A 57,014-nucleotide genomic window follows, 5' to 3' on the forward strand; every position below is an offset into this window, starting at 1 on the left:
GATAGAGGGCGACGCGGCTGGTCACCGAGAGCGCACGGGAAACCGCGGCGAGCGGCCGGTCGATGCTGCGGGATGTCGACATGGGTTTGCTGCCCCGGCTAGCGCGTTTTCAGCAAGTGGACACCACTTTCGCGGTTTGAAAACGCGAGAATTCAATGGATCCAGAGCCGGCCCCGGGGCGGATCACTCCACCCCGGGACCCGGCGGATTATTCGACCGCCTGGATGCGCGCCACGAGATCCTTGAGCTCGGGCGTATCGGCATACTTCTCGTAGATCGGCTCCATGGCGGCGATGAACGGCGCCTTGTCGACCTCGGTGATCTCGCTGCCGGCGGCGATCACCGCCTCGCGGGACTTCTCTTCCTGCGCATCCCAGAGCTCGCGCTGGTAAGGTACGCTGTCCTTGGCCGCTTGGCGGATGATCTCCTGGTCCTCGGGCGAGATCGTGTCCCAGGTTGTCTTCGACATGACGAGGACTTCCGGCACGATGAGGTGCTGGTCGAGCGAGTAGTACTTGGCGACTTCGGCGTGACCTGAGGTCTCATAGCTCGGCCAGTTGTTCTCGGCTCCGTCGATGACGCCGGTCTCGATGGCCGAATACACCTCGCCATAGGGCATGGGCGTCGCATCGGCGCCGAGCGCTTCGACCATGTCGACGAAGACGTCCGACTGCATGACGCGGAACTTCAGTCCCGAAAGATCATCGATGGACGCGATCGGCTTTTCGCTGTTGTAGAACGAGCGTGCGCCCCCGTCGTAGAAGGCCAGGCCGATGAGCCCATGTGGCTCGAAAGCGGCAAGGATCTCGTCGCCGATCTCCCCGTCCATGACCTTGCGCATGTGCTCGACCGAGCGGAAGATGTAGGGAAGCGAGGGGATTTTGGTTTCAGGAACCAGGCCATTGAATGGCCCAAGCGACACGCGGTTGAGATCGATGACCCCAAACCGCGTCTGCTCGATGGTGTCGGCTTCTTCGCCGAGCTGGGCCGAGTGGAAAACCTCAACCGAGTAGCGCCCGTCGGTCCGCTCGGCAACGAGCTCACCGAAGCGCTTCACCGCCTCGACGGTCGGATAGCCGTCCGGATGCGTATCGGACGAGCGCAGAACGGTCTGGGCGCTGGCCGCCCCGATCGAAAGCGCCGTGGCGACGAGTGCGCCCATCGCCAGTTTCGGCAAATGCAACATGAATGAATCCTCCCTTTTTGAGCGCCACCGCGAGCGGACTTTCTCCCGGCCGGTCGGTGTGGCGCAAGGCATCCGCCGCTGGCGGCGGATGCGCGGGCGAACGTCAAAGGTTGCGCCCGGAGGAATCTGGTATGGAAGATCGCCCGGCAAGTCAACATACAAACGCCGGCAAGTTGTATGATGAATTGCGCGGGGTTCTAACAACGGGTTTGGAACCACGCTTCCCGCCATCCGTTCGCCAAGTGTCCGTCCGGAAGGCAGAGCATTATGCGGTTCATGTCAACTTTCCTCCATGGCATCGGCGACTACGTCGGCGGGATAGTGCTCATTCTCGCGCCTTACCTGTTCGGCTTTGCGACGGGCGGCATCGCACAATGGCTGCCTATGATCCTTGGGGCAGCGGTTATCGTCTATAGCCTCTTTACCGACTTTGAGCTTGGCGTCGTCAGAGTCATTCCGATGCGCCTGCACCTCATTTTCGATGGCATCGGCGGCCTTTTTCTCGCCGCCTCGCCATGGCTGTTCGGGTTCTCGACTGAGGTCTTCCTGCCCCACCTGATTTTCGGCATCCTCGAGATTGGGGCCAGCCTTACAACCCAGACCCAACCGAGGACCCGGTCGGCAGACCAAAGCGGCTGAGCACACGAAACCCCGGCCGCCCTTAGTCCCAGCTCAGCGATCCGCCGGACTGGTACTCGATCACCCGGCTCTCGAAGAAGTTCTTCTCTTTTTTGAGGTCCATCATCTCGCTCATCCAGGGGAACGGGTTTTCGGTCGGCGCAAACACCGGCTCCAGGCCGAGTTGCGCACAGCGGCGGTTGGCGATGAAGTGCATGTACTCCTCGCAAAGCGCCGCGTTGAGGCCTAGAAAGCCGTTGGGCACGGTGTCACGACCGTAGGCGGCCTCGAGCTCGGCGGCCGCACGCAGCATGGCGCGGATCTCGTCCTGGAACTCGGACGTCCACAGGCGCGGGTTCTCGTGCTTGATCTGGTTGATGACGTCGATGCCGAAATTGAGGTGCAGGCTCTCGTCGCGCAGGATGTATTGGTACTGCTCGGCGATGCCGACCATCTTGTTGCGCCGCCCGAGCGAGAGGATTTGGGCAAAACCGGTATAGAACCACATGCCCTCGAAAACGACGTAGAAGGCAACGAGGTCGCGCAGGAACGCCCGGTCCTTTTCCACCGTGCCGGTCGAGAAGGACGGATCGTCGAGGCTCTGTGTGTGGCGGAGCGCCCAGGCGGCCTTGTCGGTGATCGACGGCACCTCCCGATACATGTTGAAGAGCTCGCCCTCGTCGAGCCCGAGGCTCTCGACGATGTACTGGAAGGTATGGGTGTGCACGGCCTCCTCGAACGCCTGCCGCAACAGGTATTGCCGGCATTCCGGGTTGGTGAGGTGCCGGTAGATGGCAAGGACGATGTTGTTGGCAACCAGCGATTCGGACGCGGCAAAGAAGCCGAGATTGCGCTTGATCATGCGGCGCTCGTCCTCAGTCAGCCCGTCCTTTGATTTCCACAGCGCGATATCGGCCTGCATCGACACTTCCGTCGGCATCCAGTGGTTGTTGCAGCCGGCAAGGTATTTCTCCCAGGCCCATCTGTATTTAAGCGGCAGCAGCTGGTTGACGTCGGCACGGGCGTTGATCATCGCCTTGTCCGAGACCGAAACGCGAGCCCCGCCGCGCTCGATGGCGCCGAGCCCGGTAGCGTCAGCGGGGTTCGGGTGGTTGGTTGTTTCGTCCCAAGCTAGGGTCGACATGGTGGTTTCCTTTCGGTTGAAAGACCCCCTCATCCGGCGCTGCGCGCCACCTTCTCCCACGAGGGGAGAAGGGAGGAGGGCTACTGAGATCGTGGGTCGTCGCTGAATTGGCGCCGGTCCCCTTCCCTTCTCCCCTCGTGGGAGAAGGTGGCTCGCGCTGAAAGCGCGAGACGGATGAGGGGGGTCTACTGACACGCCTCGCAATCAGGATCATCGATCGCGCATGCCTTGCCCTCGACCACCGCTTCCAATCCCGGCGGCGTCGCGGCCACAGCTGAAACCGCGTTGAGCTTGCCGTCGGTGCCTTTCAGCGTCGACTTCTCCACATGCGTCGCCGAACGCGAGCGCAGATAGTAGGTGGTCTTCAACCCCATCTGCCAGGCCAGCCGATAGATGGCATCGAGCGCCTTGCCGGAGGGGTTGGCGACATAGAGATTGAGGGACTGCGACTGGTCGATCCATTTCTGCCGGCGGGAAGCCGCCTTGATCAGCCAGGCAGCGTCGATCTCGAAGGCGGTGGCAAAGACCGCCTTCAGGTCGTCCGGCACCCGGTCGATCTGGCCGAGGCTGCCGTCGAAATATTTGAGGTCCGCCACCATCACCTCATCCCAGAGGCCGCGGGCCTTGAGCGCGCGCACCAGCAGCGCGTTGACCACGGTGAAGTCGCCCGACATGTTGGTCTTGACATAGAGGTTCTGATAGGCCGGCTCGATCGACTGGCTGACCCCGCAGATGTTGGAGATCGTCGCCGTCGGCGCGATGGCAAGGCAATTGGAGTTGCGCATGCCGACGCTCGTCACCCGTTCGCGCAGGGCCTGCCAATCGAGCCGCTGCGTGCGGTCCATGTCGACGCCGCCGCGTGCGTCCGCCAGGAGCTCGATGGAGTCGATCGGCAGGATACCTTTCGACCACAGGGACCCTTCGAAGCTCGGATAGCGGCCCCGCTCCTCGGCAAGGTCCGTCGAAGCGCGGATTGCGTGGTAGGCGATGGCCTCCATGCTCTCGTCGGCAAAGGCGACGGCCGCCTCGCTCGCATAGGCGATCGCCTGCATCTGCAGGGCGTCCTGGAAACCCATGAGGCCGAGGCCGACCGGGCGGTGCTTCAGGTTCGAGCGCCGCGCCTCGGGAATGGTGTAGAAATTGATGTCGATGACATTGTCGAGCATGCGCATGGCGGTGCTGACCGTCACCGCGAGCTTCTCGTGATCGAGCCCGCTTTCGGTCAGGTGCGTTGCAAGGTTGACCGAGCCGAGATTGCAGACGGCCACCTCGTCGGCCGAGGTGTTGAGCGTGATCTCGGTGCAAAGGTTCGAGGAGTGCACCACCCCGACGTGCTGCTGCGGCGAGCGCAGATTGGCAGGATCCTTAAAGGTGATCCATGGGTGCCCGGTCTCGAACAGCATGGTCAGCATCCGCCGCCAGAGATCGACGGCGCGCAGGGTCTTTGAGACCTTGATGCGCCCGGCGACCGCATCGGCCTCGGCCGTTTCGTAGGCAGCCTTGAAGGCGGAGCCATAGAGGTCGTGGAGCTGCGGCACCTCGTCCGGCGAGAACAGGGTCCACGGCCCGTCCTCGGCGACACGCTGCATGAAAAGGTCCGGCACCCAGTTGGCCGTGTTCATGTCATGGGTACGGCGGCGGTCGTCGCCGGTGTTCTTGCGCAGGTCGAGGAATTCCTCGACGTCGATATGCCAGGTCTCGAGATAGGCGCAGACGGCGCCCTTGCGCTTGCCGCCCTGATTGACGGCGATGGCCGTGTCGTTGGCGACCTTGAGGAACGGCACCACGCCCTGGCTCTCGCCGTTGGTGCCCTTGATGTGAGCGCCAAGGCCGCGCACCGGCGTCCAGTCATTGCCGAGCCCACCCGAATATTTGGCCAGCAGGGCATTGTCGCGGATCGACGTGAAGATGCCGTCGAGGTCGTCGGAAACGGTGGTCAGAAAACAGGACGACAGCTGCGGCCGGCGCGTGCCGGCGTTGAACAGCGTTGGCGTCGACGTCATGAAATCGAAGCTCGACAATAGGTCGTAGAAGGCGATCGCCCTGCCCTCCCGGTCGACTTCGCGCAGCGCCAGGCCCATGGCCACTCGCATGAAGAAGGCCTGCGGCAGCTCATAGCGCGTACCGGCGGCATGGAGGAAATAGCGGTCGTAGAGCGTCTGCAGCCCGAGATACTGGAACTGCAGATCCCGCTCCGGCTTCAGTGCTGCCGCGATGCGGTCGAGGTCGAAGCGGCCGAGTTCGGGATCGAGCATCTCAGCCTCGATGCCGGCCTTGACATAGGCCGGGAAATACTCGGCATAGCGGGTTTCCATGTCGGCCTGCGTTGCCTGCTCGGGCCTCGAAAAGACGAAGCTCATCGCCTCGCGGCGGAGCTTATCGAGCAGCAGCCGGGCAGCGACCTGCGCGTAATTGGGCTCGGTCTCGACGAGCGTGCGCGCCGCCATGATCGGGGCGAGCGCCAGTTCGTCCGCGCCGATACCGTCGTAGAGGTTGCGGCGGGTCTCGGAGAGAATCGGTCCGGCCGAGACGCTATCGAGGCCCTGGCAGGCTTCGAGGATCACCCGTTCGAGCCGAACCGTGTCGAGCGGGACGCGGGCGCCCGTCGCGTCGCGCATCGTCAACTCGGGTTCCTCGGGCACGACACGCGGCTTTCTCGCCTCCGCCTCGGCCCGCTCGCGGGCGCGGGCCTCGCGATAGAGCACGTAGGCGCGGGCGACCTTGTGGTGTTCTCCGCGCATCAGGGCGAGCTCGACCTGATCCTGGATGTCCTCGATGTGAAGGGTGCGGCCTTCGCTCGACCGGCGGGTCAGGGCCGCGACGATGTCGAGGGTCATGTCCTCGACAATCTCGTGGATGCGGCGCGAGGCGGACGCGCTGCTGCCCTCGACCGCGAGGAACGCCTTGGTCAGCGCTGCGCTGATCTTGGTCGCATCGAACGGCGTGACCGCGCCATTGCGGCGGATGACGTGGAAACCCGGCTCGGCGGGAGCACTGGGCGTGTTAGCCGCGGCGGGCGGCTCGGCATGGAGGACTTGCGACATCGAAACCCCGGTGGTTGCAGCGAGGGCCGAGCGGACGCGCACAGGAACGAGAGCCTTCCGGCCCGCCCGCGAAACGCCTCACCGGGACACCCCGCCCGTGGAGATTAAATCAGCGTCGCGGCAGGTCTCCTGGCTCGCGGGTCGACACCGATCGCCGCCTTCCCAGCCCCAAAGGACCAGTGGACATGAAGGGATCGGCTCGCCGCTTACAGTTGCGGGGGCAGCGCCGGCATCGCACCGGCTTCCCTCTTGGCCCTTTATCTTGCGATGTCAAGGACCGCGACACACTAGATATTGTGCCTGAGTCACGATTCCGTCAACCGGCAATTTTCGCCGAATTGGGTAGGAGCAGGTCCCAATTCATCAATCCACCCCGGTGGATTACTATAGCTCTGGGTAATGGCGATCCTCACACCCCCGCCCGCAGCCGCCTCGCCGCGGTCACCAGATTGGCGAGCGAGGCGGTGACCTCCGCCCAGTCCCGCGTCTTCAATCCGCAGTCCGGATTGACCCATAGTCGTTCGGGCGGGATCGCCTCGCCGGCCTTGCGGATCAACCGTTCCATATCGGCATCGTCCGGCACCCGTGGGGAATGGATGTCCCACACGCCCGGGCCGATCTCGTTGGGATAGGCGAAGGTCCTGAACGCCTCGATCAGCTCCATGTCCGAGCGCGACGTCTCGATGGAGATGACGTCGGCATCGAGCGCCGCGATCGCCGGCATGATGTCGTTGAACTCGGCATAGCACATATGGGTGTGGATCTGGGTGGTGTCGGCGACACCACCGGCCGCGAGGCGGAAGCAGTCGACCGCCCAGGCGAGATAGCTCTCCCGGTCGTCATGGCGCAGCGGCAGGCCCTCGCGCAGCGCCGGCTCGTCGATCTGGATCATGCCGATGCCCGCCTTTTCGAGGTCGAGCACCTCGTCGCGGATGGCGAGCGCGATCTGCCGGCAGGTTTCAGACCGCTTCTGGTCGTTGCGCACGAAGCTCCACTGCAGCATGGTGACGGGACCGGTCAGCATCCCCTTGACCGGCTTGGCGGTCAGCGACTGGGCATAGGCTGACCAGGCAACGGTCATCGGCGCCGGGCGCGAGACATCGCCGAAGATCACCGGCGGCTTGACGCAGCGCGAGCCATAGGACTGCACCCAGCCGTTCCTGGTGAAGGCGAAGCCGGCGAGCTGCTCGCCGAAGTACTCGACCATGTCGTTGCGCTCGAACTCGCCATGCACCAGCACGTCAAGCCCGATCTCCTCCTGCAGGCGTACCGCCCGTTCGGTCTCGGCCCTGAGGAAAGCCTCGTAACCGGCGGCATCGAGAGCACCCTTGCGGAAGGCCGCCCGCGCCTCGCGCACCGGCTTGGTCTGCGGGAACGAGCCGATGGTGGTCGTCGGGTAGGCGGGCAAATTGAAGCGCCTGGCCTGGACGGCGCGGCGCTCGGCATAACCAGCCTTCCGCCTACGGGCGGCCTCCGTCACCGCGGCAGCGCGAGCACGCACGGCCGGATCCGAAGTGTGCGATGACGCCTGGCGTGCGGCAGCAGCGGCCGCGCTCGCCTCGAAGGCGGCGCGCACCGACGACATCCCGGTGCGGATGGCTCCGGTCAGCGCTGCGACCTCCTCGAGCTTCTGCAACGCAAAGGCCAGCCAGGATCTGAGTTCGTCATCGAGCGCCGTCTCGAGGTCGAGGTCGACCGGACAGTGCAGCAGCGAGCAGGACGGCGCGATCTCGAGCCGCTCCGGACCGAGCCGATCCCAGGCACCGCGCACCAATGCGATCTGCTCCGGCAGGTTCGCCCGCCAGATGTTGCGCCCGTCGACGACGCCGATGGAGAGCACTTTTTCACTGCCAATGGCGGCGAGCACCGGGCCCAACTGCTCTGGCGCCCGCACGAGATCGATGTGGAGCCCCGCGACGGGAAGGCCTGTGGCAAGTTCGAGATTGTCGCGCAGGCCCTCGAAGTAGCTGGCGAGCATGATCTTCGGCCCTACGGCCGCCAGCCGTGCATAGGCCGTCTGCAAAGCGGCCTGCTGCCTCTCGGAGAGGTCGAGCGCCAGCACCGGCTCGTCGACCTGCACCCATTGCGCCCCTTCCGCCTTCAAGGCAGCGAGAAGCTCGGCATAGACGGACAGCACGGAATCGAGCAGGTCGAAGGGATCGAGGCCTTCGTCCTTGGCCTTGGCGAGTGAGAGCCAGGTGACGGGACCAACCAGGACCGGCCGGGTTTCGACGCCGAGTGATCTGGCCTCCCGATACTCCTCCACGGCCTTGGCCGAGAGCAGCTTGAACGCTGTGTCGGCGTGCAGTTCAGGCACGATGTAATGGTAGTTGGTGTCGAACCACTTGGTCATCTCCATGGCCGGTGCCGCGTCGGTACCGCGCGCCATGGCGAACTGCAGGGTGAGGAGATCGCCCTCTGCCGCGTGGGCGAAACGTGGGGGAACGGCGCCGAGCGCCAGCGTCATATCGAGGACGTGGTCGTAAAAGGAAAAGTCGTTGCTGGGCACGATGTCGATGCCGGCAGATTTCTGCAACTGCCAGTGGCGGGTGCGCAGCTCGCTTCCGGTCGCCAGCAGCGCCTCAGCGCTCGACTGGCCTTTCCAAAAAGCTTCGACAGCGGCTTTCAACTCGCGGTGGGCGCCGATGCGCGGAAAACCAAGATTGGCGGAACGGGTCATGGAGATACCTGTGGGCAAGCGGCGTGAACGCCGCGACGGCGCCACGCTAGAACGATCGAAAAAGGGGTTGTGACCGCCGGCGCGAGGCGCAGCGGAAAATCGATCAGGAGCGCCGCATTCGCACGTTGATGCGCGTCGGGAACAGGTACGACAAGCTGCGTACGATCATCGTCATTCTCCTCGCCGACACACCCCGGTCGGTCGCTCTGTGGAAACAGCGTCGAGGTAGGTCTCCTGGCTCACGGCCTTGGGGTCGCCCGCCTTCCCGGAAGCTTCCAGTGGCACAATGGGCGTCCCGACCGCCTACAGTTGCGGGGGCAGCTTCGGACTGGCGACCGGGACATATCCTGGAGCCGCGCACCGAATTCCCTGTTATCCCCTTGCGGGGACCTCGGACACCACGAGACTGCCGCAGTTCGGCGAGGATGTCAAACGAGACATAAAGATTTCTTTATATCCTATTTCCACTACCCCATCGCCGCGCCGCGTTCCGCCAGCAGCTCGCGCAGCACGGAGCGGTGGCAGCGCTCTTCGCTCTCGCAATAGCAGCCGACGGCGAGGTTGGTGGTTCGTGACAGGGCGGTGAGGAGATCGAGGGTCTGGCTGGCGGCCGGCTGCTTCATCTCAGCCTTGAACTTGCGCACGAACGCTGCCCAAGCCTTGTCATCGGCTGCTGCCTGCGCCTCGACGACCAGCTCGGCGCTGGGCGAGAGCACCGGCAGCCACACATCGTAATAGTCGCGGCTGGCGAACTCGGCCTTGGGCACGCCCCGCGGCGGCCGGCGCACTGTGCCGAGTCGCAATCCCTCCCCCTTCGCCCGCGGCGAACCCAACCTGACGACATGGATGCTCATGGCAGTCTCCCATCGCTCATGACGGCCTGAAGAATGATACGCGCCGCCAGAATCGAAAAGAGGAAGCTAGCCGGCAAGGTGCCGAGCCAGGAAGTCGAGGACGGCGGCGCGCATGGCGGACGTCTCCCTGTGCCCGACGCCGGCTTCGCGTGTGAGGACGAAGTTTTCCGGAGCGCCCGACGCCGCATAAGCCGCCCGCGTGTCCGCCTCGGCCCGATCGACGGATGCCGGAGGAGTCAGTGAATCCTCGCTCCCCACGCACACGAGTTGCGGGCGCGGCGCCACCAGCCCGGCGATCTCGCCGGTCGTGAGCGCCGCGAGCAGGCCGGGGACGGTCAGATAGTGGCCGTGCCCGTCATGGGCACCGGTTTGGACGAGTGTTGCAAAATCGGCATAGCAGCAAAGATGCGCGATCGCCGCCGGGCGGCTGTCGAGCGCGGCAAGCCAATAGGCGAGCGTCGCACCCATGGACATCCCGAGGACACCGATGCGATCGGCATCGACATCGGGCCGGGCCGCGAGCCAGGTGAAGGCTCCCGCCTGCTCACCGAGCATCTGCCCGAAGAGCGTGCGGCCATACCAGAGCGCCGCCTTGCTCGCCGCACTTTCGGTCACATGCGCGCGCTCGCCGAAGGTCGGCATGTCGATGCAAAGGGCAGCATAGCCGGCCCGCGCCAGCGCCGGCCCAGGCGCATCGAGGAGAGCCTGCCGGCCCTCGGTGAGCTCGCTCGCTCCGATATCGTACCGCCCGCCATGCGCGTGCGCATAGATGAGGCCCGGAAACGGGCCATGCCCCTGCGGCCGCATAAGGAAGCCGCGAACGGGCGACCCGTCGGCAAGCCGAAACGACAGATCCTCGCGAACGATACCGTCAACGTCGATAAGGGTCGCCGCCGCCAGCTCGAGATCGGCCGGCTCGTATCCGAGCAGCCGACCGAAAATGTCGCGCTTGTCCTGGCCCATGTCTCCCCCCGCATTCAACGCACAGATTGATGCTGACACGGACCACGCGGTGCACCAAGCCGCGATTGCGTGAACATTGACGCCGCGCCCTGCCAAATTCGCGCCTGACTCGGTGGGCGGATGGTGGCAGCAGGCAGGCTTGCCACCAATACCTAAGCAAAACGCCTACCCTCCCTGGCGGTAGAAGATCATGCCGCCGTGATGGAGCACGCCGTCGATGAAATCGCCATCGGCGGTAAAGCCGGTATCGTCCCAGTACTCGATATGATCGCCAGTAACCTCGTAGCGACCACGATAAGCGCTTTCGCGATTGCCTCGCGCCTCATCGTAACGGCCATTCGACAGCAGTTGGTGACGGACATGGCCGTCTTGCGTCACCCACGTGCCGACGTAGGGATGGTCCGGTGCTGTCATCGCTTCCTCTGCATTGGCTGAAAAGGTGAGTGCGGCGCCTATCAGCGCGAGAGCAGTCCATTCACGCATCAGTGCGCTGCCTGCGTCGGACGGACGACGATCTCGTTCACGTCGACATCTTCCGGCTGTTCGATGGCGTAGCGAACGGCCCGGCCGATCGCATCGGGCTGCAGGGCGATGGCGCGGTAGGTCTTCATCATCCCGGCCGTCGCTTCATCGGTGATGTTGTCGGCCAGCTCGCTTTCGACGACGCCCGGATGGATGCAGGTCACGCGCAGGCGATCGTTCTCCTGACGAAGACCATCGGAGATCGCCCGCACCGCATATTTGGTCGCGCAGTAAACAGCGGCAGTGGGTGAGACTGTGAGCGCGCCCACCGAAGCGATGTTGATGACATGGCCCGATTGCTGGGCAAGCATTTCGGGAAGCACAGCTGCTATCCCATGCAGCACGCCCTTGATGTTGACATCCACCATCCGGTCCCACTCGTCGACCTTCAAGGACGCCATCGGCGAGAGCGGCATCACTCCGGCATTGTTGACGATCGCGTCGATCCGCCCCCACCGGATTCGCGCCGCTTCGGCGAAAGCCTTTACGTCCGAGCGATCCGTTACATCGAGCCGACGCGTTTCAACGTTGCCACCCGTAGCCGCGATCTCTGCGGCGAGTGCCGTCAATCTGTCGATGCGCCGGGCACCGAGCAGGAGTTTCGCGCCGCCCGCCGCGAGTTCACGGGCAATGCCAGCACCGATACCGCTCGAGGCCCCGGTGACTAGGACAACCTTGTCGATTGGCATGTCTAACTGTCCTTTCTCCGCAAGAGCTGTACGCAAGGCGTGATTGCTTTCCGCGCATCCGGATAACTAAGGCGGAGAGACTGTCGCGACAATTTGCGCAATGACGCATTCAATGGTAAGCGTTGCTAACCAATGACCGTCGACCTGAACACCATCGAGCTCTTCGTCGCTGTGGCCGAAGCGCGCAACTTCCGGGCCGCCGCCGACCGGCTCGGTGTGACACGCTCGGCCGTCAGCCAAGGCATACGACGGCTCGAGGACAGGCTCGGTATAGCGCTCGTCAATCGCACGACACGCAGCGTCAGCCTTACCGAGGCCGGCGAACGCTTCTACGCCGACGTCGCGCCGGCAATGACCGATCTCACCGCGGCAATCGCTGCGACGGGCGAACGGACGGGTCCGCCAAGCGGACTTCTGCGGCTGGCGGTGTCCTCGATTGCGGAACGGTTCATCTCAGGAGAGCTTCTGGCCTCGTTCGCAGACGCCTATCCCGACGTCGAGCTCGACATCACCATGACCGATGATGAGTTCGACATCGTCGCCGAAAAGTACGATGCCGGCGTGCGGCTCGGCGAAGTCATCGAGCAGGACATGATTGCCGTTCCGATTTCAGGCGATCAGCGTCAACTGGCCGTGGCCGCACCAATCTATCTTCAACGGCACGGCCGCCCTGCGCATCCGCAGGACCTCACCGGGCACCGGTGCATCGGCTGGCGACCGGCGCCGGGTGTCGCCCCCTACCGCTGGGAGTTCGAGGAGGACGGTCGTGCCTTCGACGTTGCCGTCAACCCGCAGGTGACGACCAACGATATGTGGCTGATGATCCGCATGGCCTGCGCAGGCGGTGGCATCACCTTCGGCATGGAAGAGACATTCCGGCCCTATATCGAGCGCGGCGAACTGGTGCCGCTCCTTGAGGAGTTCCTGCCGCCGTTCCCGGGGTTCTTTCTCTACTTTCCCAGCCGCCGCAACCTGGCGCCCAAGCTGCGTGCGCTGATCGAGCATGTGCGCAAGGTTCGCTGATCAGCATTGCAATGTCGAACCGTCGGTGCACGTCTCGAGCTCATCCGCCGGACCGGCACGATGGTCGTCATATCGTCCAAAACCGCCCCCCTCCGACCCTCTTCCCGTTCTAATCCATGATAGTTCTCGCAACGGCCATGGCACCCCTGCATTCCTCTTGATCAATGAGAGGAGTTCAAGATGGCCAACGAGCGCCCCCTTACCGGACAAAACGCCACCTCCACTTCCAATCCACGACCCGATCCGTTGAGCGAGGCGAAGACCGAGGCGCGCACTGCCGCTGAGGAGATCAAATCCGAGGCCTCCCGGGAGATGGATAAGGCCAGATCCGAGGTTGCCGCCGGCATGCACCGCGCCGAAGACGAAGCGCGCAGCTTTGCCAGAGACCAGAAGGACTATGCCGCCGGCCAGCTCGGCAGCATCGCCGACGCGGTGACCCGCGTCGCCGAGGAACTCGAGCAGCAGAACCAGACCAGCGTTGCCCGTTATGCCCGCGAAATCGGCCAGGGCATGCGCGGTCTCTCGCAGACGGCGCACGACAGCAGCATCGATGAACTGGTGCACAAGGCGCAGTCCTTCGGACGCCGGAATCCCGCCGCCTTCCTCGGCGGCGCCGCGCTTCTGGGTTTTGCCGCCAGCCGATTCCTTACCGCCTCGGCGCATCGCCAAGAAACAAAAACTACAGCAACCACGACCGCCACGACCACGTCGAGCGAGGACGTCGGCTCGCCGCTGGCACCTCATTGAGCGAGGGGAACCAATATGGACAAAGCAGCAAATCCACACTCCGGTGAGTCCCTGCCCGAACTTGTGCGTGGTCTTATCGACGACGTGTCGACACTCTTTCGCAAGGAAGTCGCGCTCGCCAAGGCCGAGGCCGGCGAGAAGGTCTCCGGCGCGCTTGATGGCGCCAAGCTGATTGTTATAGGCGCCGTTCTGGCAATCGGCGCCCTCGGCGTGCTGCTGGCAGCGATCGTCGCCGTCGTCGCCGCCGGCCTTACCGCCATGGGTCTGGAGCCCTTCCTCGCCAACTCTCTCGCGGCGCTGATCGTCGCGGTGGTGGTCGGACTGATCGCCTGGGCCCTGATCAACAACGGCCTCGGTCATGTGCGGCAAGCCAATTTCAATATGCAAAAGACTGCCCGTGCGCTCAGCGACGATGCGGCGGCAATCAAGGAGAGGGTATGATGGCCTACGAAGAGCACCGTAGCAGCGAAGAGCTCCAGCGCGACATCGATCATCAGCGCCACGCCGTGGAATCGCGCCTTGATTCCCTGCAGGCCCGGCTTTCGCCCGGCCAGCTTCTCGACGAGGCCTTGCGCTATACCCGTGAGGGACCGGGCGCCGAGTATGTCGACAATCTCAAGCGCAGTGCCACGCAGAACCCCATTCCGGTGGCGCTACTGGGCATCAGCCTCGCCTGGCTGATGGGGCGCCCGGCCGCCGCCCCCGCAAGTGACAATCACCAGTCAGCCTTTAACGAAGATCTCGACTACGATCCCTATCCGCTCGCAACCGTGAAGGGCACTTCGCTCCAGCGCCTCGGCCATTCACCGTATGACGATGGCCGTCACCAGAGCGAGTTTGTCGACGATGCCGGCAAGAAATACCGTGCCTTCGCCGACGAAACGGGCAGCCGCGCCGGCCATTTTGTGGACGAGACCGGCAACACCTTCCGCGGCTTCATGGACGAAGCGGGCAACCGCGTCACCGAGTTCCGCGACGAGGCCGGAAACCTGCTCGACGAAGCCACCGGCTGGGCCAGCCATTCGTGGCGCGCCGCCGGCTCGGCCATGCACCGCGCCAAGGGCGGGATCGACAGCCTGCGCGACCGCACCATGCATGCGGGTGAAGGGCTCTATCGCCGCGCCGACCAGTTCGGCGGCGGTCTCGAGCACTTCCTGCGCGATCAACCCCTGGTTGCCGGCGCCCTGGCCTTTGCCATCGGTGCCGCCATCGGTGCGGCTGCCCCCCACACGCGCGAGGAGGATGAGCTGATGGGCGAGGCTTCCGACCGGCTCAAGGATCGCGCCGCTGACGAAGCGCGTGATCTATACCGCGAGGGCAAGGAGCAGGTGCAACAGCGCTACGGCGAGGCCAAGGAAGAGGCCGCACGCCTCTACGAGGAGTCCGGTGGCATATCCGGCCAGGAGGGTGACGGCCCGGACCCCGCCGATCGCAGCCGTCCGCACTGACGTTCCGTTGCGCCTCAGACAACCAGCCACGTCGCGGCCTGAACCGGCCGCGGCTGCGCCCTCACCTGATACTCGGCCGGACACGACCTCGTCATTTATCCTGCCCCTCCCAGAAGGCCTGCTCGCCCGAGGCAACCATGACGCTGAGGATTTTCTCGCGCGGGATGACCCCGCAGCGCTCTGCCCATTCCTCATAGCTCCTCGCCATGCCCTCGACTTTATCGGGAAACTGGGGCGCCAGATCGTTGAGCTCCGTGCGGTCGGCCTCCATGTCGTAGAGCTCCCAGTCACCGGGATAGTTGCGAACGAGCTTCCACTTGCCGTCGCGGACCGCGGCATTGCCTTCGTGCTCCCAGAACAGTGGCGGGCGGGTCACCGCGGGATCGTTGAAGGACGGAGCAAGGCTCACACCTTCGCACGGTGGGATAGCCATGCCGTTACGCGCTTCGGGATAGTCGCACTCGGTCACTTGCAGGATCGTGGCCATGATGTCGGGTAGCTGGCCAGGGTTATGGCGGATGCCGCCCTTGTCCTTGACGCCCTTGGGCCAATGCACGATCAGAGGGGTGGAAATGCCGCCCTCATGCGTCCAATGTTTGTAGAATCTGAAGGGCGTGTTGGAAAGATTGGCCCATGCGGGGCCGTAGCTCTGATAGGTGTCTTCTCCGCCCGGCATGACATCGCGATAGTTGCCTATGCGGACATCACGGCCGTCGCGCGTCTTGTATTGCGCGATCATCAGGTTCTCGACCAGCTCACGCGGGTCGACGCCTTGGGGAATATCCTCGGCACAGCCGCCATTGTCGGAGAGGAAGATGACCACCGTGTTGTCGGCCTGCCCCGTTTCTTCAAGCGCCTTGAGAATACGGCCGATCCCCTGATCCATACGATCGATCTGGGCCGCATAGACCTCCATGCAACGCGTCAGCCATTGCTTGTCCTCGGCCTCTTCGAAGGGCGGCTGGGTTACGTCGCGCGGCGAAAGCTGCCACGACTTGTCGAGAATGCCGGAGCGCACGAGGCGATTGAGGCGCTCCTTGCGCAGCTTGTCCCAGCCGGCGTCGAATCTGCCTTTGTATTTGGCGATATCCTCTTCGTGAGCGTGCAGCGGCCAGTGCGGTGCGGTGTAGGCCACATACATGAAGAACGGATCTTCGGCGCTCCTGCGGTCGTGTTCGTGCACATAGGAGACGGCCTGATCGCTGATCGCGTCGGTATAGAAGAACTCGGGATCGTCGATCGCCTCGTGCTCGGCATTTTCATTGCCGCGTGTGAGCGTATTGGGATGGTAGAAGCTGCCGGCGCCGATGATCGTGCCGAAAAACTCATCGAATCCGCGCTGCATCGGCCAAGCACTGGTCGGTTCCACCAGGTTGGAGGCGATGTGCCACTTGCCACTCATATAGGTGCGGTAGCCGTTGGCCTTGAGCACTTCGGGAATGGTGACGCACTGCTCGGTGAGATTGCCGGCATAACCCTCCGGCCCCATGTCGTAGGTGAGTACCCCGATCCCGGTCTGGTGCGGATGCAGGCCCGTCAGCAACGAGGCCCGCGACGGACTGCAGCGCGCTGTGTTGTAGAACTGGGAATACCGAAGGCCGTTGGCGGCAAGGGCATCGAGGTTCGGAGTTTCCACCTCGCCGCCAAAGCACCCGATGTCGGAATATCCCATATCGTCATTCAGGACGACAATGACATTTGGTTTGCTCATGCCTGTTAAACCTTGCTTCTGTTCAGCTTTATCGAGAACTGGAAGTAATCGGGCCGATAGACCGCACGAAGAAATTCAATGGCGCGGCCGTCGCTGGTCCGCGTAACGCGGGTCATTGCGATCAGCGCCCCGGTGCTGGCCAGACCCAAAGCGACCTCCTCATCGCGATCTGAGAGGCGAGCACCGATGACCTGTTCGGCAGCCTTGATCTCGAGGCCCAGCTCTTTCTCGAAGACCTCGTACATCCTGATGGAAAGCAGATCGCGTCCGGCCAGTTCAGCACCGATGCCGGGCGGATAGAACGCCCATTCGATGGCAATGGGCGTATCGTTTGCGTAGCGAACGCGCTTCAGCTGCCAGACGGCGGGTTCCTCGAGCGCATCGCGCACCGCCTGATCGCACTCGCTGGTCATGCCCATGTCGAGGATGCGAGCGCCGGGACGGAAGCCGGCCTCGGTGATGGCTTCCTGAAATCCCAGCAATCGCCCGACCCAGCGCTCGGCCTGGTTGGAACGCAGGAACGTGCCGCGACCTGGCGTGCGATCGAACATGCCGCTCTCGACCAGTGGTGCCAGCGCGTTGCGGACTGTGACGCGGCTGACGCCGAAATACGCGACGAGTTCGGCCTCGGTCATGAGGCGACCGCTATCGTCCACGATCTCGCCGCCGAGAGCTTTCTGGCGGATCAACTCCCTCACCTGCAGGTACAGGGGCGAGCGATCATGGAAATCGTGGATCGTGGCGGTCAATGTCCGGTCCTCGCAGCGCGTTCGATCCGGCGTGAAGTTCAATCGCGCGTGGCGCTCATCGCCATGTTGCGACCAGTGAGCCGGCGCAGGCTCAACGTCTGCCGATAGCTGCCCGCATCGACGCTGACCGCCTCTACCCCGGCGCGGGCATCGGCGGGCTCGGCGCCGTTGATCAGCAGATCCCCCAGTGCTCGCCCAACCATGGTGTCCGGCTTCGTGACACCAAGCACATCGAGAATAGTGGGAGTGATATCAACTATGCCGCCGGCAGTCTCTGAGCGATAGCCTTCCTTGAAGTCCGGGCCCGCCGCAAAGCAGATATTGGTCAGTTCTTCATTGTGCAGTCCACCATGGGTGGAGCCCTTTCCGCTGGGATCGAGGGAGCGGCCGAACGGGAATTCTGGCGGCTGGGCAGGCAGCCGGCGCAGGGTGAACACGAGGTCCGGCGCACGCGGGTGGTCGATCGAGGCCAGCGCCTTCGAGAAGGTGCCCGAGATTACGCCGTTCACGCCATCGAGGTCGTCGGTGAAGAGATTGCCCGACCAGTCGTGACCTTGCATCCACTCGACGATGTCGGCCAGCACCTGCCGTGGCTGGTCGCGCAAATAGACGCCACCGCTGCCGAAGGGCAGCAGTAGCGCGCCCTTTTGGGTGGGGTCGATGGTGACTGGCAGCCCGGCGTCGCGCATCATCTCCCCGATGGGATAGCCGCCAATCGTTTCCACATGGCCATGGTCGGAAAGGATGATGAGATTGAGCGAGTCCCGGTCGGCCCGCGCCTGCCACCAGCTGACGACATCGCCGACCAGCGCATCGATATGCATGAAGGCGGCCTTGGAGACCGGGCCGCGCAACCCGTCCACATGCAGCGACTTGTCGGGCTCGTCAGACCAGATGAGGCCCACCTGCGGCTTGAGTGAGGGATAGAGCACACTCTTGAAGGCCTCGAAGGCAAACCGGCTGCGGTTATAGTTCACGCCCTTGGGATCAGGCAGATCGCCGAGTTCCTCGAACACCAGGCGCGCCGCTTCGGCGGTGCTGTGGCCATAGCCCGCCATCGAAACATGCTCCTGGCCGATACGATCGCCCCGGTAGTTGAGAAGCCACGGCGCGCCCGACATGCCGCAATGGACCAGCGCGAACTGATGCCCGGCGTCACGAAGCGCATGACCAATGGTGGTTGCAGTAATCAGCCGGCCCTGCGAATCCGCCTTTTCCACATCCGCATGGTCACCCAGGTCAATCACCTGATCAGGCGCCAGATTCGGATCATAGATCTTGTTGAAATGCACACCGTGATGTTTGGGCGTCGACCCGCTCGAGAAGCTCGTTTTGTTGACTCGGGTATGGGTCGGGAACTGTGCCTTGGACAAGGTGAGCGACGCGCCGCGATCACGAAACGCGGCAAGGTTGGGCATGTCCCGGCTGGTCACCAGATCGGGACGCAGACCATCCAGTACCAGGACCAGAAACCGGCTCTCACTCATGGCAATCTCCCTCCGCTGAACAGGTTCCGACGTTGCTTCCACACCCCGTCGGATCGGCTCGACTATCGATGATACAAATGTGAATACATTTGCCCTATGTGCGCCCAAACAGAAGACACCGTCAACGCGAGTTTCTATTTGATTTCAATTATTTAATACATCTGCCACCGATCCGGCCGACATCGGCGGCAGCGCATGAGCGCTCCTGCGACAACTCCCGGATTCAACGCGACGTCGCTAAGGACTAGGCAAAGTGGCAGGCAGCCAGGCGACCTCCATCGAGCGCACGTAGGGGCGGACGCTCATTCATGCATAAAGCCGGATCGGCTTTCGAACAGCGCGGATGAAAGGGACAGCCGGAAGGCAGCGCAATGGGGTTCGGCGCCTCTCCGACAATGGCTCCCTCTCTTTTGCGTCGCGTGCGTGGATCGAGCGCCGTGGCGAGCAGCATGGTCGAATAGGGATGCCGCGGTGTCTCGTAGATACCTGATGTCTTCCCTTGCTCGATGATCCGGCCGGCATACATTACCACCACTTCGTCGCAGAGGTAGCGAACGGTCGAGAGCTGGTGCGAGATGAAGAGAAGCGTCAGCCCCATGGACCGCCGCAACTCATCGAGAAGCGCAAGAATCTGCGCCTGAACCGACACGTCCAGAGCCGCGAGAGGTTCGTCGCAGACCAGGAGCTCCGGCTCTGCCGCGAGGGCACGGCTGATGACGACGCGCTGTCGTTGCCCACCCGACAACTCGTGCGGAAAGCGCGTCGCGAATTCCGGGTTGAGACCGACGTTGCGCAGCAAGTCGTCGCGTCTTTCTGCCAGCCTCTCCTTGCTGCCGGAGGCAAGAACGAGGGCTTCCTCGATCTGTGCGCCGATGGTGAGGCGCGGGTCGAGCGCTGCCAACGGGTCCTGAAACACCATCTGGACCTTGCGGCGGCCCGGCATGATGTGCCCCTTGCTGTCGCGCTGCGGCTGGCCCTTGACCATCACCGAACCCGAAGAGGGCGGAACGAAACCGGCGGCGATCTTGGCAAGCGTGGACTTACCGCAGCCGCTTTCTCCAACCAGACCCACGGAGCGGCCGGGCCGGATGACGAGATCGATATCGGTCACCGCGCGCAGCGAACGCGCCTTGCCGAACAGGCCACCGCCCGACAGAGCGTATCTCTTGGAGACCTGCTTGAGCTCGAGCAAAGCGGTTTCAGCCATCATGCGTGTCCCTGCAGCGGATGGTGGCAGGCAACGCCCTGCTGCCCCGCCCCCATCGATTGCATCACCGGGACCTTTTCACGACAGATGTCGCTGGCACGCGGGCAACGGGGATGGAAGGGACAACCTGGAGGCGCGCGCCCCGGCATCGGCACGTCGCCGGAGATCGCGCGCGGCGGCGCACCATCGATATCGAGCGCCGGCAGGCAATCGAGCAGCGCGCGCGTATAGGGATGATCGGGTTCCTCAAACACCTTCGGGATGTTCTGCGCCTCGATGGTGCGCCCGGCATACATGACGACGACGCGATTGCAGATCTCCGCAACCACACCCAGGTCATGGGTGATGAAGACGATCGACAGCGAGGTCTTCTCCTGGATGGAGCGCAGCAGATCAAGAACCTGGAGCTGCACGGTCGCATCGAGGGCCGTTGTCGGTTCGTCGGCTATCAGCACCTCTGGTTCTGACGCGAGCGCAACGGCGATCATCACGCGCTGGCAGGTACCCCCGGAAATCTCATGGGGATAGGCCTTGAGACGGTCGCGCGCCGCGGGGATGCCCACGAGCGACAACAGCTCGAGAGCGCGCTCCTCTGCGTGCCTCGCCGACATGCCGAGGTGCCGCCGCAAGGGCTCCATCACCTGCGCACCGATGGTCCGCACAGGGTTGAGCGCAGATTGCGGATCCTGAAAAATCATGCCGACCTTGCGGCCCCGCACCTTTTCGAGACGCTTCTCTCCAATGCCCAGTATTTCTTCGCCCGCCAGCTTGGCACTGCCCGAGACCCGCAACACGCTCGGCAGCAAACCCAGCGTTGCCAGGAAGCTGACGGTCTTGCCGCAACCGCTCTCGCCGACGACGCCGACGCACTCGCCGCGAGCGACCTCCAGGTTGACGTCGTGAATGATCCTGGTGGCGTCGGATCCCGGACCCAGGGCAACGGAGAGACCGGATATTGACAACGCCGGTACGGCAGCCGCTGAGCCGGAAACTGCTCTATGTTCCGGCATCGGCAGATGGCTCCTCTCCCGGCACCGCTACCCCACGTTCGGCGCAAAGACCTATGAAATCCTCGAAGCGCTGCCGCTCTCGAACAAGCAGGGGCCCCGAATAATTGAACTCCTGCAAGTGCACGACAACAGAATTGGGTGTCACTACTGCGACACCATAATGCGGTTCGGCATGCAGCCGGGCGGCCTTGGACAGCTTGAGATCGGTATAGGCCTGGTCGGACATCGAACGCAGACCGGTGAAGGAGACGCCTTCCACATTGCCCTGCAACAGGATGTGGCAATGGCCGTGGAAAATATGACGGATCTTGCCGCGATGCCGCGCGAGCACGGTGTGGAACTCGGACCAATTGGTCAGTCCTTTGGCATCGAGCGCCGGAGCATGCAGTTCGACGGGATGATGATGCATGAACAGCAGCACCTCGCTCCCGGAGCTGGAAAGGGTCTCGTCGAGCCAGGCCAGTCGCTCGGGGCTCAGCCGCCCGGCATGCGACCCCACGCCTTGGGTATCGAGGAAGACAAGCTCGTACCCCGCCACCGCCTGCCGGTACTGCGCATAAGGGAAAGCGAACGGGTGGCGCCGACCGAAGACCGAGAAGAAATTGTCGCGGTTGTCGTGATTGCCGATCATCAGGAAGACGGGCACAGGGACCAACTCTAGCCGCCGCTCCAGCCGACGGTAGGCCTCATACTCTCCCCAGTTCGCAATATCGCCGGTGATGACAACGAATGCAGCATCCGGAAACAGGTCCAGCGCATGGCTCAGGGCACGATCGGTATTTGCATAAGTATCATATCCAGCGGCACGCTCACCATTGGCCGTGAGATGGAGGTCGGTGAGGTGGATAAACTTCAACATATTCAAGGGTCAGCATCCTATGCTATCGATCTGAAGCTAGCGCCGACATGTAGTCGTAATGTTAAGTAATATTAGAAAACGTAATGCAACCATCACCATGGCAGGCCTATGAAGATCAATCTGCATCAGATCGTTGCCTTCAACGCCGCAGCCAAGCATCGCAGCTTTTCCAAGGCGGCGGAGGCGCTCGGCGTAACCCAGTCGAGCGTCACCCAGAACATTGCTAAGTTCGAGGCGATCGTCGGTGCCTACCTGCTGGAACGTCGGAGAGCGGGTCTGGTGCTCACGCCCGCCGGCCGGCGCATCCATCGCGTTACAGAAGAAATGGGTCTGCTGCAGGTGCAACTCGAAGAACGCATCAACGAGTTCACCCGGCTCGAACACGGCTTGCTGCGCGTGGTGGGGACCGCCAGCAATCCCGCCCTCATCTACATGCGGCGGTTCCGTGAGCGGTATCCGGGCATCGATCTCACATTCGAGAGCGCGAACTGGCGCAAATGCGAGGAAATCATCCGGGAGCGCGAGGCCGACGTCGTGATCATGCCTGAGCCCGAGAACACGGAGAACCTCTATCTCTGGCCGATCGAGCGGCGACAGCACGTGGCGCTGGTGCCGGACGGTCATCCACTGGCCGACCGCAAGTCCATCTCCATCAAAGAGCTGGCCAACCATCACATCGTGCTGCCCAGCACGCGCTCCTTTGCGCGATGGCGGCTGGAATCGAACGCGGCAAGCCTCGGGATCAGCTTCAACGATGTGATGGTGGTGAGTTCGACCGCAATGGCAGTTGAAGCAGTATACCACGGGCTGGGAGTGACCTTCACGTCGCAGGATACCACGACACTGGCGCGAAGCTTGCGGAGCATCGAAGTCGACGAACTTGCCGAACCCTATCTGGTGGTCGCGGCGTGCAATGCCGATACGCGCAACACCGGCATCGTCAAGGGCTTCTTCGAATGCATGGATTAGCGGGCTGCCTGTCTGAGATAGACGCTGTGGTGGGCAGCCGTCCAACAATGGCTAGCGCGCCTGGGACAGCGGATCGAGGCGATCACGCAGCCAGTCCCCGAGCACGCTCATCGAGAGCGTGGTAACAAAGATGGTCATGCCGGGGATCACCGACAGCCACCAGGCTTGCAGCAGATAGTTGCGGCCCTCGCCCAGCATAAGGCCAAGACTGGTATTGGGGGGCTGCACGCCGAGACCGAGAAAGCTCAGACCGGTCTCCAGCAGAATGGTGGCCGGAAAGTTGAGCGTCAGCTGCACGATGATGGCGCTCGCGATATTGGGCAGCACATGCTTGGCGTAGATGCGCGGCCAGCTCATCTCGAGCCCTTCGAGCGCCATGACATAGTTCCGCTGCCGCGCCGACAGCACGAGGCCGCGGGCGAGGCGCGTATAAACCTCCCAACCGGCAAAGCCGATCAGCACCAGGAACACCACCATGCTGTTGCCGAGTACAGCCAGCACGAACATCACCAGGATGATGAACGGCACCGCAGCCTGGAAATCGACGGCGGCCATGATCACGTGTTCGGTCAAGCCACGGTAGTGTGCGGCCACGAACCCGAGGGTCGTGCCGATGATGGCGCCGATCAGGGTGCCGATCGCGGCGATCAGCAGACTGGTGCGCAAGGCGTGCAGCAGTCGCGAGAAGGTGTCGCGGCCCAGTTCGTCCGTGCCGAGCCAGTTGACCCAGGAGCCACCGGCAAAAACGGGCGGCTGCAGTCGTGCGAGCAGGTTTGTGCGCAGCGGATCGAAAGGGGCCAGGAGGTCGGCTCCGACAGCGAGCACGGCCATCAGGATCAGGAAACCTGCGGCGACACGGATGAAGGGGGCCATCTTCACTGCGCGCTCCTGCGCACGCGCGGGTCGAGCACGCCGTAGAGCAGGTCGACCGCGAGATTGGCAATGATCATGGTAAGGGCCGTCGACAACACGATCACCTGAACGACGGCAAGATCGCGCGAAGCGACGGAGGCAGCGAGGAGCCGGCCGACCCCGGGCCAGGCGAAAACCGTCTCGACGATGATCGCGCCGGCGATGAGGTCACCGAAGCGCAGGCCGAGAATGGTGACGATCGGGATCGACGCGTTGGGCAGCGCATGGATGACCGTGCGCCTCAACCCTTTGATTCCCCTTGCCCGAGCCGAAGCGATGTAGGGCTGGTTGAGCACGTCGAGCATGCACGAGCGCGCGAAGCGTGCAATCGCGCCGGCGCTTGAAAGCGCCAGGGTCGCCGTCGGCATGACTAGATGCTGCCAGGATCCCGATCCGAAGCTGGGCAGCAGATGCAGATGAAGCGAGAACAACAGAATGAGCAGGATACCCAGAAAGAAATTGGGCATGGCGAAACCGAGCACGGAAAGCCCCATAACGAAGCGGTCATAGGCGCTGTGCTGGTTGACCGCAGCCACGATTCCGAGCGGCATGCCGATGAGAACGGCGCAGGCGAGGCTTGTCAGTCCTAGCAGAAGCGTTGCCGGCACGCGCTCCAGGAAAACTTCGGCGGCCGGCGTGTAGCTGCGAACGGAAAGGCCGAAATCTCCGCTCATGATCCCGGTCATGTAGGTGATGAACTGCTCCGGGATCGGACGGTCATACCCCCAGCGCGCGCTCAGTTCAGCGATCTGCTCGGGCGTCGCATCGGGGCCCGCGAGGACAGAGACCGGATCGCCCGAAAAGCGCATCATGATGAATACCGCAACCGCTACGACAAAGAGCGTTGCAAGCATGCGGGCGGCGCGCAGGAAAAAGGAACCGAACACGGCAGGTCTTTCAAATCCCGGGCGCCGGGCCGGCTGCGGCCGGCCCGGCGCCCGTACTACTCAATCAATGCTCAGATTGTAGGAGCGGAAATCCATCGGCCAGAACGAATAGGGCTTCCAGTCGATGCCGTTCCGGATTCCGTAATACTCCATGGCCTGGAACAACTCGATCTGTGGCCGCTCTTCGTCCAGGATGTCGAGGACCTGCTCGAAGACCGCGATGCGTTCGGCATGATCGACAGTGGTTTCCAGCTGGACGATCAGATCGAGGAACTCGGGCGTCGGATCCCAACTGTAGCCAGCGGCATCGGGCCGGGTACGGATACCTTCTGGACCGTAGATGTTGACGATCGGATGCGTGATATCGGGAATCTGAACCCCGTTGGAATGCGCGAACATATGTTTGCCGGGTGCTGTGACCTCGGCGAAGTTGTCGCGGATTTCGAGTGTCACGTTGATTCCGACGTCCCGCCACTGCTGCTGGAGGACCTGGGCGACCTGCTCATAATTGGCATAGTAGCCGGCCTGGATGCGGAAAATCAGGTCTTCGCCATTGTAGTCGGATTGGGCGAGCAGTTCCCTGGCCCTTTCGGGATCGTAGTGCTCGTTGGGACGATCCGCGAGAAAGTCCTGGCCATGGCTGACGAAGTTGAAATCGTGCGGAATACGGTTCTGCCCGCCCCACAGGGCCTCGACGATGGCCTCGCGATCGATGGCCCAGACAAGCGCCTGGCGCAGATACCGATCATCCATCGGCGGCTCGAAGGTATTGAGTGCGACGACACGTGAATTGTCGATCACCGCGGCCTTCACTGTTGCCACACCCGAATTGTCGATGACGGCCTGCTGGTCCGGCGTGATCGAAACGATCATATCGAGTTCGCCGTTCAGCAGCCCGGTGATGCGGCCGGCCTCTTCGGGAATCTCGCGGAAGATGATCTCCTGGGCAGGCGGCAGACCGCCCCAATATTCGTCATGGGAGACGAGGCGTATGATTTCACCGGGCTTGTATTCCGCAAGCTTGTAGGGCCCCGTACCGACCGGCGCCAGGTTGAACGCTTCCATGCCGTTTTCGAGGAAGTAGGCCTTTGGCACCACCATGCCCAGGGGCGATGTGAAGCGTGCCGGAAAGATGGGGTCGGGGGCTGTGGTGGTAAACTTGACCGTGTCGTCGTCGATGACGCTGACATCGGCAAAGGTGCCGTAGTAGGTGGTTCCCGCCTTGTAGATGCGTTCCGGTCCCCACATCAGGTCGCTGCCGAACGAGAAGGCGACGTCTTCGACCGTCATGGGCGTGCCGTCATGGAAGACCACGTCGGTGCGGATGTCGACTTCCCACTCGGTTTCCGAAACCTGACGCCACTCGGTGGCAATGGATGGTACGAGATTGGCACCATCGCCATTCTCGCCTTCCCAGTACGCGCGAGCGATCAGCTTGTCGTAAATGGATGCCGTAACGCGCTGGCCGGTGTTCGAGATATTCATCGACGGGTCGAAGCCCTGTGGCAGTGTTTGGACACCGATGGTCAGCACAGGCCTGTCGTCCTGGGCCTGTACGGGCATTGCAGTCATAAATGCAAACGCACCCAATGTCGCGGCAATGGCCTTGGTCTTATTCATGTTTCCTCCTTCCGGGCCCGTTCCCGACCGGCCCTTCTCCCGAAAGCTAGCCTGTCTCGGCCACCTTAACGTGACGGAGTATTAGCAATGCTAATACTCGGATGCATCCCGACCCTCATCACGCATAGCCAGCGCAATGTCCGGCCGATCGGTCGATAAGTGACGGACCGGCCGGTTCAGCCAATACTGCAGGCGGGAAGGGACATTGTTGATGCCCACGGCAATGCGCTCCGCCGGCATACGGCTGAAGCAAAGCGTTTCGTTGAGTGTGAAGAGTTCTTCCTGCACCGCCGCGATGGCGCCTGGGATGCCGACAAGCCGATCGAGTGCCCGTGCCAGACCGCCCTGCTGATCGGCCTGTTGCCGCCAGAGGCACGCCTGCAGGCCGACATCTGCCGAAAGCGCCCGCACGCGCTCGAGGCAATCGGGCACAAAACTGAGGATCCATGTCCGATGCAGCAGACCACGGCGTTCCACCCCAGCAATGATCTGGGCTTCGAGGCCGTCATATGGTGCACAATCGATATTGGTCTTGATCTCGATGGCGAACTCCACCGAGGTGGGCGCAAGAAGGTCGAGCACGTCATCGAGCGTGGGAACGGTCTCGTCGCTGTCGCGGAGCTTGATCCGACGCAACTGCTCGCCCGAGTGCCGGCTGATCGCACCGGTGCCGTGGCTTGTACGGTCGAGCAGCGCATCATGCATGACGAAAGGCACACCATCCGAACTCAGGTGGACGTCGAACTCCACCATATCGACGCCCAGATCCGCCGCATTGCGGAAACCTGCCAGCGTGTTCTCCGTCCACAGACCCCTGGCCCCGCGATGCCCCAATATCTTGACCATTGTCCTAAGCCTTCACGTAGACCGAATGCTCGGTGGTGTAGAACGCGGCCGAAGACGGCCCTACCGAATATGCGCCGACGCCCGAGTCCTTGATGCCGCCGAAGGGCATGTGATTGTCGGGAATCGTACCGTGATTGACATGCAGCATGCCCGTCTCGCATTGCGCGACGAACCGTTCGACCATGCCCAGCTGGTTCGAGAAGAGAGCCGCGGTGAGGCCATAACCGACTGAGTTGAGAATCTCGAAGGCTTGATCCTCGGTTTCGTAAGACAGGATGGAGATCACGGGCCCGAAGATCTCCTCGAGCGCCGCAGCACTGCCCGGCTGCACGTCTGCAAGGACGGTGGGGGCATAGAAATAGCCTTCGGGTGCCGAGGCCGGCCTGACCTTATCACCCCCCGTGACGATGCGCGCTCCGTCCGCCTTGCCCTGCGCCACCATGCTGGCAACCTTTTCCAGCTGGGCGGCATGGGAGAGCGGGCCCATGGTGACGCCCGCGGCAAAGCCATCGCCCAGGACCTGCCGCTCGGCACGCTGCCTCACGGCCTCGGTGACGGCATCCCTCAAGCGAGTATGAACAAGAATCCGGCTGATGGCGGTGCAGCGTTGGCCGGCACACTGGAAAGCCGCGCCGGCGATCTGGTCGACGGCCGCATCCAGATCGGTCACGTCATTGATCACAGCAGCATTCTTGCCACCCAGTTCGAGAGAAAGTTCCACGAGATTTTCGGCGCCGGCGGCATAGATTTTCCTGCCGGTTGAGACCGAGCCGGTGAAGGTGATGCCACGTACGCGCCGGTCCCGGACCAGTTGATCGCCCACCGCACCACCGCCGAAAACGAGGCTCAGCAGGTTGGCAGGAAGACTCTCGCGGGCACATTCCTCGATGATCGCGGCGGTCGCCGGAGTATATTCCGATGGCTTGAGCACGATGGCATTGCCGAAGGCCAGCGCCGGCGCAACCTTGCGCATCGGTGTCAGGATGGGGAAGTTCCATGGGGAAATGGCCGCGATGACCCCACGCGGACGACGGCTGACGATGTTGCGGAAGCCCGGACGCGCAGCGGCGGCTTGCGAACTGCCCACCGCAAGGGCGTGGCTCAGCATAGTTCGCGCTTCACCGATGGATTTGCCGGCCTCCGCCCGCGCTTCAGCCGTGGGCTTGCCCTGCTCGAGAGTGATGGCGGTAGCGATATCGTCGGTGCGGCGCTCGAGCGTGTCCAGGAAACCGGAGAGGATCGCGTTGCGCTCGGCCTGCGGCTTGGCGCGCCAGGATCGCTGCGCGATGGCAGCACCTTCGAGCGTCCGCTCGACGTCCTCGCGGGTCGAAGATGCATAAATGCCCACGACCTGATCCGGATGGGCGGGATTGCGCGTCTCGAATGCCTCCCCTGCACCATTGCCGAACCGATAACTTGCAGCGGCCTTGGCCATTGCCTGTATTTCCCCTATGACCCACTTGGAATGGCGAATGATAGCGCTAACATACTTGGGAGGTCAATATGGCCCCTCGCTCCAAGCGAGCGCCGCGATCTGGTTCCAACAAGGTGCGCATAGAAGAGGTCGCGCGCCGCGCCGGCGTGTCGCCGATCACCGTGTCCAGAGCGCTCAACACGCCCGAGAAGGTCAACGAGACGACCCGCGTGGCGGTACTGAAGGCCGTGGAGGAGACCGGCTATATCCCCAACCGGCTGGCGGGGAGCCTGGCGTCCAACCGCAGCAAGACCGTGGGCGTGATCGTTCCGACGGTGACCAATTCCATTTTCGCCGACAAGATCCGTGGGCTCGGCGACGTGCTGTCAGGGGCCGGCTACCAGATCCTGCTCGGCCAGAGCGGCTATTCGCTCGATGCCGAGGCCGACCTGGTCGCCGCCTTGCTGGCGCAGAGCCCGAGTGGGTTGGTGTTGACCGGCAGCACTCACGCGCACCGCACCCATGTCATGCTCGAGCGCAGTGGGGTGCCGGTGGTCGAAACCTGGACGAGCGCCGAGTTCCCCATCGACATGCAGGTTGGCTTCTCGAACGAAGCCGCGGCTTTTGCCGTGGTCGAGCATCTCGTGGCCGCCGGATACCGCGATCTCGCACTGGTAGTGGCGCCGGTTCAGGACAACGATCGGGCCCTCGGCCGATTGGAGGGATTCCGCAAGGCAATCGCTCATTTCGGCCTGCGCCAACCGGCACCGGAGCGCGAGGCAGCGTTCAGTCTTCGGAACGGCGCCGAGGCCTTGGTCAATATTCTCGAGACCCATCCGGATACCGATGCGATCTTTTTCGCAAACGACATTCTCGCCGCAGGCGCCCTGCTGGAATGCCGTCGACGCAACATCGCGGTGCCGGGGCGGCTCGGTGTTGCCGGCTTCGATGATCTCGAGATCGCGGCCGAGATAGTGCCTAGCCTCACGACTGTCGCCGTACCGCGCTACGAAATCGGCTCTCGCGCCGCGCAGATGTTGCTCGCCCGGCTCGACAACGCGGAGACCGGGCGACGGGTGCAGCTCGATTTCACCATCATGGAGCGCGAGTCGACGCGCCGGGAACGCTGAACGCTATTTCAATCCGGCCGCGGCCCGGGCGGAGAGGTAGATCGCGGTCCAGTCCTCACGACCGCGGCCGTCGGTCCGCGCCAGATCGTATGCCTTCAGCGCCGCCTGGCCAGTGCTGAGATCGATATCGAGATCCCTGCCCAGTTCCATGGCAAGACCCATGTCCTTGTGGGCGAGATCGATCATGAAGCCGGGGCCAACGTCACCCTGAAGAACCTTGGCCGGATAGGTGCTGCCGAAATGGCCCTGGCCGGCGACGGTGCCGAGCATCACGGTGCGGGCGAGCTCGGGGTCGAGCCCCGACTTCTCGGCCAGCACCAGCGCCTCGCTCGAGAGGCTGTTGAGAGCGATGGACATGAAGTTGTTGACCACCTTCATGCGTGAGCCGGCGCCGCGGCCACCGCAGTGAATGATGGTATCACCCATCAGCGACAGGATGGGCTTGGCCCGCTCGAAGTGCTCGGCCGTGCCGCCGACCATGATGAGCAGCTTGCCCGCGACTGCGTGGCTTTGTTGGCGGCCGACCGGCGCATCCACCACGGCGACGCCATATTCGGCCATCTTCGCGCCGATACTGTCGGTCTTGGACGGGGCGATGGTGCTCATGTCGATATACATGGCGTCTGTGGCCATGTGTGCCGCAAAGCCATCTGGACCGAATGCCGCCGCCTCTACATGTTGAGAGTTGGGCAGCATGGTGATGACGAAATCGGCACCACGGGCAGCATCCGCCGCGCTATTGGCCGCTTCGATGCCAACGGATGCGAGCCGCGTCACCGCCTCCGTATTCACGTCGAACGCAACGACCGCACGTCCGCCGCGCGCGATGTTGGCCGCCATGGGCGCGCCCATGGTTCCCACGCCGATGAAAGCTACCCTGCTCATGGTGATCCCGACCCGTTGCATATGTACCGTTTGAGGATATGATAGCGCTAACATATGTCAAGTAGATGAGTGGAAAATGTCTCATGATCTCTCGGTGGACCTGATCGGCATCACGCCAATGGTTTTCCGCGCGCCGATCGAGATCCCGGTGCAAACCTCCTTCGGCATCATGCGGGACCGGCCCATGCTGCTCATTCGGGTCGAAGATCGCAGCGGCTCCCATGGCTGGGGCGAGGTCTGGTGCAATTTCCCCGCCGTCGGCGCCGAACATCGTGCGCGGCTGATCACCAGCGTATTTGCCCCGCTCATGACCGAGCGTAGCTACGAGACGCCGCAACTGGCCTTTGGCTCGCTCGAGAAGGCCCTTGCGACCCTTTCGATCCAAAGTGGTGAGGCGGGTCCCCTCGCCCAGTGCCTTGCCGGTATCGACATCGCCATCTGGGACATGGTGGCCCGTCGCAATGGGGTTTCGATTGCCGCCGTGCTGGGCGGTGAAACGCCCGATGCCGTCCCGTGCTATGCGAGCGGCATCAACCCCAACGACGCCCGCCAGACCGTTGCGCGCGCCCGGGACGAAGGATTTTCCGCCTTTAAACTCAAGGTTGGTTTTGGTGAAGCCACCGACATCGGCAATCTCGATGCGATATGCGCGGACATGTCGACGAGCGAAATCCTGATGACCGATGCCAACCAGGGTTGGAGCCTGACCGAAGCACTCGCCATGCTGGAGGTCCTCGCCCGCTATGATCTCACTTGGCTCGAGGAGCCCATCGCCGCCGATTCCAGCCTCGACGACTGGGGCAGGCTTCGTTCAGCCTCGGAGATTCCGCTGGCGGCCGGCGAAAACATCCGCGGCTTGAGGGAGTTCGAAGCGGTCCTTTCTGCCGGGCACCTGCGAGTGGTTCAGCCCGACATTGCCAAATGGGGCGGCTTCTCGTGCGGCCTGCCGGTGGTCCAGCGCATTCTCGCAACCGGACACCGTTACTGCCCGCACTGGCTGGGTGGGGGCATCGGGCTGATCGCGTCCGCGCACCTGCTTGCAAGCTCAGGCAGCGATGGAGCGCTGGAGGTGGATATAAACGTCAACCCGCTGCGCCCTGCCCTGTTGCCCGGGCCGGACTTCGAACGTGGCATGATGAGGCTCCCAAAAGGCGTAGGGCTTGGGGTCGAGCCTGACATTGGCGCGCTGGCCCCATTCGGGGTTGTCTAGCCACCACTTTTGGCCGCAGTCTAGCCGGCAAGCCAATGCACAGCCCTGAAATGCCCGATCACCAATGACCTTGCGTATCCTTGTCATCGATACCGATGCTGAATTCACCAGCGCGATTTACGACCACTTCGAGCACAATGGCGATATCGTCGACGTCACCGAGAGGGCGGACGAAGCCAAACTGAAGATCAGCGAACTGCCACCTGACCTGGTGGTGCTCGCCTGGCGCCTGGCCGATGCTTCGGGCATTGAACTGTGCCGGCAATTGCGCCTGCGCCGTGATTCCGCACAACTGCCGATTATCATGTTGACCGAGCGAACCGACGAGGCCGCGCGAGTGCGTTGCCTGGAAACCGGAGCGGACGATGTGCTGACCAAGCCGGTCTCCACTTCCGAACTTCTGGCCCATGTCAATGCTGTGGTCCGGCGTCACAGGCCGCATCTGATTGTGGAAGCCTTGCGGCTAGGTGGCATCGAGCTCAATCGCTTCACCCACCGCGTCCAGTATATGGGGCGGGAACTCAAGATGTCGCCGGTCGAATTCCGCCTGCTGATGAAGCTGATGGAGAATTCCGGACGCATCATGCCGCGCGCATTGCTGCTCGACCAGGTCTGGGGCTCGGACGTCTACATCAACGAACGGACCGTGGACGTTCACATCGCCCGCCTGCGCAGCTGCCTGCGAGGAACAACAGCAGACAATGCGATCCAGACCGTGCGCGGCCTGGGCTATTCATTCGTCGCTTAGGCAGTGACGGGTGCAGTACTGCGACTGACGTTTCCCCGACCGAGAGTGGCCATTGAGGGTACACCTGGCGCTGCATTAAACCCCGCGGGACGTGCGATCAGAGCCGTCTGGGATCTACATTGCCATGCTTCCAGCCGAGCATCCGCTCTGCCTTGCTGGAGTCGAAAAAGCTGCGGTGCGCGTTCCACCCGTCCTCGAGCGGCACCTCCGGAAGGTGCTGCGCGGCGAGTTCTCGGCTGGGTGTATCCGACGTCGTATCCGGCGCAACGATATAAAAGACCTCATGCCCGGTGAATGGCGCCTGCAGACTTAATAGACAGGCATCCGCGGCCGCATCTCGCCGTGTGTACGCCCAGAGGTGCTTGGTTGCGTCCGAATGCGGCCCCAGGTAGCGCAGGGCGATCGACTTGTCGTCGCATACGAAGTGAAACCGCATGCTGGCGATCACCATGTCGGGATATCGCCGCACGAACGAATCGGCCTGCTGCTCGCAAATCCACTTGGAAAGACTGTAGGGATCCTCGCTGTAGTTCGGATGCTTCTCGTCTATAGGAAAGTAGTCATAGCGGGGCTTGCGGCTGTACGAATGGCCTATGGCATTGACACTCGAGGCCTGGCATATCCGCTTGATGCCGTTCTCCGCCGCCGCCTGGAGGATATTATAGCTCCCGACCACATTGTTGTTGTGCACCACGTGGTCGGGGTGCCGACCCGGTGAGGGAATTGCCGCCATGTGGATGACGGCATCGCAGCCGGCCAGTGCATCGACGAGGGTTTCATAGTTCTCCATGCCGGCAAGGATGAAGCGCCGCTTGTCGTTGGCGGCAACGTCCGGGTGTTCCGCCCGGTCAATGCCGACAATACCGTGGCCGCGCCGTTCGGCTTCCGCCACAATGGCGCGGCCGATACCGCCGCTGGCTCCGGTGACTGCGATTTTCATGGGTGATGACCTATTGAGCGTAGACGGCCTCGCGCAGGCCTCGAATGTAGCCGATGGCATAGAGCCGCCCGAAGGCGGAGTAGCCGGCATTGTCGTTGCTATCGCCTTCGACCGTCGGCACGTGATCGGGACGCAGCACCCCATCGAAACCGATGTCGCGGTAGGCGCGCATGCAGGCCAGCATGTCGGTCTTGCCGGCGTCATGCCAGGTTTCCTCGAATCGTTCCGAAACGCCGCGCACGTCCCGGAAGTGGACGAAGGAAATCTTGTCGCCGAACTGGCGGATGACCCGCGGCAGTTCGTCGGTCATCAAGGTGAAGTTGCCCTGGCACATGGTGATGGTGTTCATCGGGCTGGGCACTAGGTCCAGGAGGCGCTCGAAGTTCTTGACCGTGCGCATGATCCGACTGACGCCCCGTATAGGCGTGATCGGCGGGTCGTCGGGGTGCATGGAGAGCTTCACTCCAGCTTTCTCCGCCACAGGCAGCACGCGGCGGAGGAAGTAGTCGAGGTTGCTCCAGAGCTCATCTTCGCTGATCGGCGGATTGCTGGTGAGATCTTCCGGCACGTCGTCGATATTAAAGCTGGTGACCACCGAACCGCCTCGTGAAGGGGTCGCCATATTGGTGCGCACCCAGTTGAAGTCGGTCATCCACTCATAGCACCAGACGGGGATGCCGAGCCTGCCCATGCTTTCGATGAGCGTGCAGACGACATCAATCTCCTCGTCGCGCCCCTCCAGGCCCCGTTTGGCTCTGTTGAGCGGCGGTCGCGCTTCAATGACGCGCAGGTCGAACCCGGCCTCCTCGTAACCCAGCTTCATGCGCGTGAGCGGCGACAGATCGCCCACCTTTTCGCCGGGCCGAAGCGTGTCGAAGGGCAGGCCACCCACGGCCAGGTTGACGCCTGCTTGCAGCGCAAGCTTCCATACCGGCGATGGCGTCGGGCTGATGAATTCGGCAATCTCAAGCATCGTGTTCTCAGGCCGGTAGAAGTTCGGAGAGTCGCTCGGCGACCAGCTCGGGCTGCTTGTCATAGAGGTAGCAGGCTGCCACCTGGGAAGCAGTGATCTGGTAGAGAGGCGGGCGGGCCTTGCAGATATCCATCGCCTTGGGACAGCGCGACATGAACGGACAGGCATCCGAGCTGCCGGTACTTCCGCTTTCACGCGCGATGATCGGATGCTCGCCCCAACGCTGATCGAGATTGGGCCAGGGAATGGAGTCGACCAGGAGCTGCGTATAAGGGTGCTGCGGGGATTTGATCACCGCATCGACATCGCCTGCTTCCATCACGCTGCCGCGGTAGAGGACGATGATGGATTTGGCGATATGGTACGCCGTCGTAAGGTCGTGCGTGATGTAGATGATCGAGACACCATAGTCCCGCTGCAGGTTTCGCAACGTCTCCAAGATGTTGGCGCGGAGCGACGCGTCCACCATCGAAACCGGCTCGTCGGCGATGAGGAGCCGTGGCCGCAGCAGCAATGCCCGGGCGACATTGATGCGCTGACGCTGCCCGCCCGAAAGCTGGTGCGGAAAACGGCCCAGCACGTCTTCCGGGCGCAGGCCGACGGCGGTCAATGCCTCTTCCATGAGGCTGCGCGCTTGCACCTTCGAGCGGGCCAGCTTGAACTGGCGGATCGGGACCGTCAGCAGATGATCGACGGTGTAGAAGGGGTTGAAGACCGCGAAAGGGTCCTGGAACACCGCCTGCACCTCGCGCCGATAGGCAAGACGCTCGGCACCCGTAAGGCTCGTGATGTTGCGGCCTTTGTAGAGGATCTCGCCCATGGTCGGGTCGATGAACCCCAGCAAGAGCATCGCCAGCGTTGTCTTGCCGCTGCCACTCTCTCCCGCAACCGTCAGTATGGTCGGCTCATCGTCCTTGAGGGTGAGCGACATATCCCGCAGGGCAACGGTGGGATGCGCGTGGGTCAGGCCGCGGGTATAGATCTTGGAGACGTTGCGAAGCTCAAGCAGGTTGGCCATGGGGGGCCTCCGCATCGAAGAGATGGCAGGCGACGCGACGCCCATGCTCCAGCGTCAGCACCTCGGGGCGGTCGGATGTGCAGGCGGGCATGGCGTAAGGACACCTGGGGTGGAAGGCACAGCCGCCTGGCAGCTGCAACAGCGATGGCGCGAGGCCGGGAATACCCCGAAAAACACCTTTGTTGTCGAGATTGGGAAGGCTCGAGATCAACGCTCGCGCATAGGGGTGCTTCGGATCGGTGAACATCTCGCGCACGCTCGAGACTTCCACCAGCCGGCCCGCATACATCACCGCCACCTTATCGACGAACTGGGCCATCAGTCCCATGTCATGGCCGATGAGGATCACGGCGGCATTGATCTGGTCCTGCACCCGATCGATGGTCTCCATGACCTGGCGCTGGGTGACCACGTCCAGCGCGCTGGTCGGCTCGTCGGCAATGATGACCTGCGGCTCGAGCAGGATGCCAATGGCAATGCAGACGCGCTGCTTCATGCCGCCTGACAATTCATGGGCGTACATGTGGAAGACCCCGGGATCGAGATCGACGGAGCGCAGGGCGTGCACGCATCGGTCGTTGATGGCCTTGCGCGATTCCTGCGGCATGTGCGCCTTTATCGCATCGACCATCTGCGCCCCGATCCGGATCACCGGGTTGAGCGAATTCATCGCACCTTGCGGGATATAGGCGACCTTGTTGAGGCGTGCGCGGCGCATGCCGTCTTCGCTGAGGCTCATCAACTCGGTGTCGCCGACGAACACCTGGCCGCCTTCGATCCGGCCCGGTGGCTTGATCATGCGCATCATTGCAAGGGCCAGGGTACTCTTGCCCGATCCGGATTCCCCCACCATGCCGAGCTTCTGCCCGGCTTCGAGGGTGAAGCTCACGTCATCGAGCGCCTTGGCGCGTCCGAGGTCGGTGTAATAGGTCACCTCGAGTTTGCTGACCTGCAACACCGGTCCGGGGTCGGCCGCGGCTTGTGCCCGGTTATCGCGCCGGATCGCAGCGGTGCCATTGACTGAAAAGAAGGTCATCGAACTATTCCGTCTTTCGCACGCGGGGGTTGGCCAACTCGTCGAGACCCATGTTCACCAGTGCCAGAGCGCCCAGGATCAGGATCATCGCGAAGGCGGGCTCCAGCGGCCACCACCACCAGCCATTAAAGAATGCCCCTTGGCTCTGAGCTGCCCAGATGATGTTGCCCAGGAGTGGTTCGCGCAGCGGCCCGAGACCAAGCACCGCCAGATAGAACGAGGCGAACACGGCGCCGAACACCTGCCCGACGAAAGCGGCGGCGATGAACGGAAGAAGGTTGGGCAGGATCTCCTTGAAGATGATCCCCATGTCCGACACGCCCGAGAGCTTGGCGACGGCCACGAACTGCCGCTCCTTCATGGTCAGCACCTGGGCACGGATCACCAACGTCGGCCCCATCCAGGCCAGCATGGCAACGATCATGGCCATGGTGACAATGGTGACGTCGCGCTTGTCGAGCGAGCCAGCCACCACCACCTGGATCAGCAACACCGGGATGGGCGTCAGGATCTGGCAAATCGTGCGGATGCCGGCGTCGATCCAGCCGCCGAAATAGGCGGCAATGAACCCGAGCACCACCCCGACCAGGGTGCCGATCCCGCCGGCAAGCACGCCGATGAACGCGGTCTGCCAGGTTCCGACCACCATTGCAGCCAAGAGGTCGCGGCCAAAGAAATCGGTGCCGAAGGGGTATTTCAGGCTCGGCGGTTGCTTGAGCGCGGCCGAGAGCGGGTAGGCCTTCTTCGGGTCGATGACCAGAAGGCCGATAATGGTAAAGAGGGCGAGGACGACAAGGATGGCCAAGCCGATGGCGAGGCCCTTGTTGCGCCTGATGTAGCGCAAGGTCAGCGTTCGGCGCGACGGCCGGCTGATCGTGCCGGCAACCGATGTGGGGGTCATGTTGGCGAGCGTCATTGCGGTCCCCTAGTTGTTGCGGATCCGCGGATCGAGCAGCGGGTAGACGAACTCGAGGAGCGTCATGAGCAGCGCGATGGCAATGGTGATGAACAGAACGATTCCGTAGATGACCGGGAAGTCATTGGCGCGGATGGCAAGATTGAGCGCCGTGCCGATGCCCGGCAGACCAAAGAGCCCTTCGACAATCACCGCCGAGGTCACGACCGTGCCCAGCGCCAGGGCAAGGCCGGTCACCTGCGGTAGAAGGGCGTTGCGCAGGTAATAGTCGCGGAAGATGCGCTGGCTGGTCAGTCCCTTGTGCTCGGCGAAGTTCACGTAGTCCTCGCCCTGTATGGTGATGCCCATGCCGCGCATGGAAAGGACCCAGCCGCCCACCGAGCCCAGGATCAACGCCAGCGCCGGCAGGATCTGGTGTTCCATGAGATCGAGAAAGAAAGTCCAGGACCAGTTGGGCACTAGGCCCACCGAATAGGCGCCGCCGAGCGGCAGCCAATTGAGGCGGAACCCGATGAAGAACAACAGGAGGATGCCCATGATGACGGGGGGGACGCCGGTCAGGAGAATGAACGGCGTTGCGACGGTGCGCATCCAACCCGGCGCCTTGGGCCAGGCAGAGATCGCCCCGAGGACAGTGCCGAGGACGAAGCTGAGCACCGTAGTGACCAGCAGCAGGCCTATCGTCCAGGGCAAGGACTGGCCGATCACATCAGTGACCGTCATTGGATAGCGGCTCAGTGAATAGCCGAAATCCATGCGCACGATGTTGCCCAGGTACTGCCAGTATTGCTCCAGGAGCGGTTTATCGAGCCCGAACTGCTGCTGCATGGACGCGATGAGCTTTTCGATGTCGCCCGGCGAGAAGCCGCCGGTACGTGCCAGTTCCCCAAATCGCTCGCGAATAGCGTTACGCGGTGAAAGGCGTGGAATGAAGAAGACGATAGTCGAGGCGGCCCACACAACCAGGACGAAGAATAACAGGCGTCTCGCGACGATCCGAATGCTCACTGGACTATTCCCGATGCACTTGATGGATGGGGCGCGCACCTAAAGCGCGCACCCCGGGAGGATCGGAAGACTAGTTGTCGGAAGGCTGGAGACCGGTGATGACCAGCATGCCGGTATGAGCCCAGAAGGCGCCGTTGATACCCATGCCCTCATTGCTGGCGCTCGGCCAGTTGGTCCAATAGTGATTGTTGTACGGTATGCGGTGGAGCCACTGGATCACCGGTACGTCGATGACGTCGCGCCAGTAGATGCCGAGTGCCTTTGCCGCTCCTTCGATGAACTTGGGATCGTCGGAGTCGAGTGACTGGATGTCGTCGAGCAGGGCGTCGTATTCTGCGTTCGCGTAACGCGAGAACCGGTTGTTGCCAGCCGACGAGCCGATGGCGCTCGAATACTTGCCGTGGAACAGGTTCAGCGCTTCGAACGGATCGAAGAGGCTGGCGCCATGGCCGAACAGGTAGAAACCCGCCTTTCCATCGACCATGTTCTGGTAAGCGTCGGTACCGAAGTTCACGTTGGAATCGAACCCTGCCTGACGCAGCATTTCGGCGAGCACCGGGGCGATGTCGCCATGGATGCTTTCAAAAGCCTGGATGGTCGCGTCGAGCGTCCGCCCGTCCTTCTCCCAGAGACCATCGCCGCTGCGGGTGAAACCGGCCTCTTCCATGAGCGCAGCGCTCTGGTCCGGATCGAAGGTCCAGGGGCTGTACTTCTCCTCTTCGGCCTTGACCTCTGGTGAATCGGCGAATGCCTGCAGGTTCGGGTAGAGCGGGAATGGATAGATCGTGGCGATCTCGGCGCCTTCGTAGAGCACCTCGTTGATAAGGTCGCGGTTGATGGCGAGGCTGATGGCCTTGCGTACGCGAACGTCGCTGTAAGGCTCCAGTTGAGTGTTCATCCACAGCGAATTCGGCCACCAATCCAGATAGCCGTAGGGCGACTCTGTCCCTGTCCAGGACTGGATTTCCGGGTTCTGCTGCAGGATGTTGCCGATGATCTGAGCGCGCATGTCGACCGAGGAGTCGAACTCATTGTTGACCAGGCGCTGGGCCACGGTGTCGATCGGCTGGTTGAGGATGTTCACCACAACGACGCGCTTGACCGCCGGCTGCTCGATACGGCCGGCCTCCACGGCCCACCAGTCATCCCGCAGGTCGAGGATCTTCTGATTGGTATTCCACGCAACGATGTTGTAGGGGCCCGAATGCGGGATCTCATCAAGGCCGGGGGCCTTGGTCGGGTCTTCCTGCTGCGACATCCAGTGCTCCGGCACGATCGGAATGCCGGTATCGAACTTCTCGGTCAGCACCTCGAACTTGAAACGCGGCGCGGGCTGCTTGAAGGTCACCTCGACAGTGTACTCGTCGGTGGCGGTGATGGTATCCACCAGGTCGGCAAACTGGGTGTGATACGGCAGCGTCTCGTATTTCTGCTGACCTTCGAAGGTATAGACCACATCGTCGCCCGTGACCGGCTCCCCGTCGGACCATTTCGCCATCGGGTTGAGCTTGATCTCGAGGGCGGTAAAGTCGTCATTGGTATATTCCATACTGTCGGCCAGCCATGGAATGAACTCGTTCTTGTAGATACCGAAATACATCAGCGGCTCGAACAGGAGGTTATTGCCTTCCTGATGCGTGTAGCCGGGCAGCACCCAAGGGTTGGTTGTGCCGATGGAGGAGGACGCCGAAACGCCCCACGCCAGGTTCAGCGTCTGGTTGCGCGGCACGTCCGGCAACGATGCCGGCGCGATCTCCGTCGGCGGTGGCGCTCCGGTCTGGGCGACGGCTGCTACCGGCGCCCCGATCAGCCCCAGCGAAACCACCGCTGCGGCAACAGTGTGCAACTTGATCATCAGTCAGCTCTCTCCCTCTTTCCGCGGTCAGCTTCATCCGGCCCGACCCCCGGACACGGTTGTGCCTCCCGCGCTCCTCTCGCCGGCCCTGGCCGGCAAAGCTGTGGTGATGTCGCTGCGCCCCGGTCTCCTCAAACCTTGGCGGGCGCTGCGCCTCCCCGCGACCTCCCTGCTCCGGTCTTCGCCGTGTTTCAGGAAGTCAGTTCATAGCAATATTGCTTCATCTCCTCCGTGTTGGCAAATAAAATAACAAAAGTTGTCTTGTACAGGATGTCAGAATATCAAGAATTTCCGCCAGAAAACGCAGTTAACTGGCAATTGCACTCACAAATTTACTAACTACCCGATAAACTGCTGCCTTTGATTACCCCACACGCATTTCCGCCTCGGACAGGGCGAAGGCCGTGACCGAATGGCTGATGGTCAGCGGGTCCCCTTCCGCGAGTTCAACCGCAGTTGGGATGCCACGCTTGTTGATTGGATTTGGACGCACTGAGAGCGACGTGTTGAAGTCGAAAGCCGACGCCATCGGCTCGACGCCGATGCCGCGGTACTGTCCATGCCATGGCGGTCCATTGATGCCGCGGTCGGTGCACCAGATTTGCAGGCAAGGAAGGATCGATCGATCCCAATCGAGTTCCACCCCTGCCCTGTCCTCCACAAAGAGTGCGCGCAACGGTCCGCGCATGCCACAGAGCTGCACGCTGACATTCGGCCTGCCCAGCGGGACGCGGCCGAGGTCGACCCTGCCATCAGGCAAAGGCACGTCATCAAGAGCAGAAAATTCGTCGTCCTGGCCGTCGTGAATATGTCGTGGATGAACGAGCCCGAAGTCGAACTCGGCCTCCAGGCGCAGAGCGCCCGGCGCATCAGGCAGGCGCAGGATCGGGTGCAATCCAACCGAGATGCGCCCGCCGTACCGCGGATAGATGGTAAGGCTCGAGTCCAACGCGGGCGCGCCGTCGCGACCGGAAACCGTGCGCTCGAGACGCTGAATTATTGACTCGTCGGGATAGTCGAGGCTCAGCGTCACGCTTGAGGAATCGTGCGAGAGCAAGCTCCACTCCGCATCCCCCGCGGGGCCGTGGATCGGCAGAAGCGGCGGCTCGGTCATCAGGCTCGCCCATTTCTGCGGGCCGATCGGCTCGGCTGGCCCTGCGCCGAACGGCACGCAAACGAAGTCGCCGCCAAGTTCGCGCAGATGCCCGATTATGCTCGGATCGTGCACCGTACCCATCCACGGCGCCCGGGCATAGGGCTTGAAAGCACCGCCCGGCAGATCGAACCGGCAGTCGGCGAGAACTGCGGCAGTGCTGAGCACCACCGCTTCGCCGTGACTCCAGCTCAACCGGTATGGGTTCACCGCGCCGCCCTCACCAACTGGTCACCGGGCCACAGTCCGCCTCGCGGTGGCCAACGCAGACCGGCTTGTTTGCAGTGATCTTCATCTCGAGGTCCTACCAGCTCGTAAGGGTACCGTCTTCAAGACGGGCGACGGGGAGATAGGCCTGGGCATAGGGATACTTGGCGGCAACTGCTTCGTCGATGTCGACGCCATGACCGGGCGCTTCGCCGGGCTGGAGATAGCCTCGCTCATAGGTCCAGGCGCACGGGAACATGTCGCGCGTTGCCTCGGTGTAGCCGGAGAATTCCTGGATGCCGAAATTGTTGATCGCCGTATCGACGTGAATGTTGCAGCCCATGGCGACAGGCGACACGTCCATCGGACCGTGGCAGGCCGAACGCACATGGTAGATCGAGGCGAAGTCGAAGATCTTCTTGAGACCCGTCACCCCGCCTGCGTGCACCGACGTCACGCGGATATAGTCGATCAGTTGTTCTGAGATCAGCGTCGTGGTGTCGTAGATCGAGTTGAACACCTCGCCGACCGCGATCGGCTGCGTGGTGTGCTGGCGCAAGAGTCGGAAGCCCTCCTGCAGTTCAGCCGGCACCGCGTCTTCCAGCCAGAACAGCCGGAACGGCTCCAGATCCTTGCCCAGCCGCGCCGCTTCGATTGGAGTGAGGCGATGATGGACGTCATGAAGAAGGTGCACGTCCCATCCCACTGCATCGCGCAGTTTCTCGAAGAGCCTTGGGACCAACGGCAGGTATTTGTGCGTTGCCCAGACCTCTTCGTTCGGCAGCGGTCGCACCGTCTTGCCGGCAGCGTCATCAGTCGAGGTGCCGGTGCCATAGATGGGCGGCAGCCCGGGGATGGCGACTTGAGCGCGGATGGCATCGAGCCCTTGCTCGCGCAGGGCCAGAACGCCTTCGACCACTTCGTCGATGTCCATGCCGCTGGCATGTTGATAGACCATCACCTTGTCGCGGGAGCGGCCGCCGAGGAGCTGGTAGAGCGGCATGTTGGCCGCCTTGGCCTTAATGTCCCACAAAGCCATGTCGATGCCGGAGATCGCGGCCATCGTGATCGGTCCGCGCCGCCAATAGGCACCCTTGTAGAGGTACTGCCAGATGTCCTCGCTGCGCATTGGATCGCGGCCGATGAGACATGGCACCACATGGTCTTCGAGATAGGCGACCACTGCCTTCTCGCGGCCGTTCACGGTGGCGTCGCCGACGCCGTAAAGCCCTTGGTCGGTCATCACCTTGACCGTGACGAAGTTGCGGCCTGGCGAAGCGACGATGATCTTGATGTCGGTGATCTTCATTGGCGGTTTCAGCGCAAATACGGGTGAAGACGATAGCCGTGGGTGAGCCGACGAGGCTCGGCATGGGGGTCGTTAGAGGAGGCCGGAATAGCTCGCCATGCGAATGAGGCCCTGCATGTAGCCGATGGCATGCGCCCTGCCCCGGTGGTTCCAGTCGCTGTCGCCGTCGAGCTTGGGCACGTGGTCGTCGAGAAGGAACCCGTCGAAACCGTGACGCGCCAGCAATGCCACCACTTCGGCCGGATCGTAGTTGCCGTCGCCGATGAAGCACTCGGTGAAGTTCGGCACGGAACCCTGAACATCCCGGAAGTGGATGTAGGCGATGGCGCCGCGTGGCGCGAAAAACTCGATCATCTCGGCAACGTTCGCCTTGCCGCCCGGCATCTCCGAACAACATCCAAGGCAAAGATCAAGCGACCAGGCCGGTGACTGACCGGCCATCTCGTAAGCTTTGCGGAAACCGTGAGGCCTGTAGAAAAGCCGCGCCACGCCCCCCAGCATCGGCACCGGCGGATCGTCGGGATGGAGGGCCAGCCGGATCCCCTCCTCCTCTGCGACCGGGAGCACCGCTTCGATGAAATAGCGATAGTTCTCCCACATGACCTCTTCGGTCACCGCCGGCCCGTCCTTGCCAAAGAGCGGCATGGAACTGGCGCGGCCCAGGGTCGTGGGCATAAAGCTGCGCAAAAGCTCGAGGTCGTCGGCATTCGCCTCGACGACGCTCATGTCGAACTGGCGTGCAAGGGCACCGCCGCGCGTCGGCGCCGACCGGTTGGTGGTCCACACCGAATTCGGCATGAAGTGATAGCCAAGGACGGGCACCCCGGCTCGGGCGACGGCCCTGATCGTGGCCTGATAGTTCTCGATCTGCTCGTCGCGCCCCTGAAGTCCGAGCATGACCTTGTGGTAGAAGTGGGTTGGGACGTTCTCGATAGCTTCGAACTTGAGCCCTGCCGCCTCGACCTGTTCGACCAGCGCCCGTACGTTGCGTTCCTCCCAGCGGGTGTCGCCGGGAAGACTTGGGTTGTTCATCTGGATGCCTGAGACGCCGATCTGCGCTGCAAAGCGCAAGCGTTCCTCGGTCAGCTCATGGAACTGACCCACAGCGATCCTGATCGCCACTGTCTCCCCTCCCAACGCTGGGCGGCACCGTTGCACCCCGCCTGATCATTCCCGGGAGCCTAGGCGACAAATGCACGCGAGCCAAGCCTTCGCACATGAAGAAACAGAAATAATGTACAATCCTAACAAGATCATCGCACAGGTCCACATCGAGGCTTTGAGTGGCGATGTTGCCGTACCGGCCCCACCGCTGAGGCTGCACGCGCGCGAGCCGTGAAAATGGAAACCACTGCCTCTTGCCGAGCAGCGCTGCCGACTGGATCTCTGCCGGCCTTTGTCGCGCGAGGTTCCAGCGGAAGTCGCCAAATCGCCGCCACCGGCGACCATGGGCCGTCAGCAGCCTGCCCGGCCCCTGCCAGCTCTTCGTCGATCCCGAGACGCTACGGCCTGCCCGTTTCTCGCTTACGTGATGGCAAGCTCGTCAGCACCGCGATCCGCGTCGAAGACCGGACCCCCACATGCAGGTCGAGGAACGGAGGAGACATCGACCAATGGACATCTACTTCAATGCCGGTCACCGGCATCGAATTGCCCATTCCCACGTGGTCACCACGCAACATGACCGCAACACGGGAGGCCAATTTGCGGGCTATTCCGTCCCGCAAACGACTGATTTATTTGAAAATATGGTAGCGGAGGAGGGATTTGAACCCCCGACACATGGATTATGATTCCACTGCTCTAACCAACTGAGCTACTCCGCCCCAAGGGGCTCCGCGTCGGGCGCGGTGGGCGCTGTCGAGCGCCGCGACTTATTAGGTTTGCGTGTCGCGCGTGTCAAGCGCCGTGCGGCACGCGGGATCAGTGCCCGCCGGCAAGGTCGCGGATCGCCGCGAGGTCGGCCTCGAACGCCTCGCGCTCGCGGCGCGCGTCCTCCCGGTCGCGGATGCGCAGGAGATAGGACGGGTGGATAGTGACGAACGCCGGCGGGTCGTTGCCCCGCTTGATGGGCGCGCCCCGGACCTTCCCGATGGTCACCACCTTGCCGAGGACGCTGCGCGCCGCCGTGGCGCCAAGCGCCACGATCACCGCCGGCTCGAGGAACTCGGTCTCCAGCTCCAGCCAGAAGCGGCAGGCAGCGATCTCGCTGGCATCGGGACGCTTGTGCAGCCGCCGCTTGCCGCGCGGCTCGAACTTGAAGTGCTTGACCGCATTGGTGACGAAGACCTCGGTGCGATCGATGGCGGCGTGCTCGAGGCATTGATCGAACAGCCGCCCTGCCGGCCCGACGAACGGCTTGCCGGCAAGGTCTTCCTGGTCGCCGGGCTGCTCGCCGACGAAAAGGATGCGGGCATGCGCGGGTCCCTCGCCGAATACCGCCTGGGTGGCGTTGGCATAGAGATCGCAGCGCCGGCATGCCTGCACCGAGAGCCGCGCCTCGGCGAGGCTCTCGATCGGCGGGTTCTCCTGGTTGGGATCGGCCGGGTGGGCGGCCGCCGATGTCTTGCCGGCCATGGATGCGCTCCTTGAGCTCCGAGCGGGATGCGAAAAGGTGGGAACTGGTTTTTCGCGACAATCCCGCGACAACAAGGGCTAGAGTGCGCGATTTGATTTCATCAAATCGCATCGCGCTCTAGCGCAACGCAGGGGAAACGAATACCGCGGGCACGGGTTGCCGAACCGGCGCGATCGTTCGAGGATCGGCAACGGCCTGTCGGCACCGGCTCACTGCTCGGCGGCGGGGAACCGTCCTATGTTTCGGTCAACAAGGGCGCTGTGAGAGGCGCACCATTTCAGGAGACACGACCATGACCCTCGAACTCGGCGGCATCCACCATCTGACGGCCGTAACGGCGCAAGCGCCGCGCAACCTCGAATTCTATACCAAGACCCTCGGCATGCGTCTGATCAAGAAGACGGTCAACCAGGACGACACCACCGCCTATCACCTCTTTTACGGTGACGGCGTCGCGTCGCCCGGCGCGGACCTCACCTTCTTCGATTTCCCGGCAGCGCCCGAGAAGCGCGGTACGCACTCGATCGTGCGCACGGGGCTGCGGGTCGACAGCGAAGACACCCTCAAATGGTGGAAGGATCATCTGCAGAACTCAGGCGTCGGCACCAGCGCCATCAAGGAGCGCTTCGGGCACCTCTCGCTCGAGTTCGAGGATTTCGAGGGTCAGCGCTTCCGCCTGGTGGTCGACCCGGCCAACACTGCCAAGGCATGGGAGAAGAGCCCCGTGCCGGCCGACCGGCAGATCATCGGGCTCGGCCCCATCACCATGAGTGTGCCGCGGCTCGAACCGACCGCCAAGGTTTTGACAGAGGTGATGAACATGCGCGAGGTGAGGTCCTACCCCGACCGCACCAATACCGGCGACGTCCATGTCTTCGAGATGGGCCCCGGAGGCCCCTCGGCCGAGTTGCACGTCGCCGTCCAGCCCGATCTCGAGTTCGTGCGTCCCGGCGCCGGCGGCGTCCACCACGTCGCCTTCCGCACGCCCGACCAGGAGACGCTCCGCCAGTGGATCTCCCGCGTGAGCGAGGCGGGCCTGCGCTCGAGCGGCGAAGTGGAACGCTACTACTTCACCTCGCTCTATTTCCGCGAGCCCAACGGCATCCTCTTCGAGATCGCCACGGACGTCCCCGGCTTTACCGCCGACGAGCCGCTGGAGACCCTGGGAGAGAGCCTGTCGCTCCCTCCGTTCCTCGAGCCGCAACGGGAAAAGATCGAGGCGGGTCTGAAGCCACTGGAGTAGGCTCACCCACACCATCGGCCGTGACGTATAAACCGCGTGACGGCCGATGGTTCGCTCGTGCCTACCGATCCGGTTTCAACGAAGCCGCGAGATCGACGAGGCCGACGAACTCGGCGCGGTAACCGGCGTCGTCCGCTCCCCGACCGCTCTGCGCCAGCGACCGGATGGCCTGCCAGCTCATGTCGCCGGCATAGTCGGAACCCCTAAGTTTCTGGCCGAAGGCGGCGACGGCGGCGGCAAAGCGCATGTCGGCAGGCACTTCATCCATAGTCTCGTAGGTGACTTCGGCCGTCACCGGCGTCTCGATCAGCTGGCTGACATCGCCGTCGGGCAGCTTGTAGCGCATCCGCAGGAACGCGTACTCGTTCGACGCACCGCTGGTGGTGGTTTCGGCCGAACCATAGCGCAGGGGATCGATCAGCGCCCCTTCCGACCCCGTCGGCGTCACCTCGTAGATGGCCGTCACCGTATGGCCTGCGCCGATGTCGCCCGCGTCGACCTTGTCGTTGTTGAAATCCTCGCGGTTGAGCGCGCGCGTCTCGTAACCGACGAGCCGGTACTCCGAGATCAGCGCCGGGTTGAACTCGACCTGGATCTTCACGTCCTTGGCGATGGTCTCGAGCGTACCGCCGATCTCCTCGACCAGCACCTTCTGCGCTTCGCGGAAGTTCGAGATGTAGCTTGCCTGCCCGTTGCCGTTCTGCGCCAGGCTTTGCATGGTGTCGTCGCCGAGATTGCCTGTGCCGAAGCCGAGGACGGAGAGGAAGACGCCGCTGTCGCGCTTGGCCTTGATATAGTCCTCGAGTTCGTCCGGATCGGAGATGCCGACATTGAAATCGCCGTCGGTGGCCAGGATCACCCGGTTGATGCCGCCCTCGACCTTGGCCTCTTCGGCAAGACGATAGGCAAGTTCGATACCCTCGGCACCAGCCGTCGAGCCGCCGGACCAAAGGCTGTCGAGCGCCGAAAGGATTTTCGCCTTCTCCCGCGCCGACGTCGGCTCGAGCGCGACGCCTGCCGAGCCGGCATAGGTGACGATCGAGATCGTGTCGTTATCGGTCAGCTGCTCGACCAGCAGCCGGAAGGCGCGCTTCAAAAGCGGCAGCTTGTCGGGTGAATCCATCGAGCCGGAAGTGTCGATGAGAAAGACGAGATTGCTCGGCTTGTCCTCGGTTGCCGGCGGCTCGTAGCCCTTGATGCCGATATGGAGAAGGCGCGTTGCCGGATTCCAGGGCGTTGGATAGAGCGCAACGGTCGGCGCAAAGGGCGCCTCGGCACTGTCGGCTTCCGGGTAGCCGTAAGGGAAATAGTTGATCATCTCCTCGATGCGCACGGCATCGGGCTGGGGCACCTGCCCCTCCTCGAGCATCCGTCGCACATAGGAGTAGCTGGCGGTGTCGACATCGACCGAGAAGGTCGAGACCGGTGCTTCGGCCACAGCCTTGACCGGCTGTTCGTTGAACCTCGTGAACGCGTCGCCGCTCGCCTCGGCCGGCGACGGCGCGATGACGCCCGTCGCCATCAGGCTCGGCGCCATGGGGGCGGGCGACGGTATGGCCTCAATGTCTTGCGCCGGCGCGGCGGCGCCGGACTGGGCCGTCACCGCGGTCTTCGCCCGGTTGGCGGTCATGGCAGGAGCGGAGACCGGCATTTCGGCCGTATCGGCATCGGCAAGAGCCTCCTCGCGCGTCTCGACCGGCTCGGGCGCGGTCGGCGCCGCAGCTTGCTGCGGGATGGTCGTGGGGGTCATCGATGTTGTAGTCAAAAGCTGGTAGCCGAGCGGCAGCAGGAGGAGAGCCATTGCTGCTGTCGCTACCGGGAGACGCATGTCCATGATCCAGTTTCCTTGAAAGGTTGGAACGATGGACTTGAGACGCTCGCGCCAGCTTTTTCCTTTGGCCGCACGTTGCATTTTTTTTGCCTGCTCTTCCCTCGCGACTTCGAACGCCGCGGTTCCCGCGGCGAGCGCGCGGGCCTTCGCCCCGGCATCGGGCGCCGGGACATCGAGCTTGCCAAGGGCGGCGAAGGGTTCGTTGTTCATCTCATTGCTCATAGGAGGCCCCTCAGGGTCTTTCTGGCCTCGAACACGTGCCAGGAGACCGTGGCCTCCCGGCACCCCATGATTTCGGCGGCGGCCGCGTGGGTCATCTCCTCGGCATAGATAAGGAGCACCGCATCGCGCTGCTTTTCCGGCAGGGCGCGGACCGCCCTCCACAACTGGCTGGTTGCAGCGGCATCCTCCTGGTCGGGCGGCGCCGCCGCGGGGCTGACCTCGGCAAGCGCCGCCACCTGGCGTCCGCGCCGGACCCGCGCCCGCTGCAGGTCACGCACGGCATTCAGCGTCACCCGATAGAGCCAGCTCTCGAACCGGGCCCGCCCGTCAAAGCCCGCGACGGCGGTCGCAAGCTTGATACAGACCTCCTGCGCCACGTCCTCGGCATCGCTGCGCTCCCCGCACCACCTGTAGGCGGTGCGGTAGATCATGTCGTAATGCGCCGCGACGAGTTCGGCGAACGCAGCGCCGTCCCCCTTTTGCGCCCGGTGCACGAGCGCCATCGGGCCGCTTTCGGCATCGGCGTCGGCAGCATCGGCCGGCAGCGCCATCACCGCTTCGGGCACGCTCGATCCCTCATTCTCGACAACCTCCACCGCGCAGCAAACCTGGCGCCTTGACCATAGGACGCGCGCCGACGCACCATCCTTGGCAAGAAATACGAAAAAATTCGCATCCGCCCAACCGGAGCAATCGGGAAAGCGAAGCAGGGAGGTCTTGCGCGAATGGAGGATCCGCACCGCAACAACACCAGAGGACGCATTTTTCTCGTCGTGCTGGGCATCATCGCGGCGATCTTCATCATCGCCTCGATCAGCTCCAACCTCGCCATCTGGCGAGAGAACGACGCATTCAATGCCGAGCAGCAGGCAGGCGAAGGCGGCTGACTGCAGACGCTGCGGGGACGGACGCGGACGTAAGATTCAGGCCGCGCGCGGCTCTATTGTTTGTAGATCGGTCTCGATCGTTCTCCGGCGCTCCATCAGATCATGATCGATCTGAAGAACCCGCAAGGCCCCCTCACCCGCCGGCTTCGCCGTCGACCTCTCCCCCAGAGGGAGAGGTGAAGAGGGCACTACGCTGGCCACCGCAACACCTCTCCTTTGGGGGAGAGGTCGGATCGCAAAGCAATCCGTGAGGGGGCCTTCCGCCTTCGTGGCATGTCTACGCATCACGCCGCAAACGCCGACGGCACCGCCTCGGCGATGAACCCGCCGCCCAGGACCTCCGACGTCTGCGTCTCGTCCGCATAGAAGACGCACGCCTGGCCGGGCGAAACCCCGTATTCCCCGGCAACGAGGGTCACGAACACCTCTCCATCCCGCATCGAGACGACACCGGACTGCGGTCCGCGGGTTGAGCGCACCTTGACCTCGACCGGCGCGCCATTGCCGGAAGAGAACGCCGCGAGCGGCCGGTCCCCCAGCCAGTTGACGTCACGCAGCCGCACGGTGTGGGTCTTCAAGGCCTCGCGCGGGCCGACGACGACACGTCCGGTGCGGTGCTCGAGCTTGACAACATAGAGCGGCTCCTGCGCCGAGACGCCGAGGCCCTTTCGCTGGCCGATGGTGAAATTGACGATGCCCTGATGCTTGCCGAGCACGCGCCCGTCGAGATGGACGATCTCGCCCTCGGCCATCGCCTCCGGATGCATCTTCGCGATGATGTCGGCGTACTTGCCCTGCGGCACGAAACAGATGTCCTGGCTGTCGTGCTTTTCGGCGATCTCCAGCCCCATCTGGCGCGCCAGCTCGCGCACCTCGGCCTTGCCCATGCCGCCAAGCGGGAAGCGCAGGAAATCGAGCTGCTGCTGGGTGGTGGCAAAGAGGAAATAGCTCTGGTCGCGCTCGCTGTCGACCGGTCGATAGAGCCGGCGCTTTCCGTCCTCGAGCCGGGTCTGCACATAGTGCCCGGTCGCCAGCACGTCGGCGCCGAGATCCTGGGCCACCGCCATCAGGTCGACGAACTTGACCGACTGGTTGCAGGCAATGCACGGCACCGGCGTTTCGCCCTGCTGATAGGCATTGGCGAAGGGCTCGATGACGGCGTTGCGGAACCGCTCCTCGTAGTCGAGCACGTAGTGCGGGATACCGAGTTTGGCGGCCACCCGCCGCGCGTCGTGGATATCCTGGCCCGCACAGCATGCGCCCTTGCGGTGCGTTACTTCCCCATGGTCGTAGAGTTGCAGGGTGACGCCCAGCACCTCGTAGCCCTCGCGGGCGAGAAGGCCGGCAACGACGGAAGAATCGACGCCCCCCGACATCGCGACGACGACGCGCGTGTCCTCCGGGCGCTTGGGAAGGTCAAGCGAGTTCAGCACTGTTGGGTCCATCCGGTTGGGGTCAAGGGCCAGCGGCATGATGTGGCGCCGTCTCTAGCCGTTTCCCGCCGCGCCCGCAATATCGCCGGCCGACCGGCAGCTTTTGCCGGGAGGAGGGACAAATCTGCCCAAACAGCCGTCGTTCCCGCGGGCCAGACCAAGAGAGAATACAACAAGCCTTTGATATTCAACGAAGTTCTGGCCCACCGCGAACTGGCAAGCCGCTTGCATCGCAGGAAGCGGATTTGTGTCATCAAGGGACCACGCGGAAAAGTGTCCTCCTCGCTGCTTGTCAGTTCCTCCTCGGGTTCGGTCTCGGCCTTCGGCGACGCGCCGGCGTCCTCGAACGGCAACGCGCCCTCCGGCTTCGAGGCCCTGCTCGCTGTCCTCTCCGGAGCCGGCTCGGACGAGGCTGCGCTCAAGGCCGGTATCGGCAACCTCCTGGGTGAGGAAGTCGTCGACCTGAAATTCGAGGCTGGGGCATTGGTCGGCGTGCAGCTCGCCGGCCAGGACAAGCCCCTTTCGCTCGCTGACCTTGCGCAGGCCGCCGGCATCGAATTGCCCGCCGAACCCGAGGCGCCCGGCGATGCGCCGGCGCTGCTGGCCGAACTGCTCGAGCGGCTCGCTCGACTGGGCGACGACCCCGATAACGAGCAACTCGCCGAGATCGACCAACTGCTCGACGCCTTGGCGGCCGCGCTCGACCTGCCGCTCGGTGCAACGCCGACCCCGGCGGAACTCGCCCGGATGGGCGCCAATCTCCTGGTCGAGGGTGCCACCACCGGTCAGCGCCTGACAGGCCTGCTTGCTGATTTCGCCGCCGGATTGGCCCGACCCACCTCGGGCGAGGCTGAGGACGGCGCGACCCTTGCCCGTGACCTCGCCGCCAAGCTCGGCGCCTTTGCCGCCGCGCTCGACGAAACCGGGGCAGACGGCGAACCTTTTGCGAGGCTTGGCCTTGCCGGCGACGCCGAACCGCTGACCGGCGACCTGCAGGCGCGCATAGCAGCGCTGGTGGCCGGCAAGACCGGCATCAAGCCCGCCCCAACCGACGCCCCCTTGTCCACCGATCCACGTCTGACCGAGGTCATCGCCTCGGGTGAGGCGACCGGTGAGAGCGACGCTCCCGAGGCGCGTGCTCTCAGCGATGTAGGGGCTGCACGCGCCGACAAGCGTCCGGCGGGCTCGGCCGCTCAGATGCCGGAGACCACTGCCCGGCTTGCGGCTGCCGCACAAGCCGACGCGCCGCAGGGACAATCGATCGCGGCCGAGATCGCCACCCAGACCGGCACGCGGGTCGAAACGGCACCGGTGGCACGCCCGGTGGTCGCCGGCTACCAGACCTCCCAACAGCAGATCAACCTGCCCCAGATCGCTTTCGAGATCTCCCGGCAGACACAGCAGGGCAATACCCACTTCCAGATCCGGCTCGACCCGCCCGAGCTCGGCCGCATCGACGTGCGCATGGAAATCGACCAGGCCGGGAACGTCCACGCCCGGCTGACCGTGGAGAAATCCGAAACGCTCGACTTGATGCAGCGCGACCAGCGGACGCTCGAACGCGCCCTGGCCCAGGCCGGCATGGACGGCACCAAGACAAATCTGGAATTCTCCCTGCGCCAGAACCCCTTCGCCCAGCAGGACCAGGGCGGGCGTGGCAGCGACGCACCGGTCTTTGGAGGGGAAACCGCCGCCGAGCCCGACGAGCCGCCCGCGCCGGCCGTGACCCTTTACCGCGGCGCCGCGCGCGCCGGCGGCATCAACATCCTCGCCTAGAGCCCGTTCTGAGAAAGCAGAACGGCGCTCCAGGTTTTACATTGTCGCGCTTTCGACCCGCAAAAAAGTGGTGTCCACTTTTGCTGAAAGCACTTTAGGAGTCCAAGCATGACCGTCAGCGGCGTTTCCGACACCAGCAGCGCGATCAGCTCGAGCCGCTCGACCATCGCCGACAATTTCGACACGTTCCTTCAGATCCTGACGACGCAGCTCAAGCATCAGAACCCCCTCGATCCGATGGACACCAACCAGTTCACCCAGCAACTGGTGCAGTTCACTTCGGTCGAACAGCAGTTGAAGACCAACGAGTTCCTGGAAGCGCTGATGCTCTCCAACAAGGCGGCGGTCAATACCGATGCCGTCTCCTACATCGGCAAGGAGGTGACGGCCGCCGGCAACAAGGCCGACCTTTCCAACGGCCTGGCCGTCTGGGGCTTTACCGCCGAAGCGACGGCCGCCGACGCGACGGTGACCATCAAGGATGCTCACGGCAACGTCGTCTATACCGAAACCGGCTCGCTCGCCAAAGGCGAGGGCCAGTTCATCTGGGACGGGCGCGGATCGGACAACAACATCAAGCCCGACGGCACCTACACCATCTCCATCACTGCCAAGAACCTCTCCGGCAACTACGTCAACGTCACCACAGCCACGACAGGCATCGTCTCCGCCGTCGATTTCTCGGGCGACGTGCCGGTGCTGACCATCGGCACATCGCGGATTGCCCTCACCGACGTCACCAACGTCAGGATTCCCGAGGATGACGCGGCCGAAGAGGCCTGATCCGCCGGACGCAAAGTCGTCCCGGCCGATCCCGCCCCTTCGCGCAAGGAACCCGCAATAGTCTGCGAGATAAGACTATTTTGTACTCGAAGGTGGGTGGGGTTCAGCCAGTCCTCTGAATTTGCTGGCATTCTTAACCACCTGTAAGTTTCCCCTTAGCCAAATTTTAAGCGGGACCCACTACTCTGCCGTCATATGGTCAGGTTGAGTAGAGAGTAAAATGACCGTACAAATGCGTCCCCGCGTAAAGTACGTTATCGGGCCGGACGGCAGTCCGCTCACGATCGCCGATCTTCCACCGAAGAACACGCGTCGTTGGGTAATCCGCCGCAAGGCCGAAGTCGTTGCCGCCGTGCGCGGCGGTCTGCTGAGCCTGGAAGAGGCCTGCGACCGCTATACGCTGAGCGTCGACGAATTCCTCAATTGGCAGGCGGCCATCGACAAGCACGGGCTTGCCGGATTGCGGACGACCTGGATTCAGCACTACCGCGAGAACTGAAGACGGCACTCGCGCCGGATTTGCAGCCCGCCAGGCCCCGCCCGGCGGGCTTTGCCGTTGTCAGGACCGCGCTTGTTGTGGGAGAACACCTCAACCGCCTGTCGACGAAAGCACGCTTCGGTCTGGCGCACTCCAGCGGCGCGGAGCAACGAGCCGCATCGGGACCAAGAAACGGCGGTCGTCCGCATGGAACTCAACCAGATCCGATATTTCCTGAACCTGGCGGACACCCTCAACTTCACCGAAGCCGCCATGCGCAGCGGCGTGTCCCAGCCCACGCTCACCCGCGCGATACAGCGGCTCGAACAGGAGTTGGGCGGAACGCTGGTGTATCGCGATGGCAAGGATAGCCGACTGACCGCGCTCGGCCGCGACATCCGATCCGAATTCGCTGCGATCGCGGAAGGTGAGCAGCGGGTTCGGGCGCTATCGCTCAACCGGGTTCGCGGTCGCCGCGAGACGTTGACGCTGGGCGTCGTGACCACCATCGCGCCGGCGCTGATTACCGGGTTCGTTACGCACGCCCTCCGCCAGTTGCCGATGCTCGAGCTGGTTCTCGAGCCAGTCACACGCGACGAGGCAATCGAGCGGCTCCTCAGCGGCCGGATCGATGGGTGCTTCTCCTCGGATGCAATGGACGCAAGCGCCAAGATCGCGACCATCGAAATGTTCCGTGAGCGACTGTTGCTGGCGATGGCGCAAGGACACCCCTTGGCCAGCCAGCCCATGGTTTCGCTTGCCGACCTCTCCGAGCAACCATACCTCGATCGGCTCCACTGCGAATTCCGCACCCGCGTGAACGACCACCTGCGCGCGCGGGCGATCATCATGATCCCGCGATTGAGATCCGAACGGGAGGATCTGATTCAACAGGCCGTGGCCGAGGGCGCCGGTGTCTGCATGCTGCCTGAGCGTTCGGCGATCGTCGCCGGCTTGACGTTGCGCCCGGTCGAAACTCTCGACCTGTCGCGCACGATCGCGTTCCAATCAATTTCGGGATCGGGAACGGCAGCGACGCTGCGGCAGCTTCGCACGCTGGTCGAGCGCTATGCGTGGTCCTGAATTCCGTGAGGTGCCGACGCCTGCGCCCTCCCCGATTACTCACGGACGAACGCGGATGATCGTCTTCCCCTTGCGTCGCCCGGTCGGGTTGAAGGCAGCGACCGCGTCCTCGAGGGTCGAGACACTGCCGATGTTCGTGCGCAATCGTCCGTCCCGCACCCGCTGGACGATCTCGCTCAACTGGCCACGATCGGCCTCGACGACGAAGTCGACCGCCACGCCATCGGCCGGCCGCGCCTCGACGGGCCCGACGGCGGACACCAGCGTTCCCCCGGGCCGAACCAGGCGTGCCGAGCGTCTCCCGATGTCGCCGCCGATGAGATCGAACACCAGATCGACTTCGCCGACGTCTTCGATGACATCGTTCTCGAGGTCGATGAACGCGTTCGCATCGAAATCGAGCGCCTTCTGACGGTCGGCAGCGCGTCCGGAGCCGATGACGTAGGCGCCGGCCTCACGAGCGAGCTGCGTCACCATCGTACCGACTGCGCCGGCCGCGCCGTGCACGAGGATGCTTTGTCCCGCCCGAAGGCGGCCGTGCTGGAACAGTCCCTGCCACGCGGTCAGGCCCGAAATCGGCAGGCTCGCGCCCACCGTGAAGTCGAGGTCGCCCGGCAGCGGCGCGAGATTGCGTGCCTCGACGGCCGCGTACTCCGCCAACGTTCCGTCGCGAGACCAGTCCGTGAGGCCGAACACCCGCTGCCCGACCGTCAGCCCCGTCGTGCCATAGCCGAGGGCGGTGACCACTCCGGCCAGCTCGTGCCCGGGGATCGACGGGGTTCGGTCACGATCGAGGCGATCGGTCCAGGTCGACGGCCAATCCAGCTCGGTGTTGACGAATCCCGAGGCATGAACCTCAACGACGACATCGTTTATCGATGCCTGCGGCTCGGGCCGCTCCACCAGTTTCATCCCGGCCGTTCCCGCGGCCTGGTCCGTCACCACGATCGCTTTCATGGGAGTTGTCTCCTGGTCATTTGTCTGTTTGGTGGAAGCCCTGCAGCGTCGCATCGCGGCACGAAGTTTTCCAATAGGTGGCACGTATAGTTTCCATAGCGGCGGGGAATATCGCCGCGACGGTCCTCACTGCCGATGAGCGGCATCGTCGTGCATGCCGGTGGTCGCATCGAAACTATAGTCGCGGCGTATTGGACATCTTCGGATCGGATATCCATTTTCAGGGGCGGGAAACTCGAAGGAGAAAAGCATGGCTGCTTACAAGAAGACGGAAGCCGCGATCGCGAGGCTCTCGCCCGAGGAATATCGGGTAACTCAGCAGAGCGGGACGGAGCGTCCCGGAACCGGCGCCCTTCTCGACAACAAGGAACCGGGGATCTACGTCGATATCGTCTCGGGTGAACCGCTGTTCGCATCTTCGGACAAATATGAGTCCGGCTGCGGATGGCCGAGCTTCACCAAGCCGATCGAGCCCTTGAACGTGAATGAGCTGCGCGACACCAGTCACGGCATGATCCGCACAGAAGTGCGCTCGACGCATGGCGACAGCCACCTCGGCCACGTTTTCCCCGACGGGCCGGCCGATCGCGGCGGCCTGCGCTACTGCATCAACTCGGCTTCGCTGCGCTTCGTACCGCGCGACGAGATGGTGGCTGAGGGTTACGGTGACTATCTCAACCAGGTGGAGGACATCCAATGACGACCGAACGTGCTGTTCTCGCCGGAGGCTGCTTCTGGGGTATGCAGGACCTCATCCGCAAGCTGC

General features: G+C 63.3%; 53 protein-coding genes, 1 tRNA gene and 2 riboswitches (2 of these 56 only partly in view). Of the genes, 17 read left to right on the plus strand and 37 right to left on the minus strand.

Going from position 1 to position 57,014, the window contains the following annotated elements; all coding sequences use genetic code 11:
- Both QQK18_RS15225 and QQK18_RS15230 read right to left on the minus strand, forming a co-directional pair.
- A protein-coding gene (locus QQK18_RS15225; protein WP_284341207.1) for a TRAP transporter small permease crosses the window boundary here: on the minus strand, window positions 1-82 show its beginning. The gene continues 467 nt to the left of window position 1, outside the view; only the first 82 of its 549 coding nucleotides appear in the window; it begins with the start codon at window positions 80-82; the stop codon falls past the left edge of the window.
- Window positions 83-208: 126 nt separating this feature from the next.
- Entirely contained in the window at window positions 209-1,186 is a 978-nt protein-coding gene (locus QQK18_RS15230) for a TRAP transporter substrate-binding protein (RefSeq protein ID WP_284341208.1), read from the minus strand.
- Between the two features lie 276 nt (window positions 1,187-1,462).
- Here QQK18_RS15230 and QQK18_RS15235 point away from each other — a divergent pair, with 276 nt between their 5' ends.
- Window positions 1,463-1,825 carry an SPW repeat domain-containing protein gene (locus QQK18_RS15235; protein ID WP_284341209.1) on the plus strand — a complete coding sequence of 121 codons (363 nt, stop codon included), beginning with the start codon at window positions 1,463-1,465 and terminating at the stop codon, window positions 1,823-1,825.
- A gap of 22 nt (window positions 1,826-1,847) precedes the next feature.
- Here QQK18_RS15235 and QQK18_RS15240 read toward each other — a convergent pair whose 3' ends face one another.
- The 7 genes from QQK18_RS15240 to QQK18_RS15270 form a co-directional block, all read right to left on the minus strand.
- Entirely contained in the window at window positions 1,848-2,948 is a 1,101-nt protein-coding gene (locus QQK18_RS15240) for a ribonucleotide-diphosphate reductase subunit beta (RefSeq protein WP_284341210.1), read from the minus strand.
- Between the two features lie 185 nt (window positions 2,949-3,133).
- On the minus strand, window positions 3,134-5,992 hold the full coding sequence (locus QQK18_RS15245; protein WP_284341211.1) for a ribonucleoside-diphosphate reductase subunit alpha: 2,859 nt from the start codon (window positions 5,990-5,992) through the stop codon (window positions 3,134-3,136).
- Between the two features lie 102 nt (window positions 5,993-6,094).
- A riboswitch (cobalamin riboswitch) is annotated at window positions 6,095-6,289 on the minus strand.
- 112 nt (window positions 6,290-6,401) lie between these two features.
- Window positions 6,402-8,672, minus strand: a complete 2,271-nt coding sequence (gene metE, locus QQK18_RS15250; RefSeq protein WP_284341212.1) for a 5-methyltetrahydropteroyltriglutamate--homocysteine S-methyltransferase — start codon at window positions 8,670-8,672, stop codon at window positions 6,402-6,404.
- A 208-nt stretch (window positions 8,673-8,880) separates the two neighbouring features.
- Window positions 8,881-9,081: riboswitch (cobalamin riboswitch) on the minus strand.
- A 58-nt stretch (window positions 9,082-9,139) separates the two neighbouring features.
- Window positions 9,140-9,526 carry a DUF488 domain-containing protein gene (locus QQK18_RS15255; RefSeq protein ID WP_284341213.1) on the minus strand — a complete coding sequence of 129 codons (387 nt, stop codon included), beginning with the start codon at window positions 9,524-9,526 and terminating at the stop codon, window positions 9,140-9,142.
- Between the two features lie 66 nt (window positions 9,527-9,592).
- Window positions 9,593-10,489 (minus strand): alpha/beta hydrolase family protein, encoded by an 897-nt coding sequence (locus tag QQK18_RS15260; protein ID WP_284341214.1) that lies wholly within the window; start codon window positions 10,487-10,489, stop codon window positions 9,593-9,595.
- Between the two features lie 165 nt (window positions 10,490-10,654).
- The gene (locus tag QQK18_RS15265; RefSeq protein WP_284341215.1) at window positions 10,655-10,972 is read right to left on the minus strand and encodes an Atu4866 domain-containing protein; all 318 of its coding nucleotides are present in this window, start codon (window positions 10,970-10,972) and stop codon (window positions 10,655-10,657) included.
- The gene (locus QQK18_RS15270; protein ID WP_284341216.1) at window positions 10,972-11,700 is read right to left on the minus strand and encodes an SDR family oxidoreductase; all 729 of its coding nucleotides are present in this window, start codon (window positions 11,698-11,700) and stop codon (window positions 10,972-10,974) included. Before QQK18_RS15270 ends, QQK18_RS15265 begins: the two co-directional genes overlap by 1 nt.
- A 132-nt stretch (window positions 11,701-11,832) precedes the next feature.
- Between QQK18_RS15270 and QQK18_RS15275 the strand changes: the two genes are divergently transcribed.
- The 4 genes from QQK18_RS15275 to QQK18_RS15290 all read left to right on the plus strand — a co-directional run bounded on the left by QQK18_RS15275 (window position 11,833) and on the right by QQK18_RS15290 (window position 14,918).
- Window positions 11,833-12,723, plus strand: a complete 891-nt coding sequence (locus tag QQK18_RS15275) for a LysR family transcriptional regulator (RefSeq protein ID WP_284341217.1) — start codon at window positions 11,833-11,835, stop codon at window positions 12,721-12,723.
- A gap of 180 nt (window positions 12,724-12,903) precedes the next feature.
- A complete protein-coding gene (locus QQK18_RS15280; protein ID WP_284341218.1) occupies window positions 12,904-13,470 on the plus strand; it encodes a nutrient deprivation-induced protein in 567 nt (188 codons plus the stop codon).
- A gap of 15 nt (window positions 13,471-13,485) precedes the next feature.
- On the plus strand, window positions 13,486-13,911 hold the full coding sequence (locus QQK18_RS15285; protein ID WP_284341219.1) for a phage holin family protein: 426 nt from the start codon (window positions 13,486-13,488) through the stop codon (window positions 13,909-13,911).
- A complete protein-coding gene (locus QQK18_RS15290) occupies window positions 13,908-14,918 on the plus strand; it encodes a DUF3618 domain-containing protein (RefSeq protein ID WP_284341220.1) in 1,011 nt (336 codons plus the stop codon). Before QQK18_RS15285 ends, QQK18_RS15290 begins: the two co-directional genes overlap by 4 nt.
- Window positions 14,919-15,009: 91 nt before the next feature.
- Here the strand turns inward: QQK18_RS15290 and QQK18_RS15295 are convergent, their stop codons facing one another.
- The 6 genes from QQK18_RS15295 to QQK18_RS15320 form a co-directional block, all read right to left on the minus strand.
- Entirely contained in the window at window positions 15,010-16,629 is a 1,620-nt protein-coding gene (locus QQK18_RS15295) for an arylsulfatase (protein WP_284341221.1), read from the minus strand.
- Window positions 16,630-16,634: 5 nt separating this feature from the next.
- On the minus strand, window positions 16,635-17,378 hold the full coding sequence (locus QQK18_RS15300) for a GntR family transcriptional regulator (protein ID WP_284341222.1): 744 nt from the start codon (window positions 17,376-17,378) through the stop codon (window positions 16,635-16,637).
- Between the two features lie 38 nt (window positions 17,379-17,416).
- Window positions 17,417-18,907, minus strand: coding sequence for an alkaline phosphatase family protein (locus QQK18_RS15305; RefSeq protein ID WP_284341223.1), 1,491 nt, complete (start codon window positions 18,905-18,907; stop codon window positions 17,417-17,419).
- A 202-nt stretch (window positions 18,908-19,109) separates the two neighbouring features.
- On the minus strand, window positions 19,110-20,072 hold the full coding sequence (locus QQK18_RS15310) for an oligopeptide/dipeptide ABC transporter ATP-binding protein (protein ID WP_284341224.1): 963 nt from the start codon (window positions 20,070-20,072) through the stop codon (window positions 19,110-19,112).
- Window positions 20,072-21,082, minus strand: a complete 1,011-nt coding sequence (locus tag QQK18_RS15315; protein ID WP_284341225.1) for an ABC transporter ATP-binding protein — start codon at window positions 21,080-21,082, stop codon at window positions 20,072-20,074. Before QQK18_RS15315 ends, QQK18_RS15310 begins: the two co-directional genes overlap by 1 nt.
- On the minus strand, window positions 21,069-21,941 hold the full coding sequence (locus QQK18_RS15320; RefSeq protein ID WP_284341226.1) for a metallophosphoesterase: 873 nt from the start codon (window positions 21,939-21,941) through the stop codon (window positions 21,069-21,071). Before QQK18_RS15320 ends, QQK18_RS15315 begins: the two co-directional genes overlap by 14 nt.
- 108 nt (window positions 21,942-22,049) lie before the next feature.
- On the opposite strand from QQK18_RS15320, the gene QQK18_RS15325 reads away from it, so the two are divergent.
- Window positions 22,050-22,910 carry a LysR family transcriptional regulator gene (locus QQK18_RS15325; RefSeq protein ID WP_284341227.1) on the plus strand — a complete coding sequence of 287 codons (861 nt, stop codon included), beginning with the start codon at window positions 22,050-22,052 and terminating at the stop codon, window positions 22,908-22,910.
- 51 nt (window positions 22,911-22,961) lie between these two features.
- On the opposite strand, the gene QQK18_RS15330 is transcribed toward QQK18_RS15325, so the two are convergent.
- The 5 genes from QQK18_RS15330 to QQK18_RS15350 form a co-directional block, all read right to left on the minus strand.
- Window positions 22,962-23,783 (minus strand): ABC transporter permease, encoded by an 822-nt coding sequence (locus QQK18_RS15330; RefSeq protein ID WP_284341266.1) that lies wholly within the window; start codon window positions 23,781-23,783, stop codon window positions 22,962-22,964.
- A 2-nt stretch (window positions 23,784-23,785) separates the two neighbouring features.
- The gene (locus tag QQK18_RS15335; RefSeq protein ID WP_284341228.1) at window positions 23,786-24,709 is read right to left on the minus strand and encodes an ABC transporter permease; all 924 of its coding nucleotides are present in this window, start codon (window positions 24,707-24,709) and stop codon (window positions 23,786-23,788) included.
- A 60-nt stretch (window positions 24,710-24,769) separates the two neighbouring features.
- The gene (locus QQK18_RS15340; RefSeq protein ID WP_284341229.1) at window positions 24,770-26,329 is read right to left on the minus strand and encodes an ABC transporter substrate-binding protein; all 1,560 of its coding nucleotides are present in this window, start codon (window positions 26,327-26,329) and stop codon (window positions 24,770-24,772) included.
- A gap of 90 nt (window positions 26,330-26,419) precedes the next feature.
- Complete coding sequence (locus QQK18_RS15345; protein ID WP_284341230.1) at window positions 26,420-27,175, minus strand: glycerophosphodiester phosphodiesterase family protein; 756 nt, start codon at window positions 27,173-27,175, stop codon at window positions 26,420-26,422.
- A 4-nt stretch (window positions 27,176-27,179) separates the two neighbouring features.
- On the minus strand, window positions 27,180-28,610 hold the full coding sequence (locus QQK18_RS15350) for an aldehyde dehydrogenase family protein (RefSeq protein ID WP_284341231.1): 1,431 nt from the start codon (window positions 28,608-28,610) through the stop codon (window positions 27,180-27,182).
- A gap of 68 nt (window positions 28,611-28,678) precedes the next feature.
- Here QQK18_RS15350 and QQK18_RS15355 point away from each other — a divergent pair, with 68 nt between their 5' ends.
- Complete coding sequence (locus QQK18_RS15355) at window positions 28,679-29,719, plus strand: LacI family DNA-binding transcriptional regulator (RefSeq protein WP_284341232.1); 1,041 nt, start codon at window positions 28,679-28,681, stop codon at window positions 29,717-29,719.
- Window positions 29,720-29,722: 3 nt separating this feature from the next.
- On the opposite strand, the gene yihU is transcribed toward QQK18_RS15355, so the two are convergent.
- Window positions 29,723-30,604 carry a sulfolactaldehyde 3-reductase gene (gene yihU, locus QQK18_RS15360; RefSeq protein ID WP_284341233.1) on the minus strand — a complete coding sequence of 294 codons (882 nt, stop codon included), beginning with the start codon at window positions 30,602-30,604 and terminating at the stop codon, window positions 29,723-29,725.
- A 76-nt stretch (window positions 30,605-30,680) separates the two neighbouring features.
- Here yihU and QQK18_RS15365 point away from each other — a divergent pair, with 76 nt between their 5' ends.
- Together QQK18_RS15365 and QQK18_RS15370 are read left to right on the plus strand one after the other, a co-directional pair.
- Window positions 30,681-31,814, plus strand: coding sequence for a mandelate racemase/muconate lactonizing enzyme family protein (locus tag QQK18_RS15365; protein ID WP_284341234.1), 1,134 nt, complete (start codon window positions 30,681-30,683; stop codon window positions 31,812-31,814).
- Between the two features lie 64 nt (window positions 31,815-31,878).
- A complete protein-coding gene (locus tag QQK18_RS15370; RefSeq protein WP_284341235.1) occupies window positions 31,879-32,562 on the plus strand; it encodes a winged helix-turn-helix domain-containing protein in 684 nt (227 codons plus the stop codon).
- 97 nt (window positions 32,563-32,659) lie between these two features.
- Here the strand turns inward: QQK18_RS15370 and QQK18_RS15375 are convergent, their stop codons facing one another.
- The 12 genes from QQK18_RS15375 to QQK18_RS15430 all read right to left on the minus strand — a co-directional run bounded on the left by QQK18_RS15375 (window position 32,660) and on the right by QQK18_RS15430 (window position 45,554).
- Window positions 32,660-33,502 (minus strand): NAD-dependent epimerase/dehydratase family protein, encoded by an 843-nt coding sequence (locus QQK18_RS15375; RefSeq protein WP_284341236.1) that lies wholly within the window; start codon window positions 33,500-33,502, stop codon window positions 32,660-32,662.
- A gap of 10 nt (window positions 33,503-33,512) precedes the next feature.
- Window positions 33,513-34,475: a mannonate dehydratase gene (locus tag QQK18_RS15380; protein ID WP_284341237.1), complete on the minus strand. Its 963-nt coding sequence runs from the start codon at window positions 34,473-34,475 to the stop codon at window positions 33,513-33,515.
- Between the two features lie 7 nt (window positions 34,476-34,482).
- Window positions 34,483-35,493 carry an ABC transporter ATP-binding protein gene (locus QQK18_RS15385; RefSeq protein WP_284341238.1) on the minus strand — a complete coding sequence of 337 codons (1,011 nt, stop codon included), beginning with the start codon at window positions 35,491-35,493 and terminating at the stop codon, window positions 34,483-34,485.
- Window positions 35,477-36,529 (minus strand): ABC transporter ATP-binding protein, encoded by a 1,053-nt coding sequence (locus tag QQK18_RS15390; RefSeq protein WP_284341239.1) that lies wholly within the window; start codon window positions 36,527-36,529, stop codon window positions 35,477-35,479. The genes QQK18_RS15385 and QQK18_RS15390 overlap by 17 nt, the downstream gene beginning before the upstream one ends.
- A gap of 4 nt (window positions 36,530-36,533) precedes the next feature.
- Window positions 36,534-37,445, minus strand: a complete 912-nt coding sequence (locus tag QQK18_RS15395; protein WP_284341240.1) for an ABC transporter permease — start codon at window positions 37,443-37,445, stop codon at window positions 36,534-36,536.
- Between the two features lie 9 nt (window positions 37,446-37,454).
- Window positions 37,455-38,453: an ABC transporter permease gene (locus tag QQK18_RS15400; RefSeq protein ID WP_284341241.1), complete on the minus strand. Its 999-nt coding sequence runs from the start codon at window positions 38,451-38,453 to the stop codon at window positions 37,455-37,457.
- A gap of 70 nt (window positions 38,454-38,523) precedes the next feature.
- Window positions 38,524-40,308 carry an ABC transporter substrate-binding protein gene (locus tag QQK18_RS15405; protein ID WP_284341242.1) on the minus strand — a complete coding sequence of 595 codons (1,785 nt, stop codon included), beginning with the start codon at window positions 40,306-40,308 and terminating at the stop codon, window positions 38,524-38,526.
- 364 nt (window positions 40,309-40,672) lie between these two features.
- Window positions 40,673-41,671: an aldose epimerase family protein gene (locus QQK18_RS15410; RefSeq protein WP_284341243.1), complete on the minus strand. Its 999-nt coding sequence runs from the start codon at window positions 41,669-41,671 to the stop codon at window positions 40,673-40,675.
- A gap of 94 nt (window positions 41,672-41,765) precedes the next feature.
- Window positions 41,766-42,977: a D-mannonate dehydratase ManD gene (gene manD / locus QQK18_RS15415; protein ID WP_284341244.1), complete on the minus strand. Its 1,212-nt coding sequence runs from the start codon at window positions 42,975-42,977 to the stop codon at window positions 41,766-41,768.
- 72 nt (window positions 42,978-43,049) lie between these two features.
- Entirely contained in the window at window positions 43,050-44,099 is a 1,050-nt protein-coding gene (locus tag QQK18_RS15420; RefSeq protein WP_284341245.1) for a mannonate dehydratase, read from the minus strand.
- Between the two features lie 627 nt (window positions 44,100-44,726).
- A tRNA-Met gene (locus QQK18_RS15425) sits at window positions 44,727-44,803 on the minus strand.
- 97 nt (window positions 44,804-44,900) lie between these two features.
- On the minus strand, window positions 44,901-45,554 hold the full coding sequence (locus QQK18_RS15430) for a UdgX family uracil-DNA binding protein (RefSeq protein WP_284341246.1): 654 nt from the start codon (window positions 45,552-45,554) through the stop codon (window positions 44,901-44,903).
- Window positions 45,555-45,847: 293 nt separating this feature from the next.
- On the opposite strand from QQK18_RS15430, the gene QQK18_RS15435 reads away from it, so the two are divergent.
- A complete protein-coding gene (locus QQK18_RS15435) occupies window positions 45,848-46,798 on the plus strand; it encodes a ring-cleaving dioxygenase (protein WP_284341247.1) in 951 nt (316 codons plus the stop codon).
- 61 nt (window positions 46,799-46,859) lie between these two features.
- Here QQK18_RS15435 and QQK18_RS15440 read toward each other — a convergent pair whose 3' ends face one another.
- On the minus strand, window positions 46,860-48,839 hold the full coding sequence (locus QQK18_RS15440; protein ID WP_284341248.1) for a vWA domain-containing protein: 1,980 nt from the start codon (window positions 48,837-48,839) through the stop codon (window positions 46,860-46,862).
- Between the two features lie 8 nt (window positions 48,840-48,847).
- A complete protein-coding gene (locus QQK18_RS15445; RefSeq protein ID WP_284341267.1) occupies window positions 48,848-49,354 on the minus strand; it encodes an RNA polymerase sigma factor in 507 nt (168 codons plus the stop codon).
- Window positions 49,355-49,576: 222 nt separating this feature from the next.
- Between QQK18_RS15445 and QQK18_RS15450 the strand changes: the two genes are divergently transcribed.
- Window positions 49,577-49,738, plus strand: coding sequence for a hypothetical protein (locus QQK18_RS15450; protein WP_284341249.1), 162 nt, complete (start codon window positions 49,577-49,579; stop codon window positions 49,736-49,738).
- Between the two features lie 284 nt (window positions 49,739-50,022).
- On the opposite strand, the gene mnmA is transcribed toward QQK18_RS15450, so the two are convergent.
- The gene (gene mnmA / locus QQK18_RS15455; RefSeq protein WP_284341268.1) at window positions 50,023-51,183 is read right to left on the minus strand and encodes a tRNA 2-thiouridine(34) synthase MnmA; all 1,161 of its coding nucleotides are present in this window, start codon (window positions 51,181-51,183) and stop codon (window positions 50,023-50,025) included.
- A gap of 261 nt (window positions 51,184-51,444) precedes the next feature.
- Between mnmA and QQK18_RS15460 the strand changes: the two genes are divergently transcribed.
- The 4 genes from QQK18_RS15460 to QQK18_RS15475 all read left to right on the plus strand — a co-directional run bounded on the left by QQK18_RS15460 (window position 51,445) and on the right by QQK18_RS15475 (window position 55,291).
- Entirely contained in the window at window positions 51,445-52,947 is a 1,503-nt protein-coding gene (locus QQK18_RS15460) for a flagellar hook-length control protein FliK (protein WP_284341250.1), read from the plus strand.
- A gap of 108 nt (window positions 52,948-53,055) precedes the next feature.
- Window positions 53,056-53,730, plus strand: a complete 675-nt coding sequence (locus QQK18_RS15465; RefSeq protein WP_284341251.1) for a flagellar hook assembly protein FlgD — start codon at window positions 53,056-53,058, stop codon at window positions 53,728-53,730.
- Window positions 53,731-53,950: 220 nt separating this feature from the next.
- A complete protein-coding gene (gene sciP / locus QQK18_RS15470) occupies window positions 53,951-54,229 on the plus strand; it encodes a CtrA inhibitor SciP (RefSeq protein WP_284341252.1) in 279 nt (92 codons plus the stop codon).
- 186 nt (window positions 54,230-54,415) lie between these two features.
- Entirely contained in the window at window positions 54,416-55,291 is an 876-nt protein-coding gene (locus QQK18_RS15475) for a LysR family transcriptional regulator (RefSeq protein ID WP_284341253.1), read from the plus strand.
- Between the two features lie 39 nt (window positions 55,292-55,330).
- On the opposite strand, the gene QQK18_RS15480 is transcribed toward QQK18_RS15475, so the two are convergent.
- Entirely contained in the window at window positions 55,331-56,248 is a 918-nt protein-coding gene (locus QQK18_RS15480; RefSeq protein ID WP_284341254.1) for an NADP-dependent oxidoreductase, read from the minus strand.
- 250 nt (window positions 56,249-56,498) lie between these two features.
- Between QQK18_RS15480 and msrB the strand changes: the two genes are divergently transcribed.
- Both msrB and msrA read left to right on the plus strand, forming a co-directional pair.
- Window positions 56,499-56,948: a peptide-methionine (R)-S-oxide reductase MsrB gene (gene msrB / locus QQK18_RS15485; protein WP_284341255.1), complete on the plus strand. Its 450-nt coding sequence runs from the start codon at window positions 56,499-56,501 to the stop codon at window positions 56,946-56,948.
- On the plus strand, window positions 56,945-57,014 hold the beginning of the coding sequence (gene msrA, locus QQK18_RS15490) for a peptide-methionine (S)-S-oxide reductase MsrA (RefSeq protein WP_284341256.1). The gene runs 443 nt beyond the window's last position; only the first 70 of its 513 coding nucleotides appear in the window; the start codon lies at window positions 56,945-56,947; the stop codon falls past the right edge of the window. Before msrB ends, msrA begins: the two co-directional genes overlap by 4 nt.

The sequence above is a fragment of the Devosia nitrariae genome, assembly GCF_030160115.1.
Classification (GTDB): Bacteria; Pseudomonadota; Alphaproteobacteria; order Rhizobiales; family Devosiaceae; genus Devosia; species Devosia nitrariae.

Coding starts and splice junctions, on each gene's coding strand:
- QQK18_RS15230 (WP_284341208.1), bottom strand. CDS start 1,186: ATGTTGCATTTGCCGAAACTGGCGATGGGCGCACTCGTCGCCACGGCG.
- QQK18_RS15235 (WP_284341209.1), top strand. CDS start 1,463: ATGTCAACTTTCCTCCATGGCATCGGCGACTACGTCGGCGGGATAGTG.
- QQK18_RS15240 (WP_284341210.1), bottom strand. CDS start 2,948: ATGTCGACCCTAGCTTGGGACGAAACAACCAACCACCCGAACCCCGCT.
- QQK18_RS15245 (WP_284341211.1), bottom strand. CDS start 5,992: ATGTCGCAAGTCCTCCATGCCGAGCCGCCCGCCGCGGCTAACACGCCC.
- metE (WP_284341212.1), bottom strand. CDS start 8,672: ATGACCCGTTCCGCCAATCTTGGTTTTCCGCGCATCGGCGCCCACCGC.
- QQK18_RS15255 (WP_284341213.1), bottom strand. CDS start 9,526: ATGAGCATCCATGTCGTCAGGTTGGGTTCGCCGCGGGCGAAGGGGGAG.
- QQK18_RS15260 (WP_284341214.1), bottom strand. CDS start 10,489: ATGGGCCAGGACAAGCGCGACATTTTCGGTCGGCTGCTCGGATACGAG.
- QQK18_RS15265 (WP_284341215.1), bottom strand. CDS start 10,972: ATGCGTGAATGGACTGCTCTCGCGCTGATAGGCGCCGCACTCACCTTT.
- QQK18_RS15270 (WP_284341216.1), bottom strand. CDS start 11,700: ATGCCAATCGACAAGGTTGTCCTAGTCACCGGGGCCTCGAGCGGTATC.
- QQK18_RS15275 (WP_284341217.1), top strand. CDS start 11,833: ATGACCGTCGACCTGAACACCATCGAGCTCTTCGTCGCTGTGGCCGAA.
- QQK18_RS15280 (WP_284341218.1), top strand. CDS start 12,904: ATGGCCAACGAGCGCCCCCTTACCGGACAAAACGCCACCTCCACTTCC.
- QQK18_RS15285 (WP_284341219.1), top strand. CDS start 13,486: ATGGACAAAGCAGCAAATCCACACTCCGGTGAGTCCCTGCCCGAACTT.
- QQK18_RS15290 (WP_284341220.1), top strand. CDS start 13,908: ATGATGGCCTACGAAGAGCACCGTAGCAGCGAAGAGCTCCAGCGCGAC.
- QQK18_RS15295 (WP_284341221.1), bottom strand. CDS start 16,629: ATGAGCAAACCAAATGTCATTGTCGTCCTGAATGACGATATGGGATAT.
- QQK18_RS15310 (WP_284341224.1), bottom strand. CDS start 20,072: ATGGCTGAAACCGCTTTGCTCGAGCTCAAGCAGGTCTCCAAGAGATAC.
- QQK18_RS15315 (WP_284341225.1), bottom strand. CDS start 21,082: ATGCCGGAACATAGAGCAGTTTCCGGCTCAGCGGCTGCCGTACCGGCG.
- QQK18_RS15320 (WP_284341226.1), bottom strand. CDS start 21,941: ATGTTGAAGTTTATCCACCTCACCGACCTCCATCTCACGGCCAATGGT.
- QQK18_RS15325 (WP_284341227.1), top strand. CDS start 22,050: ATGAAGATCAATCTGCATCAGATCGTTGCCTTCAACGCCGCAGCCAAG.
- QQK18_RS15330 (WP_284341266.1), bottom strand. CDS start 23,783: ATGGCCCCCTTCATCCGTGTCGCCGCAGGTTTCCTGATCCTGATGGCC.
- QQK18_RS15340 (WP_284341229.1), bottom strand. CDS start 26,329: ATGAATAAGACCAAGGCCATTGCCGCGACATTGGGTGCGTTTGCATTT.
- QQK18_RS15345 (WP_284341230.1), bottom strand. CDS start 27,175: ATGGTCAAGATATTGGGGCATCGCGGGGCCAGGGGTCTGTGGACGGAG.
- QQK18_RS15350 (WP_284341231.1), bottom strand. CDS start 28,610: ATGGCCAAGGCCGCTGCAAGTTATCGGTTCGGCAATGGTGCAGGGGAG.
- QQK18_RS15355 (WP_284341232.1), top strand. CDS start 28,679: ATGGCCCCTCGCTCCAAGCGAGCGCCGCGATCTGGTTCCAACAAGGTG.
- yihU (WP_284341233.1), bottom strand. CDS start 30,604: ATGAGCAGGGTAGCTTTCATCGGCGTGGGAACCATGGGCGCGCCCATG.
- QQK18_RS15365 (WP_284341234.1), top strand. CDS start 30,681: ATGTCTCATGATCTCTCGGTGGACCTGATCGGCATCACGCCAATGGTT.
- QQK18_RS15370 (WP_284341235.1), top strand. CDS start 31,879: ATGACCTTGCGTATCCTTGTCATCGATACCGATGCTGAATTCACCAGC.
- QQK18_RS15375 (WP_284341236.1), bottom strand. CDS start 33,502: ATGAAAATCGCAGTCACCGGAGCCAGCGGCGGTATCGGCCGCGCCATT.
- QQK18_RS15380 (WP_284341237.1), bottom strand. CDS start 34,475: ATGCTTGAGATTGCCGAATTCATCAGCCCGACGCCATCGCCGGTATGG.
- QQK18_RS15385 (WP_284341238.1), bottom strand. CDS start 35,493: ATGGCCAACCTGCTTGAGCTTCGCAACGTCTCCAAGATCTATACCCGC.
- QQK18_RS15390 (WP_284341239.1), bottom strand. CDS start 36,529: ATGACCTTCTTTTCAGTCAATGGCACCGCTGCGATCCGGCGCGATAAC.
- QQK18_RS15395 (WP_284341240.1), bottom strand. CDS start 37,445: ATGACGCTCGCCAACATGACCCCCACATCGGTTGCCGGCACGATCAGC.
- QQK18_RS15405 (WP_284341242.1), bottom strand. CDS start 40,308: ATGATCAAGTTGCACACTGTTGCCGCAGCGGTGGTTTCGCTGGGGCTG.
- manD (WP_284341244.1), bottom strand. CDS start 42,977: ATGAAGATCACCGACATCAAGATCATCGTCGCTTCGCCAGGCCGCAAC.
- QQK18_RS15430 (WP_284341246.1), bottom strand. CDS start 45,554: ATGGCCGGCAAGACATCGGCGGCCGCCCACCCGGCCGATCCCAACCAG.
- QQK18_RS15435 (WP_284341247.1), top strand. CDS start 45,848: ATGACCCTCGAACTCGGCGGCATCCACCATCTGACGGCCGTAACGGCG.
- QQK18_RS15440 (WP_284341248.1), bottom strand. CDS start 48,839: ATGAACAACGAACCCTTCGCCGCCCTTGGCAAGCTCGATGTCCCGGCG.
- QQK18_RS15445 (WP_284341267.1), bottom strand. CDS start 49,354: ATGGCGCTCGTGCACCGGGCGCAAAAGGGGGACGGCGCTGCGTTCGCC.
- QQK18_RS15450 (WP_284341249.1), top strand. CDS start 49,577: ATGGAGGATCCGCACCGCAACAACACCAGAGGACGCATTTTTCTCGTC.
- mnmA (WP_284341268.1), bottom strand. CDS start 51,183: ATGGACCCAACAGTGCTGAACTCGCTTGACCTTCCCAAGCGCCCGGAG.
- QQK18_RS15465 (WP_284341251.1), top strand. CDS start 53,056: ATGACCGTCAGCGGCGTTTCCGACACCAGCAGCGCGATCAGCTCGAGC.
- sciP (WP_284341252.1), top strand. CDS start 53,951: ATGACCGTACAAATGCGTCCCCGCGTAAAGTACGTTATCGGGCCGGAC.
- QQK18_RS15475 (WP_284341253.1), top strand. CDS start 54,416: ATGGAACTCAACCAGATCCGATATTTCCTGAACCTGGCGGACACCCTC.
- QQK18_RS15480 (WP_284341254.1), bottom strand. CDS start 56,248: ATGAAAGCGATCGTGGTGACGGACCAGGCCGCGGGAACGGCCGGGATG.
- msrB (WP_284341255.1), top strand. CDS start 56,499: ATGGCTGCTTACAAGAAGACGGAAGCCGCGATCGCGAGGCTCTCGCCC.